At 68.5% G+C, this 42,272-nt stretch carries 32 protein-coding genes, 2 pseudogenes and 1 CRISPR repeat array; of the genes and pseudogenes, 13 read left to right on the top strand and 21 right to left on the bottom strand.

Annotated features, from left to right (window positions below; all coding sequences use genetic code 11):
* Positions 1-38 precede the first annotated feature (38 nt).
* Positions 39-311: a CRISPR direct-repeat array (repeat unit 29 nt; unit sequence GTCTCCCCCGCCCCCGCGGGGATGGGCCC).
* Positions 312-411: 100 nt separating this feature from the next.
* The 5 genes from ACFDTH_RS06180 to ACFDTH_RS06200 form a co-directional block, all read right to left on the bottom strand.
* A complete protein-coding gene (locus ACFDTH_RS06180) occupies positions 412-1,332 on the bottom strand; it encodes an N-acetylglucosamine kinase (protein ID WP_375286644.1) in 921 nt (306 codons plus the stop codon).
* Positions 1,329-2,453, bottom strand: coding sequence for an SIS domain-containing protein (locus ACFDTH_RS06185; protein WP_375286645.1), 1,125 nt, complete (start codon positions 2,451-2,453; stop codon positions 1,329-1,331). Before ACFDTH_RS06185 ends, ACFDTH_RS06180 begins: the two co-directional genes overlap by 4 nt.
* The gene (locus ACFDTH_RS06190; RefSeq protein ID WP_375286646.1) at positions 2,446-3,726 is read right to left on the bottom strand and encodes a D-tagatose-bisphosphate aldolase, class II, non-catalytic subunit; all 1,281 of its coding nucleotides are present in this window, start codon (positions 3,724-3,726) and stop codon (positions 2,446-2,448) included. The genes ACFDTH_RS06185 and ACFDTH_RS06190 overlap by 8 nt, the downstream gene beginning before the upstream one ends.
* Positions 3,727-3,797: 71 nt before the next feature.
* Complete coding sequence (locus ACFDTH_RS06195; protein ID WP_375286647.1) at positions 3,798-4,730, bottom strand: EamA family transporter; 933 nt, start codon at positions 4,728-4,730, stop codon at positions 3,798-3,800.
* Positions 4,727-6,805, bottom strand: coding sequence for a glycoside hydrolase family 36 protein (locus ACFDTH_RS06200; RefSeq protein WP_375286648.1), 2,079 nt, complete (start codon positions 6,803-6,805; stop codon positions 4,727-4,729). The genes ACFDTH_RS06195 and ACFDTH_RS06200 overlap by 4 nt, the downstream gene beginning before the upstream one ends.
* 133 nt (positions 6,806-6,938) lie before the next feature.
* On the opposite strand from ACFDTH_RS06200, the gene ACFDTH_RS06205 reads away from it, so the two are divergent.
* Positions 6,939-8,054, top strand: a complete 1,116-nt coding sequence (locus tag ACFDTH_RS06205; protein ID WP_375286649.1) for an amidohydrolase family protein — start codon at positions 6,939-6,941, stop codon at positions 8,052-8,054.
* A 94-nt stretch (positions 8,055-8,148) separates the two neighbouring features.
* On the opposite strand, the gene agaR is transcribed toward ACFDTH_RS06205, so the two are convergent.
* A complete protein-coding gene (gene agaR, locus ACFDTH_RS06210) occupies positions 8,149-8,919 on the bottom strand; it encodes a transcriptional repressor AgaR (protein WP_375286650.1) in 771 nt (256 codons plus the stop codon).
* Positions 8,920-9,091: 172 nt separating this feature from the next.
* Between agaR and ACFDTH_RS06215 the strand changes: the two genes are divergently transcribed.
* Positions 9,092-11,983, top strand: coding sequence for a TonB-dependent receptor (locus ACFDTH_RS06215; RefSeq protein WP_375286651.1), 2,892 nt, complete (start codon positions 9,092-9,094; stop codon positions 11,981-11,983).
* Positions 11,984-11,990: 7 nt separating this feature from the next.
* Here ACFDTH_RS06215 and ACFDTH_RS06220 read toward each other — a convergent pair whose 3' ends face one another.
* The 4 genes from ACFDTH_RS06220 to ACFDTH_RS06235 form a co-directional block, all read right to left on the bottom strand.
* Complete coding sequence (locus ACFDTH_RS06220) at positions 11,991-13,133, bottom strand: DSD1 family PLP-dependent enzyme (RefSeq protein ID WP_375286652.1); 1,143 nt, start codon at positions 13,131-13,133, stop codon at positions 11,991-11,993.
* A complete protein-coding gene (locus tag ACFDTH_RS06225) occupies positions 13,133-14,344 on the bottom strand; it encodes a D-arabinono-1,4-lactone oxidase (protein WP_375286653.1) in 1,212 nt (403 codons plus the stop codon). Before ACFDTH_RS06225 ends, ACFDTH_RS06220 begins: the two co-directional genes overlap by 1 nt.
* Before the next feature lie 132 nt (positions 14,345-14,476).
* Complete coding sequence (locus tag ACFDTH_RS06230; RefSeq protein ID WP_375286654.1) at positions 14,477-15,223, bottom strand: hypothetical protein; 747 nt, start codon at positions 15,221-15,223, stop codon at positions 14,477-14,479.
* A complete protein-coding gene (locus ACFDTH_RS06235; RefSeq protein ID WP_375286655.1) occupies positions 15,220-16,293 on the bottom strand; it encodes a GSCFA domain-containing protein in 1,074 nt (357 codons plus the stop codon). The genes ACFDTH_RS06230 and ACFDTH_RS06235 overlap by 4 nt, the downstream gene beginning before the upstream one ends.
* Positions 16,294-16,457: 164 nt before the next feature.
* On the opposite strand from ACFDTH_RS06235, the gene ACFDTH_RS06240 reads away from it, so the two are divergent.
* The 3 genes from ACFDTH_RS06240 to ACFDTH_RS06250 all read left to right on the top strand — a co-directional run bounded on the left by ACFDTH_RS06240 (position 16,458) and on the right by ACFDTH_RS06250 (position 19,399).
* A complete protein-coding gene (locus tag ACFDTH_RS06240; RefSeq protein WP_375286656.1) occupies positions 16,458-16,871 on the top strand; it encodes a hypothetical protein in 414 nt (137 codons plus the stop codon).
* A gap of 167 nt (positions 16,872-17,038) precedes the next feature.
* Positions 17,039-17,347: a hypothetical protein gene (locus ACFDTH_RS06245; RefSeq protein WP_375286657.1), complete on the top strand. Its 309-nt coding sequence runs from the start codon at positions 17,039-17,041 to the stop codon at positions 17,345-17,347.
* A 90-nt stretch (positions 17,348-17,437) separates the two neighbouring features.
* Positions 17,438-19,399, top strand: coding sequence for a glycosyltransferase family 2 protein (locus tag ACFDTH_RS06250; RefSeq protein WP_375286659.1), 1,962 nt, complete (start codon positions 17,438-17,440; stop codon positions 19,397-19,399).
* On the opposite strand, the gene ACFDTH_RS06255 is transcribed toward ACFDTH_RS06250, so the two are convergent.
* The 5 genes from ACFDTH_RS06255 to ACFDTH_RS06275 all read right to left on the bottom strand — a co-directional run bounded on the left by ACFDTH_RS06255 (position 19,364) and on the right by ACFDTH_RS06275 (position 25,262).
* Positions 19,364-20,173, bottom strand: coding sequence for a hypothetical protein (locus tag ACFDTH_RS06255; RefSeq protein ID WP_375286660.1), 810 nt, complete (start codon positions 20,171-20,173; stop codon positions 19,364-19,366). The genes ACFDTH_RS06250 and ACFDTH_RS06255 overlap by 36 nt on opposite strands.
* Before the next feature lie 44 nt (positions 20,174-20,217).
* Positions 20,218-21,294 carry a hypothetical protein gene (locus tag ACFDTH_RS06260; protein ID WP_375286662.1) on the bottom strand — a complete coding sequence of 359 codons (1,077 nt, stop codon included), beginning with the start codon at positions 21,292-21,294 and terminating at the stop codon, positions 20,218-20,220.
* Between the two features lie 155 nt (positions 21,295-21,449).
* On the bottom strand, positions 21,450-22,433 hold the full coding sequence (locus ACFDTH_RS06265; protein ID WP_375286663.1) for a hypothetical protein: 984 nt from the start codon (positions 22,431-22,433) through the stop codon (positions 21,450-21,452).
* Positions 22,430-24,475 carry a glycosyltransferase family 2 protein gene (locus ACFDTH_RS06270; RefSeq protein WP_375286664.1) on the bottom strand — a complete coding sequence of 682 codons (2,046 nt, stop codon included), beginning with the start codon at positions 24,473-24,475 and terminating at the stop codon, positions 22,430-22,432. Before ACFDTH_RS06270 ends, ACFDTH_RS06265 begins: the two co-directional genes overlap by 4 nt.
* A gap of 43 nt (positions 24,476-24,518) precedes the next feature.
* Positions 24,519-25,262 carry a methyltransferase domain-containing protein gene (locus ACFDTH_RS06275; protein WP_375286665.1) on the bottom strand — a complete coding sequence of 248 codons (744 nt, stop codon included), beginning with the start codon at positions 25,260-25,262 and terminating at the stop codon, positions 24,519-24,521.
* Between the two features lie 247 nt (positions 25,263-25,509).
* Between ACFDTH_RS06275 and ACFDTH_RS06280 the strand changes: the two genes are divergently transcribed.
* Positions 25,510-28,326 (top strand): TonB-dependent receptor, encoded by a 2,817-nt coding sequence (locus ACFDTH_RS06280; RefSeq protein ID WP_375286666.1) that lies wholly within the window; start codon positions 25,510-25,512, stop codon positions 28,324-28,326.
* The gene (locus ACFDTH_RS06285; protein ID WP_375286667.1) at positions 28,326-29,720 is read left to right on the top strand and encodes a metallophosphoesterase; all 1,395 of its coding nucleotides are present in this window, start codon (positions 28,326-28,328) and stop codon (positions 29,718-29,720) included. Before ACFDTH_RS06280 ends, ACFDTH_RS06285 begins: the two co-directional genes overlap by 1 nt.
* Before the next feature lie 8 nt (positions 29,721-29,728).
* Here the strand turns inward: ACFDTH_RS06285 and ACFDTH_RS06290 are convergent, their stop codons facing one another.
* The 3 genes from ACFDTH_RS06290 to ACFDTH_RS06300 form a co-directional block, all read right to left on the bottom strand.
* Entirely contained in the window at positions 29,729-30,484 is a 756-nt protein-coding gene (locus ACFDTH_RS06290; RefSeq protein ID WP_375286668.1) for an SDR family NAD(P)-dependent oxidoreductase, read from the bottom strand.
* An 81-nt stretch (positions 30,485-30,565) separates the two neighbouring features.
* The gene (locus ACFDTH_RS06295; protein ID WP_375286669.1) at positions 30,566-32,824 is read right to left on the bottom strand and encodes an NADP-dependent malic enzyme; all 2,259 of its coding nucleotides are present in this window, start codon (positions 32,822-32,824) and stop codon (positions 30,566-30,568) included.
* A 30-nt stretch (positions 32,825-32,854) separates the two neighbouring features.
* Entirely contained in the window at positions 32,855-33,370 is a 516-nt protein-coding gene (locus ACFDTH_RS06300) for a methylated-DNA--[protein]-cysteine S-methyltransferase (RefSeq protein WP_375286675.1), read from the bottom strand.
* A 192-nt stretch (positions 33,371-33,562) separates the two neighbouring features.
* On the opposite strand from ACFDTH_RS06300, the gene ACFDTH_RS06305 reads away from it, so the two are divergent.
* Together ACFDTH_RS06305 and mutS are read left to right on the top strand one after the other, a co-directional pair.
* Positions 33,563-34,876 (top strand): hypothetical protein, encoded by a 1,314-nt coding sequence (locus ACFDTH_RS06305; RefSeq protein WP_375286670.1) that lies wholly within the window; start codon positions 33,563-33,565, stop codon positions 34,874-34,876.
* A gap of 97 nt (positions 34,877-34,973) precedes the next feature.
* Positions 34,974-37,544, top strand: a complete 2,571-nt coding sequence (mutS, locus tag ACFDTH_RS06310; protein WP_375286676.1) for a DNA mismatch repair protein MutS — start codon at positions 34,974-34,976, stop codon at positions 37,542-37,544.
* A gap of 114 nt (positions 37,545-37,658) precedes the next feature.
* Here mutS and ACFDTH_RS06315 read toward each other — a convergent pair whose 3' ends face one another.
* The 3 genes and pseudogenes from ACFDTH_RS06315 to hemW all read right to left on the bottom strand — a co-directional run bounded on the left by ACFDTH_RS06315 (position 37,659) and on the right by hemW (position 40,055).
* Positions 37,659-38,060, bottom strand: coding sequence for a hypothetical protein (locus ACFDTH_RS06315; RefSeq protein ID WP_375286671.1), 402 nt, complete (start codon positions 38,058-38,060; stop codon positions 37,659-37,661).
* A 191-nt stretch (positions 38,061-38,251) separates the two neighbouring features.
* Entirely contained in the window at positions 38,252-38,860 is a 609-nt protein-coding gene (locus ACFDTH_RS06320) for a TetR/AcrR family transcriptional regulator (RefSeq protein WP_375286672.1), read from the bottom strand.
* A gap of 55 nt (positions 38,861-38,915) precedes the next feature.
* Positions 38,916-40,055, bottom strand: a pseudogene (gene hemW / locus ACFDTH_RS06325) (radical SAM family heme chaperone HemW).
* A 72-nt stretch (positions 40,056-40,127) separates the two neighbouring features.
* On the opposite strand from hemW, the gene ACFDTH_RS06330 reads away from it, so the two are divergent.
* The 4 genes and pseudogenes from ACFDTH_RS06330 to ACFDTH_RS06345 form a co-directional block, all read left to right on the top strand.
* Positions 40,128-40,256, top strand: coding sequence for a hypothetical protein (locus ACFDTH_RS06330; RefSeq protein ID WP_375286673.1), 129 nt, complete (start codon positions 40,128-40,130; stop codon positions 40,254-40,256).
* A gap of 105 nt (positions 40,257-40,361) precedes the next feature.
* Complete coding sequence (gene hslV / locus ACFDTH_RS06335) at positions 40,362-40,907, top strand: ATP-dependent protease subunit HslV (protein ID WP_375286677.1); 546 nt, start codon at positions 40,362-40,364, stop codon at positions 40,905-40,907.
* A gap of 18 nt (positions 40,908-40,925) precedes the next feature.
* Complete coding sequence (locus ACFDTH_RS06340; RefSeq protein ID WP_375286674.1) at positions 40,926-42,017, top strand: FAD-dependent oxidoreductase; 1,092 nt, start codon at positions 40,926-40,928, stop codon at positions 42,015-42,017.
* Between the two features lie 53 nt (positions 42,018-42,070).
* Positions 42,071-42,272, top strand: a pseudogene (locus tag ACFDTH_RS06345) (HslU--HslV peptidase ATPase subunit); the annotation flags it as partial.

Consider the following 42,272-nt stretch of genomic DNA (forward strand, 5'->3'; position numbering starts at 1 on the left):
GGGCCCAAGAACCTCGCGGCTCTGATCCAGGAGGTCGTGTCTCCCCCGCCCCCGCGGGGATGGGCCCGTTTTCCGAGGATGGGGCGGCACGGGTTTTCGGTCTCCCCCGCCCCCGCGGGGATGGGCCCCCGCTTGTCCTCATCGTAGACCGCACCCGATGGTCTCCCCCGCCCCCGCGGGGATGGGCCCATTTCGGGACTGCTGGCTGGTGTCAGTGTCGCGTCTCCCCCGCCCCCGCGGGGATGGGCCCCGAATTCAGCAGCGCGATCAGCCAGTCGATCTGTCTCCCCCGCTCCACGGGTGGGCCGTGACCAAGTCAACGATCGAGCAGCGCGCCGCCGTTTCCGCGCTTCCAACCCTCACCTGTCGCGCATTACCCCGGGACTGCCGCCAACCTTGACGCAGCTCCCGTCAGCGCTGTGCAAGCAGCCTGGCATAGAGCGCCGCGCCTTGGCCGGGCGGATATAGGGGTGGGGCGGGAGCGAAGGCGTTCCCGAGCCTGGCGACGAATTCTTCGCGAACCAAGGGCTCGTTGAGCAGCACTCCGCCCGACCACGACACCGGCACGCCTGCAGCGCGGTCAAAGCCCAGCACGGCCCGTGCTGCGGTCGCGAGCGCCACCAACTCCCGCGCCGCCAACCGCAGAATGTCGTGTGCCGCGACATCGCCTGCACGGGCTGCCTGCGACACGAGCGGCGCCAATGCAGCGATGCCGTCGCGCCCGAGCCCCGCAGGTCCCATCACCCGGGCGCACAGGTCGAGGTCGTCGCCGAGCGCCAGCGCCTCCGCCACGATCCCGTAGAGCGGCCCTCGCGGTGCGCGCCCGTCGCTCATTCGGGAAAACAGCGCCAAGCCCTGCACCGCGATCCAATAGGCCGAGCCCTCGTCGCCGAACACCTCGCCCCAGCCGCCCGCACGCGCGGCGCGGCCGGCGCGCTGGCCGTAGGCGATCGAGCCGGTACCCGCGACGACGTTGATCCCGTCCTCGCAGGCGAGCGATCCCGCCCAGCCGCACACCATGTCATTGTCGCAGCGGTAGCGATCGTGGCCGAGCAGCCGGCCGCATGCCTCGACGATCCGAGGGTCGATGACAGCATCCTCGCCGAAGGCCGGCAGGCCGAGGAAGACGTAGTCGAAATCGCGCGCGGCGACCCCGGTCTGGCCGGCTATCGTGGCGACCCCCTCCGCCAGCCGGCGCATCGCCTCGTCAAAGCCAACCTGCAGGTGATAGGTCGTCCCGGTGACGGTCCGTGCGACCACCTGTCCCGCGGCGTCGATGGCGACGAACTCGGTCTTGGTGCCGCCGCCGTCGACGCCGAGGAACAGACTCATGCCGGCAACGCGTGGATCCGCACGCCCTGGACGACGCGGTTGACGGTGCCGCTGGCATTGGGCCGATCCGGCGTCAGGCCCAGCACCTCCGAGACGTGCAATGCGAAGGCCTGGGCGGGCGCGATGAAGGGGAATAGCAGGTCCGCATCCGCGGCGTCGGCCATGCCGCGCACGGTGATCTCCGCATGATCCCCGGCCTGCGCGGAGACCACCACCAGCGCGCCGCAATGTCCATCGCCGCGCAGTTCCTCGATCATGTCGAGGTCGTAGCGTCGGGTAAGCGGATCGTTCGAGACGAACACCACGGCGAGCGTGCGATCGGTGACGATCGTCTTGGGGCCGTGGCGGAAGCCGAGCGTAGTGTCGAAGGCGGTGACGACCGCGCCGTCGCTGAGTTCCATCAGCTTGAGCGCGGCCTCGCGCGCCAGCCCCTTGAACACGCCGCTGCCGAGATAGACCACCCGGTCGAAGCCGCGGCCGGCCAGGTCGGCGGCCAGCGCATCGGTGCGGGTGAGAACATCCTCCACCGCTGCGGCGATGGCGGGCACGCGCGCGTCCATGTCGGCGATCCCGCCCAGCACGGAGAGCGCCGCCAGCATCATCGCGGTGAAGCTGCTGGTCATGGCGAAGCCGCGGTCATGGGTTGCTTCGGGAAGAACGAGGACGTGTGTCCGCGCGCCACCGCGCTGCGCCAGTTCGCCCTCGGCATTGCAGGTGACGATCAGGTGATATGCCTCCGCAACCTGCACATCGACCAGATCGACCGCAGCGACGCTTTCCGGGCTGCTTCCCGAACGACCGAACGAGACCAGCAGCACCGGTGTGTCGCGGCGGAGGTGGAGCGCGGGGGCGCTGACGATGTCGGTGGTCGGGATCGCCTCCACGAGTCGGCCGAGCCGCGCCGACAGCCAGGGCGCGAGACACTCGCCGATGAAGGCGGAGGTGCCCGCGCCGGTCAGTACCACGCGCAGTTCCGGGCGGGCGAGCAACGGCGCCAGGAACGCCTCGATCGCCGCGCGATCGGCGGAGAGCAAAGCCTGGGTCGCGCGCAGCGTTTCGGGCTGCTGGTCGATCTCGCGCCGCGTCCAGCTCACGGGGGCGGCAACCAGGGTGTCAGACATGGGGGTGGCAGGCTCCATGATAGGCGTCGAGCGTGGCGGTGATATGCGCCATGACCAGCTCGGCCGGGTCGTTGGTGATCCGCCCGGCGCGCAGCGCGGCATAGGCGATCGGGAGATACTGGCTGACGAGCGGCAGCGGCGGCGGCGCGTCGCGCAGGTTGGCGAACAGCCGCTCCTGCGCGGCGGCGATCTCTGCGTCCGGCCAGTAATAGCGGATGCGATCGGACAGGCTGTACTGAAGTTGGCGGGTGAGCGCGGCGCCTTCAGCGTGATAATATTTCCGCCAGTTCTTCGGCTCGGCGCGCATCCGCTCCAGCGTCACCGTGCGCAAGCTCGCGCGCCGCTCGATCGGCACCGTCTCCGCCTCAATCGCGTCGAGTGCCCACAGCGCCTCGCGCAGCGCGAAGGTGACACCGGGGCCGACCTTGAGGATGGCAAAATGGTCGCGCACAAGGGCCGAAAGCGCTTCCGGCGTCTGGTAATCGGTCGAATGCGCCTCGTAGACCAGGGGGGTCGGCTCGATGGCGTGGCTGAGCGCCACCGCGCGCTCGGGACGGTAATCGACGACCTTGTCGTGATCGAACTCGACGCCCGGCTGCACCACCGTCGCGACCACCCGGGCCCAGGCCGCGCCCATGCCCGCATCGCGGAACAGGTCACGGTGCATCTCCACCGTGGCGATCGCCGCCTCCGGCGTGGTGAGCGCCAGCTCCTCCAGATCTTCGGCGGCACCGCCCGGCACCGGCACCTCGGTGCCGATGACATAGACGGGCGCATCGGCGGGATCGCCCGCGAACGCATCCTCGGCGGCGCGGCACAGGCGCGCGGCGCGTTCGGCGATCACCGTCTCGGGCAGCGGCACCGGATCGTCGGCACAGCTCATCGAGCAATCGAGATGGATCTTGCGGAAGCCGGCGCGGACATAATCGCCGACCATCACGCACGCCTTGTCCATCGCTTCCGCCGCGGGCAGCGCGGCCCAGGCGTTGGGGCCGAGATGGTCGCCGCCCAGCACCAGCCGCTCCAGCAGGAAACCGGCTTTGGCCGCGATCCCCTCGACGAAGGCGCGGAAATCGGCGGGCACCATGCCGGTATAACCGCCGTCCTGATTGACCTGGTTGGAGGTCGCCTCGACCAGCGCGATCTCCTGCCCGGTGGTGCGCGCGTGGCGCAGCGTCGCCTCGATCACCAGCGGATGCGCCGAGCAGACCGAGGTGACCCCGATCGCCTCCCCCGCCTTGTGGCGGGCCACGATGTCCAGAATCGCTTGCACGTCGGCTTCCCCTTTCCCAGCCAACCTAGTCGCTTGCGCCACTCACCGCAACCAACCGAAACACATCGAAACTATGCAGATGCTGCTGCCTCGTCGTCAGCACTGTCCGGTTCGATCGCGAGCAGCAGCGAGGCGGTCAGCGCCAGCGCGATGCCGAGCGCCTTGAGCGGCCCCGGCACCACGCCCAGCACCGCCAGCGAGATCAGCGCGGTGGCGAGCGGCGCGCCGGCATTGGCCAGCGGCGCAACGATGATCGCCTTGCCGTAGCGAAAGGCGAACACCAGGGTCAGCGCGCCGATCGCGTTGAGCACCTGGATCAGCGCGGCGAGGCCGGGCCCGTCGATCCCCCAATTGATCGGCCGGGAGAAGTCCGTCATCGCCCAGGCGGCGGGCGCCAGCAGCAGCCCGGTCAGCGCCATGTAGACGAATATGCTCTCGGCCGACATGATGTGGTTGGCGGCCTTCATGAAATAGGCCTGCACGCCCCAGCACAGCATGACGATCAGCGCCGGGATCAGCCATCCCGCCTGAGCCCCCGCCCCGTCAGCGCCAGGCGCGAAGTCGAAGGTCGGCAGCGCCAGCAGCGCCAGCACGATGCCCAGGGCGCCGAGCCGCCCGGTCCGCTCGCCCATCAGCAGGAAGGACAACGCGATGGTGATCACTGGCGACAGCGAGATGATCGGAAAGATCAGATACGCCGGTCCGCGCGCCACCGCGTAAAACAGCACCAACTGCCCACCCGCGCCGAGCAGGCCGACCGCGAGGCCATGGCCGATCGCGCGCGGGCTTCGGTCCAGCCGCCAGCCCGCCTGCGCCAGCACCACCACCGCGGGCGGGATCATGGTCAGCGCCCAGACGCAATAGACCAGGGTCTCGGGAAAGCCGCGCTGCGGCGACACGCCCGAAAAGGCGCCCCAGATGCCCCACAGCACCACCGTAACCAGTGCGTTGACCAGCCAGGCGCGCGCGCCCGGCGCGGCCAGCGATGCCGCCGCTGCGGTCACGCGACCTTCTCCGCGCGCACCAGCAGGAAGCGCTGGAACTTGGCCTTGATCGACGCCTCCGCCCCGCTCGCCCGGCCGAGCGGCGCGCCGGTGAAGCCGTCGGTCAGCATGTAGCTGCCCGCGCCCAGCCCGCGCAGCGCCACCGGCCCGTCCCAGGCCTCGGCGTAGAAGGCGTAATGGAGCACGCCGTCCTTCTCGATCGCATGTCCTTCCGGCTTGTCGAAGCCGATGTCGTACAACCCGCCGAGATAACGACCCTTCGACAGCATGTTGGCGCGATACAGGTCAATCCACTTGCGCCACACCGCCTCTTTCTCAGGCGTCAGCACGAAGCCGCCCGGCGGCAGCGGCTCGCTGGGCTTGGCCGTGTCCTTGGGCCAAGTGAACTTGGTCGAGGGGATCGCGCCGATGCCATAGGTGGAGGCCCAATCGTCGCGCCCGTCCGACAGCTCGACATGGTCGCCGGTATAGGGCGCACTCGGCCCCATCAGCGCCTTGAAGGTCTTGCCCTTGCTGCGCACCTGCCACGACGAGGTCGGGTCTGAGGCGGGGGTGTTGTTGGTGCCGATCAGGTTGTGGAAGGCGAAGCTGTCGCCGCACGGGCACAGCTCCATGATCGCCTCCGGGTTGGCGGCGATCGCCTCGTCGTACAGCGCCTTCCAGAAGTCCTGGAGCTTCTCGAAGGATTCCTCGGGCCGCGCGTGGTTGTGCGCGGGATTGTAGCAGGGGGCGACGCCGTTGAGGTGCTGGCCGTCCAGCTTGATCCCGTCATAACCCCATTCGCCGATGATCTTGCGGACGATGCCGCGGAAGTAGTCGACCGTCGGCTGATAGGCCGGGCAGAGCGTATAGGCATCCCACCAGCTGACATTCTGCGCGGCGCCGTCGCGGCCTAGCACCAGCATGTCGGCGCGCTCGCGCAGCAGTTCGGTGCCGGGGTCCACCGCCAGCGGCGCCAGCCACAGGCGCGGGCGCATGCCGTCCGCCTTGATGCGGCTGGCGAAGGCCTTCATGTCGGCATCGCCACGCGGGAAGCGCGTGCGGTCGATCTTCCAGTCGCCTTCCGCGGTCTGCCAGCCGTCGTCGATCACCGCCCATTCGAAGCCGAGCTCCTTGGCCTTGGGCAACGTGCCGTACACCTGCTCGGCAGTGAAGCTGCGCTCATAGCCCCAGGCGCACCAGATCGGCGCGTAGCTCGATTCGGGGATCGCGGGGGCGGCGATGCCCCGCTCGGCCATCAGCCGGCGATAGGCGTCGAGCGGGCGGAAATGGTCGCCCGCGTGCGCCATCACAAAGGTGGTCGGCAGCGTCAGCGTGGCGCCGGGCGCGAGCAGCATTGTCTCGTCGCCGGTCATGCCGATCCGCGTCCCGCCCGGCTGGGACGCGACCGGCAGCGACACCAGGCGCGGCACCGTCTCCAGATGCCCGACCGCCAGCCCGACGTCGCGGCGCCAGACCACCGATACGGGCGTGCCGCCGCCATAATCGGAGCCGTTCATGCCCATGAAGTTGCGCTGGTCGAAACCGGGCTTCACCGGCTGCACCCAGTCGCGCCGATCGGGATGCGACGCGCCCGAGAAGCTCCACGCGCCGTCGGGATGCGCGAGCAGATCGTGCGTCGCCGCGCGCCAGCCGGACACCGCCAGCGGGGCGGTGCCGGTGTTGCGGTAGCGCGTCTCGTAGATCGCCAGTCCGGGATAGGCGTCGAGGAAGGTGACCGACAGCGCCTGCTCCAGCGCGCCGCCCGAGGTGGCGCGCAGGCGGTGCCGGCGCCCGGCGCCGTGCGGACCGGAGACCGGCTCTTCCGCGCGGTCGAGCAGCAGGAAGCGCTCGGCCGGCCGGCCCGCGACCAGCAGGGTGTCGCCCGCCGCCATCGGCGTGATCGGCTTGCCGCGCCAGGACAGGCGCGAGCGCATCGCCGCGTCGAACTCGATCGTCAGCGTATCGTCACCGAACCGCGCCCCTGCGGGTGCCGCGGCCCACACCCGGCCGGCGAGGCTGGGCGTCGTCACCGCCGCCGCGCCCACCATCAGGCGGCCAAGCATTGCGCGGCGGCTGACAGGTTGGGACGGCATGAAAAACTCTCCCCGTACGCGCGCCTTTATGGCGCCGGACAAAGAGCTTGCACCAACCTCCGCAGCGGCGCAAACGAAAATCGCAACAAAACGCGCGTTATGTTGCGAATACGCGCGAACAGGAGATCGGACAATGCGAAGGATCGCGACCCTGCTGCTCACCGCCCCGGCAGCGATGCTGCTCGGCGCGGCGGCGCCCAGCGGCTATGGCGAGGCGGATTTCGATTCCGTCCGCAAGTTCGATGCGCATTTCCACGCCAATCGGGAGAATCCCGCCGCGCTGGCAGTGGCGCGGCGCGACGGCTTCGAGATCCTGTCGATCAACGTCGATTATCCCGATTTTCCGCCCCTGTCCGACCAGGCGCGGATCGCCGAAGCGATGCGCGGCACCGATGCGAAGACCTTCCATTATGCGACCGCCTTCTCGATGCAGGGCTTCGGCACGCCGGACTGGACCGCGCGCACCATCCGCCAGCTCGACGCCGCGTTCGCGCGCGGCGCGATCGCGGTGAAGGTGTGGAAGAACATCGGCATGGTCGCCAAGGATACGAACGGCAAGCGCGTGTTCCTCGACGATCCGCGCTTCGACGGGGTGATGGCGCATCTGGAAAAGCGTGGCATCCCGCTGATCGCGCATCAGGCCGAACCCAAGAATTGCTGGCTGCCGCTAGACCAGATGACCACCGCCAACGACCGCGACTATTTCAAGGCGCACCCCGAATATTACATGTACCTCCACCCGGAGGAGCCGAGCTACGAGGCGCTGATGGCGGCGCGCGACCGCTTCGTTGCGCGGCACCCCAAGCTCGCGTTCGATGGCGCGCACATGGCCAGCATCGAGTGGAGCGTCGACGAGCTCGGGCGCTTCCTCGATCGTTATCCCAATGCTGTAGTCGATCTCGCCGCGCGCATGTCCAACCTCCAGGTCCAGTCCAACGCCGATTTGGAGAAGGTGCGCGCCTTCTTCATCCGCTACCAGGACCGCATCCTCTACGGCACCGACCTGACCGACAGCCCGCCCGATCCCGCCGCGCGTGCACAGAACCCGCCCGCGACCGACGATTTTCCTGGGGAGGCGGACCGGGTGTGGCGGGCGGACTGGCGATATTTGGCGACGCCGCTGAGCCAGCGGGTCGATGCGATCGAGGCGGACGCCAAGGGGCTCGACCTGCCCCGCACCGTGATCGACAAGATCTACTGGAAGAATGCCGAGCGGTTCTTCCGGCTCTCCCCGTCACCCCGGGCTTGACCCGGGGTCCCGCTGCCTTTCCCACGCAAGAAGAAGCGGGACCCCGGCTCAGGCCTGTCCTGAGCTCCGCCGAAGGGGCCGGGGTGATGCACCATCACGCACAATGCAGGCGAAAGCCGAACCGCTCGGCCGCGCCCCGCATCTCGCCCTCGCCCGCATCGGTCACCAGGTCGTCGACCTCGCCGATGCTGAGGATACGGTGCAGGCAGACACGGCCGAACTTGCTGCGATCGGTGACGGCGATCACCTGGCGCGCGGCGCGAACCATCTTGCGGTTGAGCATCGCCTCCGGCTCGAAATGGGTGGTGATGCCGCGCTCGAGATCGAAGCCGTCGACGCCCAGGAACAGCTTGTCGACATGCAGGTCGTCCAGCGCGCTTTCGGTCTGCGCGCCGTAGAAAGCGCGGTTGCGGCGGCGCAGCGCCCCGCCCAGCATCACCACCGTGATCCGCTCCTTGCGGGCGAGCGCACACAGGATGTCGAGATCGTTGGTGAGGACGGTGATCTCCTCGTCGTCGGGCAAATGGTGCGCGATCTGGAGCGTGGTGGTGCCCGAGTCGAGCACCACCGAATCCCCCGGCCGCACCATCGCCGCGGCCAGCGCGCCGATCCGCGCCTTCTCGTCGATGTTGATCGCGCGCTTGGCCTCCACCGCGGGCTCGGCGGGGAAGTTCACCGCGTCGGCCGAGATCGCCCCGCCATAGGAGCGCTCGGCAATGCCGCGCTTGGCCAGGAAGTGCAGGTCCTTGCGGATCGTCTGCATCGAGACGCCGAACCGCTCGGCCAGCGGCGCGACCTGCACGCTGCCCTTCTCGCGGACCATGGTGCTGATCTGCTGCCGCCGCCCACTCGTATCCCGGATCATCGCCGCTTCCGCTCCTGCTTCGCCGATGCTTATCAGCGGCGACACGCAACGACAACAAAGCGCTTGCTTTCGTTATTTACCGTTTGACACGCAAGTTGCGCTATGGAACGTTTCGGAAAATAGCGCGCCATCAGCGGACGACGGATCCGCGGCGCCGAAGAGGGGAAGGGTTATGATGCATCGGCTCCACTGGCGGTCTCTCGTGCTCACCGGCGCCAGCGCCGCGGCCTTGCTGGCCGCGCAGGCTTCGGCGCAGACCCAGCCTTCGCAGTCGAGCGTCGATTCGCCCGATCCCGATGCGGTGCTCGCCGATCCGGCGCAGCAGCCCGGGAACACCGGCGCGCCCGATGACGGTGCCGGCGACATCGTCGTGCGCGGCGTGCGCGGCAGCCTGTTGCGGTCGATCCAGGCCAAGCGCGACGCCGACACGATCGTCGACGCGATCTCGGCCGAGGAGCTTGGCAAATTCCCCAACCGCAACGTCGCCGAGGCGCTCGCCAACATCCCCGGCGTGACGGTCGGCCGTGATGGCCGCGGCGAGGGGCGCGACATCACCATCCGCGGCCTGGGCTCCAACTTCGCGATCACCACCCTCAACGGCCGCATCCTGCCCACCGACGGGCCGGACCGCTCGTTCCAATTCGACGTGCTGCCGTCCGAGATCATCTCGGGCGCCGAGGTGCAGAAGGCGGTGCGATCGTCCGAGCTGGAAGGAAGCATCGGCGGCAACGTCGACCTCAGGACCGCCCGCCCGCTCGACCGCCCCGGCCTGCACGGCTCCGCCGCGGTGGAAGGCCAGTATAACGATCTGGTCGAGAAGGGCGGCTACAAGGTGACCGGCGTGGTCAGTGCCACCTTCGCCGACGACACGATGGGCGTGCTGATCGGCGCCAGCTACAACAAGTATAAGTTCCGCACCGACAATCTCGGCGAATATTCGATCACCGACGGCACCGAGGCGAGCTATGGCGTCGACTTCAACCGCGACGGCAGCGTCGACCCCGACGAGAACGGTCCGGCGTATATCTGGCCGGACTATTTCAGCACCGGCTATGTGCTCGGCGAGCGCGAGCGGATCGGCTCCGCCGCGGCGTTCCAGTGGAAGCCGTCGAGCAACTTCGAGCTGACGATCGACGGCATCTACAGCCACTTCGACGTCAAGCAGAGCAACTACCGTGCGTCGAACTACCTCAACCCGCTCGGCGACGACGGCGAGCTGCGCTGGAACCCGGACTCGATCACCGTCGACGACCGCAACGTCGTCACCGGCTATTCGCTCGACAATCTCGTCGCCGAGGTGCTGACCACCGACGAGCCGCGCAAGAGCGAGACCTGGCAGGTCGGCGGCCGGATCGACTGGAAGCCCATCGACCGGCTGAAGCTGGCGATCGACGGCTATTACGGCCGCGCCAGCGACAATACCGGCGGGCAGAACCGCTTCGTCGTCGCGGGCATCCCCGGCGCGTCGGCGGTGTTCAATACCCGTAACGGCGGCATCCCGGATCTCGCCATCACCCTCCCCGGCGGTCGCACGCTCGACCAGGCGACCAACGACGATTTCCGCGCCCACTATATCGGCATCCAGGGCCAGAACATTCGCGACGAGATCAAGAGCGGCAAGCTCGACGGCGAATGGGAAGTCGACAACGGCATCTTCCGCTCGCTCGGCTTCGGCGTGGTCTGGACCGACCGACGCAAGCGGGTGAACCAGATCGACAACCAATACACCACCTCGTGCCTGTACTGCGGCTATCCCTTCACCTTCGGGCAGATCGGCGCCGATGTGGTCCGCCCCGGCAACGTCGACTACGTGCTCGGCAAGCTGGGCGGCAACTTCCCGCGCAACTTCCCCTATTTCGACATCGACACCTATCTCGCCGCCTTGCCGCGCGCGGACAACAACCCGGCGGTGCTCGATCCCAACAGCTGCCTCGACGAGACCGGCGCGGAGATCCCCGGCTGCGAACTCTCGCCCTATCCCGCCGGCTTCTCCAACCAGGTGATCGAACCCAACCTGCCCTCCTCCTATTTCATCAAGGAGCGGACCTGGGCAGGCTATGCGCAGTTTAACCTGCGCGGGGAGCGCTGGCGCGGCGAGATCGGCGCGCGGCTCGTCTCCACCAAGGTGTCCTCGACCGGCTACAGCGCCACCATCCGCAGCATCATTCCGCGCGCGGGGACGCAGGACAATGACGTCGATTTCAACCCCGTTTCGCAGGTGACCGGCGGCGGCGACTATCTGCGGCTGCTGCCCGCCGCCAACTTCGCCTATGACCTGGCCGACGGCTTCCGCATCCGCCTGGCCGCCTCGCAGGCGATCTCGCGGCCGACCTTTGCAGAGCTGTCGCCGGCGCAGGACGCCACCTCGGCGCAGTCGGGCACGTTCATCATCTATAATGCGGGCAACCCGAACCTGAAGCCCACCTCGGCGGACCAGGCGGACATCAGCCTCGAATATTACCCGTCCAACCGCCTCGCGCTGACCGCGGCGGCCTTCTACAAGCACATCACCAACTTCGTCTCGACCGTGCCGGTCGACGTGGTGATCACCCCCACCAACCAGCCGACCAACCAGCAGCAGGCGTTCAACTTCGTCGAATATCGCGTGATCAACGGCGACAGCGCCGACGTGTACGGCCTGGAGGTCGGCGGGCAATATTTCCTCGACAACGGCCTGGGCGTACAGGGCAACGTCACCTACAACCACTCGCGCGCCACTTCGGGCGATGTGACCACCGATCTGCCCGGCGCGATCCCCTTCTCCGCCAACGCCAAATTGTTCTACGAGAACCACGGCATCGGCGCGCAGGTGTCGTACAGCTACCAGGGCGGCTTCACCTATGCCCAGTCGGGCAACCTCGGCTACCTGCCGGTCGAGGAGGACGCCTATCACGAGATGTCGGCGACCCTGTCCTACGACATCACGAGCAACATCTCGGTCTATGGCCAGGGATCGAACCTGCTTGGATCGGCGGTGAAGCGGTTCAACACCTATCGCAACGTGCCCAACTTCTACGAATATTCGGGCCGGGCGTTCTTCTTCGGGGTGCGCGCGCGGATGTAGCCAAGCGTCAGCGTGCGCGGCCGCGCGCACTGACCGGCCAGATATCGACCAGGGTGCCGCCGCGGACGACGTGGTAGTGATCGTAGAGGTTCACCGTCGGATCGCAGTGCGGCACGGTGAGCGTGACGCGGTCGCCAGGGCGCAGCGCGGTGCCGATGCCCGGCGCGATCAGCGCGGCATGTTCGTCGCCCATGAAGGCGAAGGCAGCGCCGGCCGCCGCGCCGTCCCGCACGCTCGCCGCGCCGCCATCGGTGGAGAGCGACTTGAACCCGGCGTCGATGGTGACCAGCGCGTCGTGGTTGGCGCTGACCACGCGGCTGTCCACCGCCAGCGCGACTTCGAACGGCGCGGGATCGTCGGGCGTCAGCGCACAATCGAGATACTGGCGGTCCATGAGCACGTAGGAGCCGACCTGAAGCTCGGTGAACACGCCCAGCGTCATATCGATATGGTGCGTGCCGGTCCCGCCGCCCGAGATGATCGGGCAGGAGAAGCCTGAAGCCTTCAGCGCGGCAATCACGCCGCGCAGATAGTTGGTTCGCTCGGTGATCGCCGCCGCGCGCTGCTGGTAACCCTCCAGGTGCTGCTGGACGCCGCAATAGAATTGCACGCCGCGCAGCCGCAGTTGCGCGCAGCCGGCGATCGTCTCCGCCAACGCCACCGCTGCCTCCACCGAGGCGACGCCGGTACGACGAATGCCGGGATCGACGTCGATCAGCACGTCCAGCGTCGCGCCCACTTCCCCGAGCGCCGCGTCGATCGCGCGCGCCACGTCGGGATGGTCGACCACCGCCATCAATCCCTTCGCGCGAGCCGCCAACGCAGCGAGCCGCACGATCGCTGCCGGCGCGGCGACGGGCGAGGTGACCAGCACGCCACCGACGCCGCCGTCGACCATCACCTCGGCCTCGCCGATCTTCGCGCAGCACACGCCCACCGCGCCCGCCGCAATCTGGCGGTGCGCGATGTCGACGCTCTTGTGGGTCTTGGCATGCGGCCGCAATGCGACGCTCCGGCCGGCCGCAAGCGCCGCCATCTTTGCGATGTTGCGCTCCATCGCCTCCACGTCGAGCACCAGCACCGGCGTGTTGAGCGCCGCGCGCGAGCCCTGCTGGCCGATCAGCGGGCGATGCAGTTCCAGGTCGTCCATCAGCCGAACAATGCCTCCAGATGCGGGTTGAGGAACTTGCCCGCGGGATCGGCCGCGCGCCGCACTGCGCGATAGCGTTCCGCCATCGGATAAAGCCGGGTCACCGCGTCGCGATCCAGCGTGTGCCGTTTGGCCCAATGCGGGCGGCCGCCAGCGGTGCGGAACACCGGCTCCGCCGCGGCAAACGGTGCGCGCCAGTCCTGCCGCGCATATTGGTGCATCGAGATAGCGGCGACCGGACCGGCGTTCATCGGACTCATCCAGATATTGTCCGCCGCGACTAGCCGGAACTCGAAGGGGAAGGACACGGGCAGGCGATCGCGCCGGATCAGCCGCACCAGTTCGTCCAGCGTGTCGAGGCCGACCGCGGCGTGCATCTCATACTCCATCTCCTCGAACCGGATCGTCCGGTCGGAGGGGAAGATCGCCGGCGCCGGTCCGCGTCGTCCCGCGCCGAAGCCGGTCCGCATCATACCACGCTGGAGCCAGGGGATCAGCCGCGGCACCGCGACACCCAGGTCGAGCAGGCGCCGGAACATCGCCTCTTCCATGTCGCTGGTGGAGGCGGGCGCGTCGCAGGGATCGCACGGGTCCAGCGTCTTGAGAATTACCTGGTCGCTATAGGGGAACAGCCAGAACTCCAGGTGCCGGTGCCGCTGCGCCTCCTCCATGAAGCGCTCGCGCACCTCGGCCCAGCGCCTTTTCTCGATCCGCTCGACAAGATGGAACGCGGGCACCACCGCCACCTCGACCTCGGTAGCGATCCCGAACATCCCCAGCGACAACCGCTGCGCCTCGAACAGGTCCGGGTTCGTGCCCGCGTCGCACCAGCGCGTGGCGCCTTCGCCATCCATCAGCCGGAAGCCGCGCGCGAAGGTGGAGAGCGAGCCCAGCGCGACGCCGGTGCCGTGCGTCCCCGTCGCCATCGCCCCGGCCAGCGACTGCGGGTTGACGTCGCCCTGGTTGGCGAGCGCCAGCCCCTCCTCCCACAAGGCCGCGGTCAGCCGCTTGAGGCTCCACCCGGCCGGCGCACGCACGTTGGTACGATCGGGCGCGATGTGGAGCGTGCCTTCCATCCGCTCCAGCGAAACGATGCATTCGTCCGAGGCGCACAAGGGCATGAAGCTGTGCCCCGCCCCCGCCACCCGCACCCGCGGCGCCGCCCGCACCACGGCGGCAAGCTCCGCCTCGTCACGTGGAGCTACCAGCATTCGCGGGTCCGCCGAAACGCTGCCAGACCAATTGCGCCAAGGCGCGCGCTGTTCCGCCATGCATCCCCTCCCAGAGATGCCGCGCAGCTTCGCCGTCCCCGGCGCCCGCGTCCAGCCCTGCGGCGTCCACCCTCAGGCGGGCGTGCCAAGCTCCGCGAACATGCGGTCGAGCACGAGCGCCGCATAGTCGGCATTGGCGTGGCTGAGGTCGTCCGCCTCCTTGCTGTCGTTCAGGCGCACGCCGCTCTGCATCAGCTCGATCCGGGTGAGCAACGGCGCATGCAGCGTCTCCTCCGGCTGCGCGATCACCGCGTGCAGCCCCAGCCGGGTGTGCGCGCGCTCCACGGCCAGGCGCAGCCGGTCGCCATCGCCGTTGCTTATCGCCGTGCCGATCCAGTTTCTCGGCTCCTGAACCAGGAGCTCGGGCGAGGGCAGCGGCTGCGGCAGCCCGATCACAGGGGGCGCATCGCCCGCCCGCAGGATCTCGACCACGCGCCCGAACAGCGAGGCGCGCAGCAGGCCCTCCACGGCCAAGTCGAACGTGTCCTCGGACACCAGGAAATCGCCTTCCGCCATCGCATCGGTGCGATGGGCCTTGTAGAGGGGCCCGAGCAGCCGCGCATTTGAGCCCAGCCCAACAAGCGCGACAAGGTCGATGTCGGCGAGATCGAAGCTGCTCGCGCCCCAGAGCTTGACCAGCTTCTCCGCGATCGTCGTGTTGGTCGTGCCGAGCACGCGATCCTTTAGGGTCAGCCTCGACAAGCGGTTTGCCGGCGCGCCGAAGAAGGCAAAGGTGACCCCGTCCGGACCGCGATAGCCCCCATCCAGAGCCGCACGATACGCCGCGATATGCGAATCGCCCAGGATCAGGATCCTCATCGGGCGAACTGCTCCAGCATCAGGTCCTCGCACACGACATCCTCGTCGTGGCGCTTTGCCTTGGCCGATCCCCGAACAGGCTTCACCGCTTCGGATACAGGCGCGGGCGCGTCCTCCAGATTGCCGTGCTCGCGGAAGAAGGTCCGCATCACGGTCTCGACACCCTCGGGAGTCACCGAGCGCAGGTTGGGTTCGAAGAAGCGGCCCTTGCTGAACGGCGTGGCGATCAGCTCGTAGGACGGAAAATAGTCCACGTCCTCGAACCGGTCGTAGAGCTCCCCGCAGGCGGCGCGCAGCACCGATTTGGAATAGGTGGTCGCCTGAAGCACGTGGGTCGGCGCCGCGGTCGCGGTCAGCGGCACCGGCGAAACGGTAACCAGGAAGCGCTTTTCGGGATCGTGGCGCTTCAGGATTTGGCGCACCCGCGCGAAATCGGCGACGACCTCGCCCACCGTATAGTTCTTGAAGCTGTAGCGATCGGCGTCGAAGGTGCCGGCGATCGTGCCCGGACAGGTCGGAAAGACCGTGCCGGTCGCGGTCTCGATCCAACCCTCGGTCAGGCCGAAGGTGAAGACCAGCACGTTGCACTGGTTGAACGCACGCTTCACTTTGGCGAGGTGGTGCGCGCGATGCGCCAGCACCATCTCCGGGCTGTCCAGCCCTGCCGGCTCGACGCCGGGGCGCTGCGCATCGAAGAACCGCCCGTCCTTCTCCCACACGCGGTCGCTCGGGGTTTCGCGCCCGAAGGACTCGCGAACCAGCTGGAGCATCTGCGCGGCGGTGTAGATGTTGGCATAGCGCGCCGAATAGAGGCCATAGCCGCGCGCCTCGGCCTGAGCCTTGTCGAGTCCGGGCGGCGCGGGTTCGGTATCGAGCACATCGCAGCCGCGCTGGCGCAGGTTGCGTGCGATATGCTGGGCGAAGCAGCTTCCGGCGGTGGCGATCCTGTCGGTTCGCGCGATCGGGAAGCGCTTGCGGTACAGCGCCTCGATCGTGGCGGGGTCGCTCTCTGCAACGCCGCTGCGCCAGAAGCGCTCGGGCGGCAGGTCACTGTAAGGTGACGCCGGCATATGATCCCTTTCCGCTGCGACCGCGCGCGCTTCTACCGCCATGCCACCGCATTGCAACATCGCGTCCAACGCTACTCATTATGGGCCGGACACCTCGCTTCGCTGTCGGCGCGCCTTGCGTTGCAGCAATCGATTGGATATCCCTTGCTGACACCCAATAATAAATGGTCGCCGGGAAAATGGGGGCTATTGCCGTTGTCAGCTGCGTAAGCGAAGGGCTGAATCTCGCATTCGACCTGGCACGGCTGCGCGATGTGGTCTGGGTCAATCCGGATGTGCTGACCTCCAGCTGCGATGCGGACGAGGTGCTGAGCGAGACGATGCATTCGGATCGCGATCATACCAGCATGCTGCGGGCCCTGTGCCCCGCCCATCTCGGCAATATCGTCAGCGTCGTGATGGTGAAGGATCCGCTTCACCCGACGGACGGCGCGGGCTGCCTCAAGCTCATCCGCGATCATTCCACGACAGGTGTGATGTCGGTGGTCGATGTATCGGCGCAGTCGCTGCGGGACGCGCAGTTTGCGCAGGCGCTGCTCTTCCGTCTTGCCGAACACCCGCAGGCCGCCGCTCACTGACGATCCGCGGAGAGACGCAGACGCGGTCTGACGACACAGGCGCGCGCCTGAGCGAGCGGACGTGGCCGGCGCCAGTCTAAGCGACGCGGACCCGTCATTTTCTTGACCTCGCGATGCTTTCGCGGCAAAGTGCGGCAGTAATCTTTACAGATGAAAAGGATAGAATGATGAGTGAAGAGACCATGGTTGCAGGTCAGGCCGAAGAGAACAAGGCAGACGAGTCTTCGGAGGCCACGAATACTACAGGTACTGTTCGGGTCAGCGCCAAGTGGATTGACAAGCGCCTCAAATATGTTGCCAAAGAGACGCGCCGCGGCGTCTTCGAGCGCAAGCGGAACCAGGTAGCCGTCGACGTGCTGCGCCATATCGCAACCGGAGAGGCGAAGTCGCCGCGCAACCTGGCCCGTGCCTTTGTCGAGGCCTATCCCGAGCAGCCGGCGGAAAAGCCCGAAGCGACGGAAGACACCGCCGCCTGATCTGCGTGCCCGTAGCGCTGGTCGTGCGCGGGCTCTCCGGTGAACGGTTATCCGTTCCCGCCCGGGTGCGATGCGCTGCCGGAATCTTCGATGACCTTTGACCCCTCGGAACAGTTCGATCGCGACACGATCGAACTGTTCCGATCGAGCCTCGATCCGCTAGAATGGGCGGGCTTCCGCGAGCGGTCGTGGCGCATGCGGGAATTCCTGGCACTGGCCTGCACCGATGGCCGCGCCCCCTATGCGCGGCTGCTCGACTGGTGTCGGTCGGTCGATGGCGCTGCCCCGTTCAATCCGCACGATACCGTAAGCGGCGACGCGCTGGTTCGCACCGCGCGTCTCGTCTCCAACCAGGCGCTGGGCGGCGAGGACGAAGCCGCCGCGCTGGCGCTCTACGATCGCGCCGCCGCGCTCTGTCCCGCCCGGTTCCGCGACGTCGACGTGACTCGCTACATCCTGCTGCTCGGCACGGCGGGCCGGGTAGCGGAGGCGCGCGCGATGCTGGCAGCGCCGCCCGGAGCATTGCTTTCGCCGCTCGAACAGGCGCTGCTGCGTTGCAACCTGCGTTACTGGCCGCGCACCCTGTCGGCGGAGCAGCGGTACGATGCGACGCATCGGTTGCACCCGCTCAATCTCATGCTCACCCGGGCGGGCCTTGCGACCCTGGGGTTCGATCAGCAGGGCAGCTGCTTCGAACGGCTCCACACCCCCACGCCGCCACCCGACATCGTGGAGGGGCCGCGGGTCAGCGTGGTGATGACCGTCTTCAACCCGCCGCTGCCGATCCGCCATGCCGTCGAGGGGGTGCTGCGGCAAAGCTGGCGCAACCTCCGCCTGGTTATCGTCGACGACCATAGTGATCCGCCCCATGCCGCTGAGATCGCGGCCTGCGCGGCGCTGGACCCGCGCGTCAGCGTCGTGCGGCTGCCGGTCAACGGCGGCACCTACCGCGCCCGCAACATCGGCATGGCGCGATGCGACGGCGCGCTGGTGACCTTCCACGATGCGGACGACTGGTCGCACCCGCAGAAGATCGAGCGGCAGGTCACGCACCTGCTGGATGGCGGTCACCTCGCCTGCACCTCGGATTGGGTGCGCGCCTCGCCGGAAATGGAGTTCCGCCTGTTCAGCGGTTCCGGCCGTCTGTCCTACGAGAACCTCTCCTCCTTCATGATCCGCCGTGAGGCGGCCCCGGAGATGCTCGGCGGCTTCGACGAGGTGCGCAGTGGCGCGGACACCGAGGCGCGCCACCGGCTGGAGGTCGTATCGGGGCGGCCGATCGGCCGGGTGGAAGGGCCGCCGCTGTCGGTGGGCTTGCTCCACGCGAGCTCGCTGACCAGCGAGAGCATCGCGCCCGGCTGGTTCTCGCCGCAGCGAATCCAGTATCGTGGCGGCTGGCGCCGCTGGCACGAGGCGATCCAGACGCAGGGTGCCGACCCGCGGCTGCCGCAGACGCCGCGGCCGTTCGCGATCCCGGTCGCACTCCGGCCCGATCGCGACACCGCGTCCGTGGCGGCGATGCCGGAGCGGATCATCCTGGGCGATTTCCGCTACGAAACGCCCGGCCTGCGCGCCGCGCTATCGCAGGCGCGGCGCTGGATTGCCGACGGCCACGCGGTCGGCCTGTGCCAGATGGGCGTGGTGCAGAAAGGCCGCATCCAGCGCGAGTGGCTGGCCGACCCGGCGCAGGCGATGATCTCGGCCGGTGCGGTCGCACGGATGGGGTTCGATGACGCGCTCCAGGTGGCCTTGTTACTCGTCGCCGATCCCGCTCCCTTCGATCTGCCGGCCGGTGCCGCGAGCCGCATTTACGCGGACGCCCTGATCGTCCGTGCCGACGGCTGGAGCCTGGGTCCCGCGTCCGGCCGGGCAGCACGGATCCGCCGGCAGATCTTGCATCTCGAGCAGGCGTTCGCCCGGCCGGTGCGCTGGCTCCCGGCCGGGACCCTCACGGGCGAGGCGCTCGCCGCGCTCGTCGGCCCCGGCGCCCTGGTCGGCCCGGAGGAGGCGGCGCGCCTAGGCCTGGGGGCCGCTGGCGATGAAAGCGGGTAGCTCGATCTCGGCCAGCCGCTCGCGCAGAGTGTCGATGCCCTCGAACCGCGCGTAGCGATCCCGCGTCTGCTGGTCGCCGCCGCTCCGCACCGCTTCCACCATCTCCGCAATGGTGTCAGCATCGGGCGCCACCCCCAGCCGCTTCAGGACGCGGTTGAACGCCGCCACCGCGACCGCGACGTCGCTGTTGTAGAGTTCCTCGAACGAGACGACGATCGGCGCCGCCTCCATCTTGCGCAGGAAGCGCCACGCCTTGGTCAGCGTTTCGATCGCCTCGGCCTCCTGGGCGGCGAGCCGCTCGACGTCGAGCGGCCGGCCGAAGGCGAAGTCGTCCTGCCCCTCCTCCAGCACCGTGCTGGGCCCCCAGGACTTGGTCCGCTCGGCATATTCCTTCGAAAGCACGCGCGGCAGCAGCTCGCGGCGCACAAGGAAGATCGGGGCATAGCCGAATTTGGTCGCGCTGGTCGCCAGCGCGCGGTTGACCGCGTTCGGCACCTTTTCGACGCAATGCTTCATGTTCTTCTTCTGTGCGCAGATCGCGTCAATGTCTGCCGCGAGCTTGTCGACATCCTTGTCGGCATTCCAGGCTGCGGTGACGCTGCCATGCTCGCGCGGCAGGTTGAACGGCTCGTCCTGGAACTTGGCATGCGCGGAGGCGCGGTTCAGGAATCCGTTGAAGTTGGTGCCGCCGGTGCGCTGCAGCGTCCAGATCACGAAGGGCGTGGCGATCTTGCCCGCACCGGTGTTCACCAGGGTCTGACCGGGTTCGGCCATCAATTCGTCCTTTCGTCGGGGAGCTTCGGTCAGCGGAACGCCACTTAACGGTTCGGGTCCACGAAAGGAGCCAGGAAGTTGGCTTCGCGCCAGCGCAGCCGCTCCTCGTTCCGCCCCTTCCAGTCCTGGTACACCGATTCCACCGCCTCGTGCCGCTGCGCGGTCCATGCCGGCAGCGGCGTCAGTGTCGCACGCGGTTCGGGAAATGTGAACTCGTCGAAGCCTTCCAGGGCCTTTGCATTGAAGGCGCTCCGGTCCTCATCGGATGCCCAGAACGACATCTCTTTAGGCGTGGCGAGCAGATCGGCCTGCTCGTCCTGCAAGGCGAACAGCCAGCGCCGCCGGCGATCCTGCTGGGACATGTCCCCCGCCCGCTTCTGCCACATGATCCATTGCACGGCATTCTTGGATATGGAGACGCGCTCCGAGCGCGCGTCCCACTCGCCGGGATCGGTGCCGAGCACTTCGAAGAAGGAGGCGAGCAGGCCGGTGCCCACCGCGTCCTCGAAACACAGAGCGCGCGTCGCGAAGCGCCGGCGCAGCGCGTCCAGGTGGAACTTGTAGTCGTATCGCATGCGATCGGCCGTGATGAACTTCTCAAAGGGTGCCGAGTTCATCGAGTTGACCGCAGACTCGGCGTACATCGACTCCGCAAAGGCGTCCGGGCGGCGGAAGTAGATGACCGCACAGCTATCCAGACCCTCGACGAATCCCGCCAGCCGGTCGAGATAGGCTTCGTGAAGATCATACTTGGCCTGTGCCGCCACCTTCTGGCCGTGGTCGGGAAAGATGTGACGATAGAAGGATTCCGCGGAAAGCACGACATGACGGTATTGCGTCGCCGCCGCGAGGATATGCTCGCGGAAGCGGGCGATCTTTTCCGCGGAGGCGGCGTCGGTCTTGGTCAGTGCTTCGGCAAAGCGGAAGTGCGCCCGGGCACTGGGCAGCTCCCGATTGCCGCCGAACACTTCCCAACCGGACGGATAATAGATTCCCTTCTCTTTCAACGCTTCCCGTTTTTCGAACAGTGCGCCCTGAAGGGTGGTAGTGCCGGTCTTGTGCGTTCCAACGTGCAGGACAATGCTGCCCATCTTGTCTTCCTTCGTCGGAGCGGCGTCCACCGGGGACGGCTCCATCCAGCTATCACATCCCTTCGGCATGCAGTCCTGCACGAGCCTGCCAAGCGCGCGCACCTTACCCGGGCATCAACGGAAAGCCAGCCGGCCCGAAGTCGTTACGACGTCTTCGCCAGGGAAGCGGTAGCCATACTGGCCGGTCAACGCTGCCGCTCCTCGGCAATGGACAAGCGATCCACGTCGCGCCGCAACCGGTCGTTCTCCGTCGCCAGCACCGCCACCTCGTCCAGCAGCGCCTGCCGCATCTCCTCGTGCTGGCGGACAAGCGCGGCGACCTCGGCAGTCAGGCGCTCGACCGTCGCGTCCGCCGCGCCGGCAGGCATGCGGGTGGCGAGCGCAGTTGCCAGGCGGGCAACATCGCCGCGCAGCGCCGCAAGATCGTCTCGCAAGGCTCCGTCGGCCGTCTCAATGGCCGGAGCGGGAAGCGTCTGGATCAGCCGCGGCAAGCCGTGGTGCACTGCTATCGCTGTCGGCAGCGGCGTCGCGGCCAGCGCGGCGGGCGCCAGCACGGCAGGCTCCGGGGGCGCAGCGTGCTGCTCGCCGACCGTCAGCGGATGATCGGCCGACACGGCGCGCGTGAACACTTCGACCGACCGGACCGCCAGCTCACCTGCCGCCGGGTTCAGCCGGAACAGCAGCTTGAACTGGTCCAGGTTGGCGGGCATCTCCTCGAGCACGCCTTCGGCGATCGCCTGCGTGCCGCCCTCCGCGCTCCGCACGATCCGCATGTCCCGTATGGACAGGCTGTTGTAGAAATCGTCGCCGCGCCGATGCTGGAGCACCACCGCGACCAGGACGCGCAAAAGGTCCGCAACTGACCGGGATGTCAGCACGATGCGCACCTGGAGCGCGCTTCCGGGTGCCACGGCGGGCAGCGGCAGGAAGGTGAACAGGTGGACCAGGCTTGCCGAAGTCGGCCAGGTCAGGCGCAGTTCGCCCTTCTCGGTACACGCGATCGTGCCGGGGGCGTCCGCGCGCAGCACGGTCCGCCAGTTCGGATCCGCGGGGATCGAGCCGATCCAGTCGCGGTTCGCCGCGATGCCGGAGAAGTCGTCGATCGCGAGCGCCGTCGCCCACGCGCGGTCGTCCCGGCGCTGCAGCGCTGCCTGCCTCATATCAGTCATGCGGCGCTGAGCTCCCCATCCGCGTCGGTCCGCCAGCCTGCCAGCATCTGCTCGAACACGGCCGGCGAGTAACGGCAGTTCGGCACCGCCATCAGCGTATCGGCGGTGCTGGCCCGGTCCTCGCCGAAGATCTTGCTGATGTTCTCCGAGGTACGGCTATGATATTCGGCGCCCCGGGTCCCGACATAGACGCGGGTACGTGCGTGAAGATCGGCGCTGAACAGCTTCAGTGTCTTGTAGTGGCGCATCGGGAGAATGATCGGCAGGTCCCAGACCGCGGTCCCCGGCGAGGGCGTGCCGTCGGTGAAGTGGAGCTCGTGAAAGCCCTGGTTCGGATGCTGGTGCGCGCGCACCCGGAACATCGGAATCTTGCGCAGCGTGTCGATCGTGCCGAAGGCATGATAGCGGACGTCGATGCCCCAGGCATAAGCGGCCCGATCTCCGAACGCCCATTTCACCGAATGGTGGTCCGAATAGTCGGGCGATGGCGGACCCGCGACGGCGCCGAAGGAGTCGAGTGCCGAGAACAGTTCGACGAAATTGTCCGCCTCCACCGGCCGGGATGGCACCATGTCGATCATCAGCGCGGGAATGTGCTCCAGGCCCTGTGCCTCCGCTGCCTCCGCAAGCGCCGGGAAGGATGCGACACCGGTCGGCAGGTCCACGAACTCGTCGGCGTCGATCATCATCGCCCAGCCGCGATCGGGCAGGAAGCGGCGTGACAGCACGTCCAGCCACATGCCCTTTCCGGTCGCGAAGCCGCCCGCGCGCGGCGCGAATACCGACACGTCGGCATAGGGCAGCACCTCCGCCACCGGCACGTCCGAATGGTCGTCCACGATGAAGAAGCGGCGCACGCCCCGCGCCTTGTAGTGGTCGTAGATCAGCGGCAGGAATTCGTTGTCGTTCTTCACCACCATGAACACGGCGACATCACGCTCGCCGAGCGGCGGCGCATCGACGTGACGGACCAGATCCAGCACCATCGGCAGCAACCGATCGGGCGCGATCGCATCGACCAGCTGGTGGCGCGCGGCCAGGACCTGGCGCATGTAATAGGATCGCGCCTTGTCGACCGAGTTGCGCCAATAGCAGATCGACTGGTTGAAATAGAGCATCGCGCCGAATTCGCTGCTCTCGGCGACATAGTCCGCACCGCGCGGATTGGCCGCGGCGATGCGATGCACCGGCGGCAGCGTCTGCGCCCGCGCGGCCAGCGCCGGCCGCGCCTCCAGAAAGGGCATCCCGCGCTTGGTGGAGAATACATGGTCGCGCGTTTCATAGCGATAGAAGGCCGCCTCGGGGTAGCGGACCAGCGCGCTGATCAGGAAATCGTTCTCGTCGAACTGCCGGGGCAGGAAGTTGGTGTCGTAGCCGACGTCATAGTACAATCGCCGCGAAACGCTGATGCGCCCGCTGGTGCCATCGCCCCAGTCGCCCGAAAATTGGTGAAAGGCGAACAGACCGGGGCTGCTGCGGTGGAGATCGAGCAATTGCTCCGTCTCCTCCAGCGTCACGTAATTGTCGCCGTCAAGGCTGGAATAGACCGCCCCGCGCATGAATGGGCGGAAGCCGTTCTTGGCGCGGCCGAAATGCCAGCGGTCGAGCGGATCGGTGACGATCAGCCGGAGGTAGCCGGTGGCCAGATTGTCCGCGAACGTCCCCCGCACCCAGTCGTGCGTCTCGGCATCGGTGTCATAGAAGAGAACGATGAACTCGATCTCCGCGGCGGCGGCGCGGTTCGCCTCGAGATTGGCGGCGAGCGTCAGCCGGATGTCGTCCGGCCGGTTCATGATCGGGATGCAATAGGAGATCGCCGGCCGCCGGCCAAGCGCGGCCGAGAGCCGCCCTGCTGCCTCGTCACTCACCGCCCCGCCCGGCCGACGCCCCAGCCGCCAGCCGAACGCCGCGAAATGCGCCGCAGGCGGCAATCCGGTCAGCGCCACATCGGGATAGGCGGCCAGGTACCAATCGGCATCGAACGCGTCGCTGTTGTCGACCAGGTCCACGGTTGAGGGAAACAGGTACGAAACTTGGTGCATCGATCGCGCGTCCTGGGAAGACCGTGGGGAGCGGTGGTTCGGATCAGGCCTTGGCGGCCCGCGCCCTGCCCTTGCGCCACAAGAGCAGCCGGTTGGAGCCGGGCGTCACGCCGATCCGGGCGCGGTCCTCGTTGCTGAGATCGTCGTAGCGGAACTGCCCGCCGGGCATGCCCTTCAGGGTCTCGATCAGGTCCTTGCCCATCCGCTTGATATGCCCGTACTTGCCATAAGTCTGCTGCCGCGCGTCGTCGTCGAGATGCTCGCCCCCTTCCTGCGTGTCCATGCCCATGTCCGGACCGGGCACCGAGAAAATGTGGTGGCCGCCCGGCTTCAGGATGCGCGCGATCTCGGCCAGCGTGTCTCGATACTGGCCAGGCATGTAGATCAGCGCGTGGTTGTGGAGCACGAAGTCGAAATAATCGTCCGGGAAGATCCAGAAGGGATCGTCGGGATCGAGCCGCAGGGTCTGCGCGGCCTTCGGGCGGCTCGGGCGGAACTCCGCCATGAGATAGCCCGTGCCGGCATAGGCTGTGATCTCGCGGCGCAGCTGCGCTTCCGGCAGCAGGTGGAGCACGCGCAGGGACGAGGACGTCTCGCCGAGGCCGCACAGCCCATGGCGGCGATACACCTCCAGCGCCACGCGATGCCGGCGCAGCGCCCCGCAATTGGCGCACTTCTCGCCCTCGCGCCCGCCTACCGCTTCGAAGGACGAACTCAGGCAGAAGTTGCAGCTCGGAGCTGGCGCCTCGCCCTCCGAATCCATCGTCTCTTCCTGTGCATGCTGCATGGCCGCTTCCTCCGCCATTTGCGTTTCCGTTGCGGACTCCCCGGCCCGCACGCGCCCCGCGGGCCGGATATCCGCGGCGCGCCCGAGAGCGCAAGGGTGAAGCTCGGTTAATTGCTGCAGCGCACACCGGCGGCCCTCCGCCAGCGATGGCAACGACACAAAACGGTAACCACTACGTCACCGGGCTGCAATCGGCCTCGCACATGGGCCCCTCCGACTAAAATACATCAAATCAGGGGGAACTTTCATGCTCACGAAGCGCGCGCGCGTGCGCCTTCTGGTCGGCACCGCGCTCGTCTGCGCACCGGCCATCGCTCACGCAGGCCAGGTCACCGGCACCGTGTCCGACAATAGCGGCACGCGCACCCTGCCGAGCGCGCAGGTGACGCTGGTGGAGCTCGGCCGGACGATCGAGGCCGACGACCAGGGCGGCTTCCGCTTCCCCGACGTCCCCGCCGGCACCTACACGCTGCGCGTCACCTACACCGGCGCCGAGCCGGTCGACACCAGCATCACCGTCGATGCCACGGGTGATCTGGTGCAGGACGTGGTGATCGGCACCGAAGGCGACATCCTCGTCACCGGTCAGCGCGCCAACCTTGCCAGTTCGCTGAGCCGCCAGCGCGGCGCCGACGGCGTCGAGAGCGTGCTGACGCGTGACTCGATCGGACAGTTCCCCGACCAGAACGTCGCCGAGTCCGTCCGCCGCGCGCCCGGCGTGAACGTGCTCAACGATCAGGGCGAGGGCCGCTTCGTCGCGGTCCGCGGCCTCGATCCGTCGCTCAACGCCTCCTCGCTCAACGGCATCCGCGTGCCCGCGCCGGAGGCGGACACCCGCTCGGTCGCGCTGGACGTAGTCGCGTCCGAGCTGATCGAATCGATCGAGATCAAGAAGTCGCTCACCCCGGACATGGACGGCGACACGATCGGCGCGTCGGTGGAAATCAACACCACCAGCGCGTTCGACCGCAAGAAGGCGCTGCTCGCCGGCTCGGTCGAAGGCTCGTACAACGACTATTCGGACAAGCTGACCCCCAAGGGCAGCGTCACCTTCTCGACGCGGATCACCGACAATTTCGGCGTCTCCGGCGGTGGTTCCTACTACCTGCGCAAGTTCGAGACCGACAATATCGAGATGGACGGGTGGGACGAGGATGATGCCGGCAACGGCTTCGCCGACACGGTCGAGTATCGCGACTATGACGTGCGCCGCCTGCGCACCGGCGGCTCGCTGTCGTTCGACTGGCAGCCCCTGCCATCGACCCGCCTGTATGCGCGCGGCATCTACAACCGCTTCTCCGACCAGGAGGATCGCCGCCGCCTGATCTTCGGATTCGACGAGGCGCCCAGCGCCTCGACCGGCAGCACCGCCACCTTCGATTCCGCCGATGGCGCGATCACCGTGGAGCGGGACCTGAAGGACCGGTTCGAGGTGCAGAAGATCCAGTCCTATACGGTCGGCGGCGAGACGGTGGAGGGGCCGTGGACATTGCGCTACGCCGCCGCCTTCTCGCGCGCCTCGGAAGTGGAAGACGGATCGATCGACCCGATCGTCTTCGCACGCGAGTTCAGCGGCGAGGAGGGCGACGATCTGGCCGTCGGCTTCGACTACGGCAACTACCTGCGCCCGCGCTTCACCGTTGCCGGCGCCTCGGTCGCGGACTTCGAGGATCCGTCGCAATATGAGTTCGACGGCTTCGACCGCACCGCATTGAGCAAGTCGGTCGACACCGAATGGAACTTCCGCGCCGACTTCACCCGCACCTTCGGCCTCGCCAACGGCACGTTCGACGTTCAGGCGGGCGGCAAGGCGCGCCTGCGCCGCAAGACCTTCGATCTCAACATCGAGACCGCGGGCGGCTTCGACGGCGACTTCACGCTCGCCGACGTGCTGGGCTCGCAGACCTATCGCCTCGCCGATCTCGGCCCGCTGGTGAAGAAGCGCGGCGAGCGCGGCTTCCTGCGCGAGAATGCGGACCTGTTCGAATATGACGTGCTGCCCTCGGCCTATGCCTCGGTCGCAGAGGATTATGCGGTCGATGAGGACATCTATTCGGCCTATCTGCTCGGCCGCTTCCAGTCCGGTCCGCTGCGGCTGATCGGCGGCGTGCGGATGGAGCGCACCGAGAACATCATCACCGGCAACACCGCCTCGATCGACGAGGATGCCGAGCAATTGCTCGTCTCGCGAAACCAGATCCGCCGCAGCTATACCGACTGGCTGCCGAGCGCGGTGGCACGCTTCGAGGCAACCGATGACATCGTCCTGCGCGCGGGCGTGTTCAAGAGCCTGGTGCGCCCGCAGATCGGCCAGCTCGCCCCCCGCTTCGCGATCGAGCGTGACGGCGACGAGGGCGAGGGCACGTTCGGCAACCCGGACCTCAAGCCCTATCGCGCCTGGAACTTCGATGCCGGCGCCGAATGGTATTTCGCCAAGTCCAGCGTCCTGCAGGTCGGCGCCTTCTACAAGGACATCTCCGACTACATCACCACGGTGACCTTCGAAGGCGACGATGCCCCCTACAACGGCGTCTATCGCGGCATCGGCTTCACCGAGGCGTCCATCCCGCTCAACAGCGGCAAGGCGACGATCTTTGGCGTCGAGGCCGCCTTCTCGCAGGTCTTCACCATGCTGCCCGCGCCGTTCGACGGGCTGCTGACCAACCTCAACTACACCTTCACCGATGCCGACGGCGAGACCTTCGACGGCGACACCGGCGGCCTGCGCGATATCCCGCTGCCCGCCTCGTCGCGGCACACGTTCAACGCGGTGCTTGGGTATGAAAAGGGCCCGGTCAGCATCCGCCTTGCCGGCACCTATCGCGACAAGTATCTCGACGAGGTGCAGGCGGTGGCCAGCGAGGACCGCTACGTCCGCCAGCACTTCCAGCTCGACGCCTCGGCGCGCTTCCGCGTGACCCCCAACCTCCAGCTGTTCGGGGAGTGGGTGAACATCAACAACGCCAAATATGTCGCGTACCAGAATGCGCCGATCAGCCGCCGCCTGCTTCAGTATGAGGAATATTCCTACACGCTGAAGTTCGGCCTCAGGGCGAACTTCTGATGCGGCGCGCTTTCCTGCTCGCCGCCGCGCTGCTCGCCATCCCGGCGGCGGCGCAGGAGAGCGCCCAACTGGTGCCGCGCACCCCGGGAACGCCTTATGCGCCGCGCTCGATCCCCGACCGGATCGTGCTCACCGCGGGGGCGGACCCGGCCCATGAGATGGCGGTCGCCTTCCGCACCGACACCGCGCAGGCCACCGCCGAGGCGCAGATCGCGCTGGCGGTGGACGGCCCGACGCTGGAGCGCGAGGCGAAGCTGGTCACCGGCACCACCCGCCCGATCGCCAGCAGCAACGGCCAGGCGCATTACCACCAGGTCCGCTTCGCCGGCCTCACGCCCGACCGCGTCTATGCCTATCGCGTCAAGGGCGCGGCGGGCTGGACCGAGTGGTTCCAGTTCCGCACCGCCGCCCCGGCGTTCAAGCCGTTCCGCTTCCTCTATCTCGGCGACACCCAGAACGGCATCCTCACTTATGCCAGCCGCGTGATCCGCCAGGGCTTCGCCGAGGGCAAGATCGCGCTCACCGTCCACGCCGGCGACCTCGCCGCGCAGCGCGACGACCTCGACCATGACGACGAATGGGGCGAGTGGAACCAGGCGGGCGGCTACAATTACAGCCAGATTCCGCAGCTGCCCGCCACCGGCAACCACGAATACGTCGACACGCTGAAGCCCGACGGTAGCGAGAGTCGCAAGCTGGGGCCGTACTGGCCGCTCCAGTTCACGCTCCCCGCGAACGGCGTCGCGCCGGTCAAGGCGACGACCTATTTCGTCGATTACCAGGGCGTGCGTTTCATCATCCTCGACGGCACCGCCGCGCTCGACCTCGGCGCGCTCGATGCGCAGACGAAGTGGCTCGACGCGACGCTCGCGGCGAGCCGGGCGAAGTGGAACGTCGTGCTGTTCCACCAGCCGATCTTCACCTGCGCCCGCCCCAACGACACCGAAATGCTCAAGGCGGCGTGGAAGCCGGTGTTCGAGCGCCGCAAGGTCGACCTCGTCCTCCAGGGCCACGACCATTGCTACAGCCGTCTCACCGCCGAGGCCGGCCGCGAGGCGGGACGCCGCGCGCGCGCCAGCGGCGCGACACAGGGGCCGGTCTATCTCGTCTCGGTGACCGGATCGAAGATGTACGGGCTCAACGACCGCGCCCGCACCCAGCCCGACCGCACCGCCGAAGCCACCGAGCTTTTCCAGATCGTCGACGTCGAGGCGGAGCGGCTCAAGTTCCGCACCTATACCGCCAGCGGAGTCCTGTACGACGGCTTCGACCTGACCCGCGGCAGCGACGGGCGCAACCGGCTGACCGATGTGGCCGAGCCGCTGCCGCCGGTGCGTACCTGCACCGGCGCGGTGGGACCGGACGGCGGCGCCTGCGTCGCGCGGGGCAAGTAGCGCCGCGCTTAAAGCGACTGGCCGTCGTCCACGTCGATCACCGCGCCGGTCAGGTGCGCGCTCGCGTCCGAGGCGAGGTACAGCAGCGTCGGATCGAGCGCGTCGATCGGCATCAGCCGGCGGCGATGCCAGCCGGCGATCTGCTTCGCCCCGCCCTCGGTGTCGAACCAGTCGCCGTTGATCCCGGTGCGGATGTACCCGGGCTGGAGCACGTTGACGTTGATCCCCGATCGCACCCACTCGCGCGCCAGATTGCGCCCCAGATGCGCCACCGCCGCCTTGGACGCGGCATAGGCGCTGTCGCCCTGCGCGGTCATGTGCGCGGTCACGGATCCGATCAGCACCACCCGCCCGCGGCCATGCTCCTTCGATCCCGCCGCGATCAGCCGCCGCGCACCCTCGCGCGCGGTGAGAAACACGCCGGTGAAGTTCACGTCCACCGTTGACCGGAGCAGGTCGGCGGCGATGTCGGTGGCCCGGCCCGGATTGCTCTGGCCAGCATTGGCGACGATCGTGTCGACGGTGCCGAACCGCGCCTCGGCCGCGTCATAGGCCACCGTGATCGAGGCCTCGTCGGTCACGTCGATCGCCACCGGAAGCGCCGCCTCGCCCAGCCGCTTGGCCAGCTCGGCGACCTTGTCGATCCGCCGCGCGCCGATCACCACGCGCGCGCCCGCCGCAACGAACACCTCGGCAAAGTGCGCACCCAGGCCCGACGATGCACCGGTGATCAGCGCGATGCGGCCCGCGAGTTGCTCGGTCATCTTCCCCTCCATCGCCCGATTAAGCCGGTCCGCTTAGGGCGATGGCGCGCGCGAAGTCAAAGCATCGGCGCGGGCCGCCGGTTACCGGGCGATGCCGCCCGCGGCGAGCACCGCCAAGGTCATCAGCTCACCCGCGGTGGAGGTCATCGGCGCGACCTGCACCGGCTTGTCCATGCCGATCAGCATCGGCCCGATCACCGAATCGCCGCCCAGCTCGCGCAGCAGCTTGGCGGAGATATGCGCCGACTGGAGCCCCGGCATGATCAGCACGTTCGCCGGTCCGGAGAGGCGCGCGAAGGGGTAGTTCGCCAGCTGCTTGGGGTTGAGCGCCACGTCCGGCGCCATCTCGCCCTCATACTCGAAGCTCACCTGACGCGCGTCGAGCACCTCCACCGCCTCGCGGATATTGTCCAGCCACTCCCCCTTCGGGTTGCCGAAGTTCGAATAGCTGAGGAAGGCGACCCGCGGCATATGCCCCATCCGCCGGGCGACCTCGGCGGTCTGTTCGGCGAAGTCGGCGAGTTGCTCGGGGCTCGGCCGCTCGTTCACCGCGGTGTCGGCGACGAACACGGTGTGGCTCTGGCCGACCAGGATGTGGATGCCGAAGGGCGTGCGGTTCGGCGCCGGATCGATCACGCGATACACCTGCCGCATCGTCTCGCTATAGGTGCGGGTGATGCCGGTGATCATCGCATCGCCCTCGCCCAGATCGAGCAGCAGCGAGCCGAAGATGTTGCGGTCCTGGTTGACCATCCGCTCACAGTCGCGGCGCAGGTAGCCGCGACGCTGCAGCCGCGCATACAGCCGCTCCACCATCTGCGGCACGAGGGGCGAGATGCGGCTGTTGTGCAGCTCGTACTCGTCCGGGTTGGCGACGCCCAAGGCGCGCAGCCGGTCGGGCACGTCGTCGCGCCCCACCAGCACCGGCACGCCATAGCCGCCTTCCTTGAAGGCGATCGCGGCGCGCAGCACCACTTCCTCCTCGCCCTCGGCGAAGATCACCCGCTTCGGGTGCGCGCGCGCGCCCTCATAGGCCAGGGTGAGCACCGAAGTGGTCGGGTTGAGCCGCGCGCGCAGGCTGGTGCGATAGGCGGCAAGGTCCAGGATCGGCTTGGTGGCGACGCCCGAATCCATCGCCGCCTTGGCGACCGCGGCGGGCACCACCTCCATCAGCCGCGGATCGAACGGCGCGGGGATGATATATTCGGGGCCGAAGCTGTGCTGCGTGCCATAGGCGATCGCCACTTCCTCCGGCACCCGCTCGCGCGCCAGCTCGGCGATCGCCTGCGCCGCGGCGATCTTCATCTCGTCGTTGATCCCCGTCGCGCGCACGTCCAGCGCGCCGCGGAAGATGAAGGGGAAGCCCAGCACGTTGTTGACCTGGTTGGGATAGTCCGACCGGCCGGTGGCGACGATCGCATCGGGGCGCGCCGTCTTGGCCAGCTCGGGCCGGATCTCGGGCTCCGGATTGGCCATCGCGAAGATGATCGGTGCGGGCGCCATGTCCTTGACCATCTCGGGCTTCAATGCGCCCGCGGCGGACAGACCCAGGAACACGTCCGCGCCGTGGAGCGCCTCGGTCAACGTGCGCCGGTCGGTGGCGGCGGCATGCGCCGACTGCCACTGGTTCACGTCCTCGCGGCCCTGGTAGATCACGCCCTTGCGGTCGCAGATCAGCACATTATCGTGCCGCACGCCCATTGCCTTGATCAGCTCGGTGCAGGCGATCGCCGCCGCGCCGGCGCCGTTGACCACCACCTTGACATCCTTGAGCGACCGGCCGGTCAGCAGGCAGGCGTTGATCAGCCCCGCGGCGGTGATGATCGCGGTGCCGTGCTGGTCGTCATGGAAGACGGGGATGTTCATCCGCTCGCGCAGGGTCTGCTCGATGATGAAGCATTCGGGGGCCTTGATGTCCTCCAGGTTGATGCCGCCGAAGGTCGGCTCCATCAGCTCGACCGCGTCGATGAAGCGGTTCACGTCCTCGGTCTTGAGCTCGATGTCGATCGAATCGACGTCGGCGAAACGCTTGAACAGCACCGCCTTGCCTTCCATCACCGGCTTGGAGGCCAGCGCGCCAAGGTTGCCGAGACCGAGGATCGCGGTGCCATTGGAGATCACCGCGACCAGATTGCCCTTGGCGGTATAGTCATAGGCAGTGGCAGGGTCGTCCGCGATCGCCTGCACCGGCACCGCCACTCCCGGCGAATAGGCCAAAGCCAGGTCGCGCTGCGTGGCCATCGGCTTGGAGGCGACGATCTCGATCTTGCCGGGCCGCCCCTCGGAATGGAACAGCAGCGCCTCGCGCTCGGAGAACTGGTCTTTGGTCGGTTCGGACATGGGGCCTCAGGCGCGATCGGGAGGGTTACGCTACGGCCTTAGGGTGAGGTGCGCAGGATTGGAACCATATGCGCGCTCATGATCGAGCAGCCAGCGCTTGGCGGCGAGACCGCCGGCGAATCCGGTCAGCGCGCCGCCGCTGCCGACCACGCGGTGGCACGGGCAGACGATGGACAGCGGGTTGCGCCCGTTGGCGGCGCCCACCGCGCGGGTGGCGGTGGGGCGGCCGATCGCCCGCGCGATATCGGCATAGCTACGCGTCTCGCCGAACGGGATGCCGCGCAATTCGCGCCACACCGCTTGCTGGAAATCGGTGCCGCGCGGCGCCAGCGGCAGATCGAACGTGGCAAGGCTGCCGGCGAAATACGCCTCAAGCTGCCGCGTCGCCTCAGCCAGCACGGCATGCGCGGCATCGGGCCGGGTGGTGCCGAGCCGCACACGCAGCGGATCGTCATTCTCCCACAGGATCGCGACCAGCCCGGCGTCCTCCGCCACCAACGTTAGGCGCCCGACCGGGCTGGCGAGGTCTGCGGTGGCGAGGGTCACGGCGCTGGGCATGCCGCCACCATAGCGGGACTCGCCAAACCTCTCCTCCCGAACCTTGCGTTCGATCTTCCGGCGCTCGCGTCGATCAGCACGGGCACGCAGCCGAACCGCTATTGTAACACGTTGTTTCGCTGTTACACTTCCGCATCAGCCTTCGGGGGAAGGCAGAGGGGGAATGCACGAATGACATCGATGAAGACGCTTGCGTCGGCGCTCGTCGCCGCGACTCTGGTTGCCGGTCCGGCCATGGCGCAAGATACCTTGTTCATTCCCACCGGGAACGATCCCGCTCCGGTGCGTGCCGACGCGGTCGATCCCAAGGACAGCCCGGAGGAAATCGCCAAGGACGCCGCGCGCGACCTCAAGGATAGTCGCTTCTACAACAAGCCGGGCGCCACCCGCGCCGATTATGATCGCGACTGGCAGACCTGCCGGCTGATCGCGCGTGGCTCTCGCACCCCATCGGGCACGATCCCCTATTATTACAATCCTGCGGTGATCTCGCCCATGGCGGCTGCGGCCGGCGGCATGCTGGGCGGCATGATCGGTGCCGCGATCGTCGAAGGGCAGCAGCGCCGCGCAAACCGTCGCGCCTGCCTGCTGGTTCGCGGCTGGCGGCTGGTCGATGTGCCGGCTGCCGATGAGGCGCGGATGGCTGCGATGACCGATGCGCAACGCAGCGCGTTCTTCGACACGATCGTTGGTGCGAGCGAAGTCAAGGGCAAGGTCACGGAGCGGAAGACGTTCCACTTCGACAGTGCCGCGGCCGGCATCGACCTCAACCGGGCCGTTCCGGGTGCGGCCACCCTGTACCTCGGCAAGAAGCCTGCCCCCGATGCGCTCGCCGCCCCCGCGCCCGAAAGCGGCGAAGGCACGCTGGTGCTCGCCTTCCGCCGCCCCGATGCGGGTAGCGCCGGCCGGTCGGGCTATGTGAACCTGCTTCGCTACGACGCAGCAGCGACCGACGTGCTCTATCAGCCGCGCAACTGGAAGAAGGTGGGAGACAAGACCACCTACACCGTCGGCTTTGCCAGCGGCGACCGCAAGGCGGCATACGAGGTGCAGGCCCGCCGGGTCACCGCCGGACGCTACGTGATCAACTCGACGTCGGTCGCCGGCCCGGTGGCGATTACCGGTTTTTGCCTCGGCGCACCGGTGCTGGAGGTGAAGGCGGGCGAGGTCGTCTACCTCGGCGATTTCGTGCCGCTGCTCAACGCTGTTGGCGCGAATGGCGAGAAGATCACCGGCATCGCCTGGACCAGTAACCCGGAGGAGAGCCGGCGCACCCTGTCGACCAAGGCGCCCGATCTCGGTGCGCGCATGCAGGCCGCGCAGTGGCAGAACAATGCCACCTACGGCTGCGCCGCCCAGATGATGGACCGGTTCGACCTGCCCGGGATGCCGGAGTTCGTCGCTCCGCCGCCCGTGCAGCCGCCCGTGCAGCCGGCCGTGCAGCCGGCCGTCGCGAGTGTCAGCGGGGCAGCGGCGGCGCCTGCCCGGCCATGAACGCGCTCGTGCTGCCCGCATCGGCGGCGGGCAGCACGTAGCGTTTCGGGGACACGACCTGTATCGCGCCACGATGGCCGATGCCGCCCCCACGCCGATGATGGCGCAATACCTGGCCCTGAAGGAAGAAGCGGGCGAGTGCCTGCTGTTCTACCGGATGGGCGATTTCTTCGAACTGTTCTTCGACGATGCGCGGATCGCGGCGCAGGTGCTCGACATCGCGCTCACCGCGCGCGGCGAGCATGCCGGGAGCAAGATCCCGATGTGCGGCGTGCCGGTCCATTCCGCCACCGCCTATCTCCAGCGGCTGATCAAGGCCGGCCACCGCGTCGCTATCGCCGAGCAGACCGAAAGCCCCGAGGCGGCGCGCAAGGCGCGGGGGAGCAAGGCGCTGGTCAACCGCGCGATCGTGCGCGTCGTCACCGCCGGCACGCTCACCGAGGAGGCGTTGCTCGACGCCCGCGCCGCGAACTGGTGCGTCGCGGTGGGCGAGGTCGGCGGCGAGGTGGCGGTGGCAGCGGCGGACATCTCCACCGGCGCGTTCGAGGTGATCGCCTGCGACCCCACCGCCCTCGGCGCGGAGCTCGCCCGGCTCGGCGCGGCGGAGGTGGTGGCGTGCGAAGGGAGCGATGCACCCGCCACCGTGTTCCGCCCGCGCGGCGAGTTCGACAGCGTGCGGGGCGAGGTGCGGCTGCGCGCGCTGTTCGGGGTGGCGACATTGGACGGCTTCGGCGCCTTCACCCGCGCCGGGCTGGCGGCGGCGGGCGGGCTGGTCGCCTATCTCGATCACAACGGCAAGGGCGCCCTGCCCTTCCTGCGCCCGCCGATGCTCCACGCCGCACGCGAGACCATGGCGATCGACGCCGCCACCCGCGAGAGCCTGGAACTGACCTGCACCGCCGCCGGCCAGCGCCGCGGCAGCCTGCTCGACACGGTCGACCGGACGGTGACCGGCGCGGGCGCCCGGCTGCTCGGCGCCGACATCGCCGCGCCGCTGATGGATGCAGGCATGATCCGCGCGCGGCTCGACCTCGTCCAGCTGTTCCACGACGATCCCGCGTTGCGCGACAGCGTCCGTACCGCCCTCCGCGCGCTCCCCGATATCGGCCGCGCGCTCGGCCGCCTCGCCGCCGGCCGCGGAAGCCCGCGCGATCTCGGCCAGCTGCGCGACGGGCTCGACGGCGCCTGGCACCTCGCCGAGCGGCTCGCGCGCGAGGAGGCGCCGCCGCTGCTCGCCGCACTGCTGCCGCAGTTGCGTGGGCATGGCGCGCTGATCGACCTGCTCCGCCGCGCGCTCGTCCCCACGCCGCCGATCGACGCCGCCGCGGGCGGCTATATCGCCGAGGGCTATGACCTCGCGCTCGACGACCTGCGCGATGCCGGCGCGGGCGGGCGGCGCGCGATCGCGGCGCTGGAGGCGGACTATCGCACCCGCACCGGCGTGGCCGCGCTCAAGATCCGCCACAACAACGTGCTCGGCTATCATATCGAAGTGCCCGCCAGGGCGGCGGACGCGCTGATGCGTCCCGAGTCCGGCTTCACCCATCGCCAGACCATGGCCGGCGCGGTCCGCTTCAACGCGCCCGAGCTGCACGAGGTCGCCGCCCGCGTGACCCAGGCGGGCGCGCACGCGCTGGCGGCGGAGGCGGCGCATCTGGAGGATCTCACCGCCCAGGCGCTCGCCGCGCGCGAGCCGATCGCCGCCACCGCCGACGCGCTCGCGCGGATCGACGTCGCCGCAGGGCTGGCAGAACGTGCGGTGGAAGGCGCGTGGACCCGCCCCACGCTCGCCGACGAGAATTGCTTCGAGGTAACGGGTGGCCGCCATCCCGTGGTGGAGGCAGCGCTCGCCAGGTCCGGCGACCGCTTCGTCGCCAACGACTGCCGCCTGGCCGAGGCGTCGCGCCTGTGGCTGGTCACCGGCCCCAACATGGGCGGCAAGTCCACCTTCCTGCGCCAGAATGCGCTGATCGCGGTGCTGGCGCAGGCGGGCAGCTTCGTTCCCGCCACCGCGGCGCGGATCGGGCTGGTCGACCGGCTGTTCAGCCGCGTCGGCGCGTCGGACAATCTCGCGCGCGGCCGCTCCACCTTCATGGTCGAGATGGTGGAGACCGCCGCGATCCTCGCCCAGGCGACGCCGCAGAGCTTCGTGATTCTCGACGAGGTGGGCCGCGGCACGAGCACCTATGACGGCCTGGCGATCGCCTGGGCGGTGGTCGAAGCGATCCACGAGGACAACCGCTGCCGCTGCCTGTTCGCGACGCATTATCACGAGCTGACCCGGCTCGCCGAGCGCTGCGACGCGCTGACGCTGCACCACGTCCGCGCGCGCGAGTGGAAGGGCGATCTGGTGCTGCTGCACGAGGTGGCGGAGGGGCCCGCCGACCGCAGTTACGGTCTGGCGGTGGCGCGGCTCGCGGGCATGCCGCCCGCCACCGTGTCGCGCGCCAAGGCGGTGCTCGCCAAGCTGGAGGCGGGCCGCGCGAAGACCGGCGGCCTCGCCGCAGGGCTCGACGACCTGCCGCTGTTCGCCGCCGCGACCAAGGCGGAGGAACCGCAGTCGGACGCGGTGCGCGCCGCGGTGGAAACGCTGGACGTCGACACGCTCACCCCGCGCGAGGCGCTCGACACCCTGTACCGGCTCAAGGCGCTCGCGCGGGAGGGATAAGACTTAGACGGGCACTGTCCCGACCCGTTAGCCCTGAGCGAAGTCAAAGGGCAAGCGTAGCGCGTGCTAGGTGCTTCGACTTCGCTCAGCACGAACGGTCGGCTGCGGGGTCGCTCACGCCATCCGCGCCGTGGTGTTCATCTTCGCCGCGCTGATGCTCGCCAGCATGGTCTCATACTGGTCCTGGGTGAAGCCCGCGGCGATGAATGCGCGCACCGCGCTGGCGGGCACCTGGAAGCCGTGGTGCCAGCTCAGCACCGCCATCCGCCGCAGCGCCTCCAGCCGCGGGTCGGCGAGGCGGGGGTTGGCGCCCTTGCCGAAGAGGTTGCCGAGCGCGATCGAGAGGCGGCCGGGGGTGCGCAGCGAGGAGAGCCGGTCACGCCGTGCGATGGCGATCACCGACCATTCGAGCGGGCTCAGTCGCGCGCGCTCGGGCGCCGGCAGACTGTCGTGCCGGGGTGCGTCGATCGCGATCGGCGCGGGGGCCAGCGTCCCGGTGAAATCGATATAGGCCATGCGTCGTCTCCCGCCTTGGACGCGCGTCCACGCCTGGCGAACCGAAGGTTCGCCGCATGGCCGTTCGTCAGTTCCGCTGGACGGGCTGCCCGGGGGCTTGCCCGCCTTCCATACCAAGCGGTATAGAAGCTGCCGGGCGGGGCGTCAACGACTTTGTGTACCGTGCGGTACGTTTTATTTGCGTTATGACCTTAGCGGCCGGGCCACATCATCAGGCTGGTGTCGACCACCCGGTCGAGCTCGGCGCGCGTGGCGCCCGCGCCGGCTTGCACCGCCATCCCCTGGAGGATCGCGAACAGATATTGGGCGATCGCCTCGGGCTCGACATGGTCGGGCAGGTCGCCCTCGCGCTGCGCCTGTGCGAACCGCTCGAGCAGCGCCGCCTGCGAGGAGGCACGGCGCTTCATCACGTCCTCGCGGATCGAGCCGGCACCGGCGCTGCACGCGGTCGCGCTGATCACGCCCAGGCAGCCCTTGGGATCGCAGCTGCTGGTCTGCGCCTCTACCGCGCCGCGCAGGATGTGCTCGGCGACCTTGCGTGCGGTCGGCTGCGCCAGCGCGGCGCGCATATATCCCAGCTTCTCGGCCTCGTAGAGGTCGAGCGCCTTGTGGAACAAAGCCTCCTTGTTGCCGAAGGCCGCATAGAGGCTGGGTTTGGTGATGCCCATCGCCTCGGTGAGGTCCGCCATCGAGGCGCCCTCATAGCCCTTGGCCCAGAAAACGCCGAGCGCCTTGGCGAGCGCGTCGTCGACGCAGAACTCGCGCGGGCGGCCCTTGGGCACGGAGACAACACTTTCCATAACGTCCGGTATATAAGTGGCCCGACTTAAGAGTCCAGCGACCAAACGCCTGAAGTCAGGCCAACTCCGTCTCGCGCACCACCTCGGGCAGGATCGCATCGAGCAGCAGCATGCCCGCTTCGGTCACCCGCAGCCGCTCGCCATCGAGCGTCACCAGCCCCTGTCCGGACAGACGCGCCACCGCGCCCTCGTCGATCCACCCGCGCCCGATCCGCGCCAGGTCGACGCCCTCGCGCAGCCTGAGGCCCATCAGCAACGCCTCATGCGCGCGCTCGGTGGCGGTGAGCGGCGTCTCCTCCTGCGCGCCATGGCCGTTGCGCGCCACCGCGGCCATCCAATTCTCCGGCTTGCGGTGGCGCTGCGTCGCCAGCCCGCCGCGCCGGCCGTGCGCGCCCCGGCCGCATGCGGCCAAGTCGCCCGAGCGCCCAAAGGTCAGGGTGTGCCCGCGCGCCGCGCCCCGGCGCGCCAGGTTAGACACCACCTAAGCCCGCCGCCCCGCCGCCGCGGTCATCGCGCGCGTCGCCTCGAACAGGTCGGCCGCGGCATCGCCATCGGGAATGGTCAGCCGCCCCGCCGCCGCCTCAGTGGAAAAGCGCGTGCCCGGCTCGATGGTCAGCTGGTAGAGCGACAAATGCTCGGTGCCGAACGCCAGCGCGCGCCCCAGCTCTGCCTCCCACGCGGCGAGCGGCTGGCCGGGACGGGCGTAGATCAGGTCGAAGCTGACGCGGGCGAACTCGCGCTGCGCGACGTCCAGCGCCGCCAGCCCCTCGTCCACGCCATGGGCGCGGCCCAGGAAGCGCAACGCCTCCTCGTCCAGTGCCTGCAATCCCAGCGACACCCGGTTCACCCCCGCCGCGGCGAGATCGGCGAAGCGCGCCGCCTCCACCGAGGAGGGATTTGCCTCCAGCGTGATCTCCACCTCGGGCGCGAAGCCCCACGCCCGCTCCGCCGCATCCAGCACCGCCGCCACCGTTTCCGGCGGCATCAGCGACGGCGTGCCGCCGCCGAAGAACACCGACGACACGGTCCGCCCCGGCAGCGCCGCCGCCTCATGCGCCAGGTCGGCGAGCAGCGCGTCGCGCCACGCCGCCTGGTCCACCTGATCGCGAACATGGCTGTTGAAGTCGCAATAGGGGCATTTCGAGACGCAGAAGGGCCAGTGGACATAGAGCGCGAGGGTCACGCGCGCGCCTATGCCCGATTTCCCACTATCCTACAACGAACCATATGGGTTATTCTATACCCCTCAACCGGATGGGGGACGGGAATGATCATCGACGCACTGATCGGGGCGGTGACGCGGGCGCAAGGCCACGCCCGGGACATGCGCGCGCTCGCCCCGTGTCCCGCCGAGGCGGCCTTCCTCTACGGCTGGCTCGTCGTGCGGGTCGGCTGATGCCGCGAGCGCCTCAACCGCCTCAATTCGTCTCCCACGGGGCCCGGCCCGCGGATTGCGCCGGCCCGCCGCCTTCCTACATCGCGTGCCATGCAAGACGATTCGATGCCGAAATGGCATGGCACCACCATCCTCTCGGTCCGCCGCGGCGGCAAGGTGGTGATCGCGGGCGATGGTCAGGTCTCGATGGGCCAGACGGTGATGAAGCCCAATGCGCGCAAGGTGCGCACGCTGGGGCAGGACGGAAAGGTGATCGGCGGCTTCGCCGGCGCCACCGCCGACGCCTTCACTCTGTTCGAGCGGCTGGAGGCGAAGTTGGAGCGCCACCAGGGCCAGCTGATGCGCGCCGCGGTGGAGCTGGCCAAGGACTGGCGCACCGACAAGTATCTGCGCAACCTGGAGGCGATGATGATTGTCGCCGACAAGGACGTGATTTTGATCCTGACCGGCAATGGCGACGTGCTGGAGCCCGAGGCGGGGATCGCCGCCATCGGCTCGGGCGGCAATTACGCGCTCGCCGCCGCGCGTGCGCTGGTCGACTATGAGGCCGATGCCGAGACGATCGCACGCAAGGCGATGGGCATCGCCGCGGAGGTGTGCGTCTATACCAACGACCGGCTGGTGGTGGAGACGCTCGACAGCGCGACCTGAGCGGGTACGGGGGGCGGCATGATCGCGCGCCGCCAGTTCCTGTCCACCGCCGCGCTCGGCTCGGCGGGCCTCGCGGTCTCCGGCTGCGCCACCACCGCCGCGCGGACGTCTTCGGCGCGGAGCTGCCTGGCGCGGGTGAATGCGGCGGACAATCGCGTGATCCGCAAGCTCGCGGGCCTGCGCCCCTTCCGACGCTCGGGCTTCGTGGTCCGGCGCGAGGCGCTCGGCGACAAGGCGCTGGTGCATAACTACGGCCACGGCGGCTCGGGCTTCACCCTCGCCTTCGGCACCGCGCGGCTCGCGATCGGGCTCGGCCTGCCCGGCCACCAGGGGCCGGTGGCGGTGATCGGCGCCGGGATCGTCGGCCTCGCCACCGCGCGGGCGGTGCAGGAGGCAGGCTTTCCCGTCACGCTCTACACCGCCGCGCTGCCGCCGGAGACCACCTCCAACATCGCCGGCGGCCAGTGGCACATCTCCGCGCTCCACGACGAGGACGCGGTCACCCCGGAGTTCCGCGCGCAGCTCGCCGCCGCGCAGGACTATAGCTGGCGTCGCGCTCAGCTGATGACCGGCGACGATTACGGCATCCGCTGGCTGCCGACCTGGAACGCATCGTATCGACAGCCCCGCCCCGATCCATACGAGCCCGGCCAGCGCTGGTTCGCGGCCGGCAGCCATCCCTTCCCCGGCAGCTTCGGCATGGTCCGCTTCGAGACCATGTATGCCGAGACCGGCCGTCTGCTCCGCCAGCTGGAGCGCGACATCCGCCTGGCCGGCGGCCGCATCGAGGTGCGCGCCTTCCGCACGCCCGCCGAGGTCGCGGCGTTGCCCGAGCGGCTCGTGTTCAACTGCACCGGCCTGGGCGCCGCGGCGCTGTTCGGCGATGCGGAGCTGACCCCGGTGCGCGGCCAGCTCGCCATCCTGCTGCCCCAGCCGGAGGTGCGCTACGCCTATGGCACGCCCTCGGGCTACATGTTTCCGCGCGCCGACGGCATCGTGCTGGGCGGCACCTTCGAGCGCGGCGTGGGCGTCGCCGAACCGCAGCCTGCGGATATCGCCGACATCCTTGCGGACCACCGGCGCACCGCCGCGGGCCTGCGCTGCGCTTGAATGGCGCGAGCGGAAAGCCATCTAGCCCCGATCACCATTTCACGGACTTTCCCTTGAACGACGCCCTTACCCCGAAGGCGGTGGTCGCCGCCCTCGACCAGCACATCATCGGCCAGCAGGATGCCAAGCGCGCGGTTGCGGTCGCCCTGCGCAACCGCTGGCGCCGCCAGCAGCTCTCGCCCGAGCTGCGCGACGAGGTGACGCCCAAGAACATCCTGATGATCGGCCCCACCGGCTGCGGCAAGACCGAGATCA

Source organism: Sphingomonas sp. (assembly GCF_042096255.1).
GTDB lineage: Bacteria > Pseudomonadota > Alphaproteobacteria > Sphingomonadales > Sphingomonadaceae > Sphingomonas.

Coding starts and splice junctions, on each gene's coding strand:
- ACFDTH_RS06215 (WP_375286651.1), top strand. CDS start 9,092: ATGATGCATCGGCTCCACTGGCGGTCTCTCGTGCTCACCGGCGCCAGC.
- ACFDTH_RS06205 (WP_375286649.1), top strand. CDS start 6,939: ATGCGAAGGATCGCGACCCTGCTGCTCACCGCCCCGGCAGCGATGCTG.
- ACFDTH_RS06315 (WP_375286671.1), bottom strand. CDS start 38,060: ATGGCCTATATCGATTTCACCGGGACGCTGGCCCCCGCGCCGATCGCG.
- ACFDTH_RS06200 (WP_375286648.1), bottom strand. CDS start 6,805: ATGCCGTCCCAACCTGTCAGCCGCCGCGCAATGCTTGGCCGCCTGATG.
- ACFDTH_RS06245 (WP_375286657.1), top strand. CDS start 17,039: ATGAGTGAAGAGACCATGGTTGCAGGTCAGGCCGAAGAGAACAAGGCA.
- ACFDTH_RS06235 (WP_375286655.1), bottom strand. CDS start 16,293: ATGCCGGCGTCACCTTACAGTGACCTGCCGCCCGAGCGCTTCTGGCGC.
- hslV (WP_375286677.1), top strand. CDS start 40,362: ATGCCGAAATGGCATGGCACCACCATCCTCTCGGTCCGCCGCGGCGGC.
- ACFDTH_RS06250 (WP_375286659.1), top strand. CDS start 17,438: ATGACCTTTGACCCCTCGGAACAGTTCGATCGCGACACGATCGAACTG.
- ACFDTH_RS06255 (WP_375286660.1), bottom strand. CDS start 20,173: ATGGCCGAACCCGGTCAGACCCTGGTGAACACCGGTGCGGGCAAGATC.
- ACFDTH_RS06270 (WP_375286664.1), bottom strand. CDS start 24,475: ATGCACCAAGTTTCGTACCTGTTTCCCTCAACCGTGGACCTGGTCGAC.
- agaR (WP_375286650.1), bottom strand. CDS start 8,919: ATGATCCGGGATACGAGTGGGCGGCGGCAGCAGATCAGCACCATGGTC.
- ACFDTH_RS06220 (WP_375286652.1), bottom strand. CDS start 13,133: ATGGACGACCTGGAACTGCATCGCCCGCTGATCGGCCAGCAGGGCTCG.
- ACFDTH_RS06265 (WP_375286663.1), bottom strand. CDS start 22,433: ATGACTGATATGAGGCAGGCAGCGCTGCAGCGCCGGGACGACCGCGCG.
- ACFDTH_RS06225 (WP_375286653.1), bottom strand. CDS start 14,344: ATGCTGGTAGCTCCACGTGACGAGGCGGAGCTTGCCGCCGTGGTGCGG.
- ACFDTH_RS06230 (WP_375286654.1), bottom strand. CDS start 15,223: ATGAGGATCCTGATCCTGGGCGATTCGCATATCGCGGCGTATCGTGCG.
- ACFDTH_RS06285 (WP_375286667.1), top strand. CDS start 28,326: ATGCGGCGCGCTTTCCTGCTCGCCGCCGCGCTGCTCGCCATCCCGGCG.
- ACFDTH_RS06180 (WP_375286644.1), bottom strand. CDS start 1,332: ATGAGTCTGTTCCTCGGCGTCGACGGCGGCGGCACCAAGACCGAGTTC.
- ACFDTH_RS06340 (WP_375286674.1), top strand. CDS start 40,926: ATGATCGCGCGCCGCCAGTTCCTGTCCACCGCCGCGCTCGGCTCGGCG.
- ACFDTH_RS06185 (WP_375286645.1), bottom strand. CDS start 2,453: ATGTCTGACACCCTGGTTGCCGCCCCCGTGAGCTGGACGCGGCGCGAG.
- ACFDTH_RS06295 (WP_375286669.1), bottom strand. CDS start 32,824: ATGTCCGAACCGACCAAAGACCAGTTCTCCGAGCGCGAGGCGCTGCTG.
- ACFDTH_RS06290 (WP_375286668.1), bottom strand. CDS start 30,484: ATGACCGAGCAACTCGCGGGCCGCATCGCGCTGATCACCGGTGCATCG.
- ACFDTH_RS06330 (WP_375286673.1), top strand. CDS start 40,128: ATGATCATCGACGCACTGATCGGGGCGGTGACGCGGGCGCAAGGCCAC.
- ACFDTH_RS06275 (WP_375286665.1), bottom strand. CDS start 25,262: ATGCAGCATGCACAGGAAGAGACGATGGATTCGGAGGGCGAGGCGCCA.
- ACFDTH_RS06280 (WP_375286666.1), top strand. CDS start 25,510: ATGCTCACGAAGCGCGCGCGCGTGCGCCTTCTGGTCGGCACCGCGCTC.
- ACFDTH_RS06240 (WP_375286656.1), top strand. CDS start 16,458: ATGGTCGCCGGGAAAATGGGGGCTATTGCCGTTGTCAGCTGCGTAAGC.
- ACFDTH_RS06320 (WP_375286672.1), bottom strand. CDS start 38,860: ATGGAAAGTGTTGTCTCCGTGCCCAAGGGCCGCCCGCGCGAGTTCTGC.
- mutS (WP_375286676.1), top strand. CDS start 34,974: ATGATGGCGCAATACCTGGCCCTGAAGGAAGAAGCGGGCGAGTGCCTG.
- ACFDTH_RS06305 (WP_375286670.1), top strand. CDS start 33,563: ATGAAGACGCTTGCGTCGGCGCTCGTCGCCGCGACTCTGGTTGCCGGT.